Below are 57,671 nucleotides of genomic sequence, written 5' to 3'. Positions count from 1 at the left end.
CTGGAGAAGTGGCGGTAAGGCTGTTCGATACGCTGGTTTCCCGCCAGTGGTTAACGTCGGATGGCGAAACGCTGACGTCACTTGGACGGGAAAAGCTGGCGCAGATGGGGATTGTCCTCACTGCTGGCTCATCCCGGCGGAAATTAACCTGTGGCTGTCTGGACTGGAGTGAGCGACGTTATCATCCCGGCGGCGTGCTCGGCGCCACGCTGCTGAGCTGGTTTAGCGAACAGAAGTGGCTTAAAACGCAGACAGGCAGCCGCCACGTTACCTTTACCCCACTTGGTGTGCGCAAACTTCAAACGGAGTTTGGCATCCAAACGACACGGTAGATTCCCCATTTTTGCGAAAGCGTTCCCGGAAAAATGTCATATATCTGTCACACTCTGTGGTGATTGATAACAACAAGAGGTCGTAGGGATGAAAAAATCGTTAATCGCCACCGCCGTGGCGGGGGCTGTATTGCTGTCAACGGCTGCACAGGCACAGACGGCACCGGAAGGTTATCAGCTTCAGCAAGTATTGATGATGAGTCGACATAACTTACGTGCACCTTTAGCCAATAATGGCAGCGTTCTCGAGCAGTCCACCCCCAAACAGTGGCCGGAGTGGGATGTCCCGGGCGGACAACTCACCACTAAAGGCGGCGTGCTGGAAATCTATATGGGCCATTACATGCGTGAATGGCTGGCAGAACAGGGCATGGTGAAATCCGGTGAATGTCCGGCACCGGGCACGGTTTACACCTATGCTAACAGTCTGCAGCGGACAGTAGCGACGGCGCAGTTTTTTGTCACGGGGGCTTTCCCGGGTTGTGACGTTGTGGTCCACCATCAGGAAAAAATGGGTACCATGGATCCCACTTTTAACCCGGTGATCACCGATGATTCCGCCGCATTCAGTCAGCAGGCCGTTCAGGCGATGGAGAAAGAGCGCGGCCACATGCAGCTCGACGACAGTTACCAACTGCTTGAGCAAATCACAAACTACCAAGACTCGCCGTCCTGTAAAGAAAAGCAGCAGTGTTCCCTGACCGATGCGAAAGACACATTCAGTGCGAAGTATCAGCAAGAGCCTGGTGTTTCCGGGCCTCTGAAGGTGGGGAATTCGCTGGTTGATGCCTTCACCTTGCAATATTACGAGGGCTTCCCGATGGACAAGGTTGCCTGGGGGGAGATCAAATCTGATCAACAGTGGAAGGTGCTGTCGAAGCTGAAAAATGGTTATCAGGACAGCCTGTTCACCTCTGCAGAAGTGGCGCAAAACGTCGCCAAACCGTTGGTCAAATATATCGACAATGCGTTGGTGACTGAACGGGCGAAAGCGCCGAAAATTACGGTGCTGGTGGGACATGACTCGAACATTGCCTCATTGCTTACGGCACTGGATTTTAAACCGTACCAGCTCCATGACCAGAACGAACGCACGCCGATTGGCGGTAAAATTGTCTTCCAGCGCTGGCATGACAGCAACACAAACCGCGATCTGATGAAAATTGAGTATGTGTATCAGAGTGCGCAGCAGTTGAGAAATGCGGAGGTTCTGGCGCTCAAATCCCCGGCCCAACGTGTGACGTTGGAACTGAAAGGCTGTCCGATTGATGCTAATGGCTTTTGCCCTGTTGACAAGTTCGACAGCGTGTTGAATGAGGCGGCGAAGTAAAAGAAAAATCCCCCGCGAGCGCGGGGGAGTCAGAGCGCTAGACGTTTTTGCGTTCGATAGTCTGTTCACCCCAAAAGAGCGAATCTTTGTCTGTTTTCTCAAAGGCTTTGATGAGTACCTCGTCGCTACCTTCTTCCCAAATTTTTTCCGCCAGTTTCTCGTCATAATTCGCGACTTCAAAAATGGCTTCGGCTATTTCTGGCGATGTGTTGCGCAGACTTGCCCATTCGCCGACGCGATGGGCTTTCGCTTCTTGAGTTGGCATTCGAATCCTCCTGTTGAAGATTAGCCGTTGAGTTTTACTGCCAGACCTGCGACATACTCACCCTGATAGCGGGCGATAGATAACTCTTCCTGACTTGGTTGTCGGGAGCCGTCACCCCCGGCAATGGTGGTTGCGCCGTACGGCGTACCGCCACGAACTTGTGAGACATCAAACAGTTCTTGCGCCGCATATCCAATGGGAACAATCACCATCCCGTGGTGGGCTAGTGTTGTCCAGGTTGATGTAATGGTTTGTTCCTGACCGCCGCCAGTGCCTGTTGAGCTGAATACGCTGGCGAGTTTGCCGTAGAGGCCGCCAGATGCCCACAGTCCGCCGGTCTGATCCAGGAAGGTACGCATCTGACCTGACATGTTGCCAAAGCGCGTGGGGGTACCAAAAATAATGGCGTCGTAATCAGCCAGTTCCTGCGGGGTTGCGACTGGTGCGTTTTGTGTTTTACCGCCTGCTTTCAGGAAGATTTCAGGCTGCATTGTCTCTGGCACACGCTTAATAATGACTTCCGCGCCATCTACCTTATTTGCGCCTTCTGCGACTGCATGGGCCATGGTTTCAATGTGTCCGTACATGGAATAATAAAGCACCAGAACTTTTGCCATTTTACACTACTCCTCGAGTTAACCGTGTCCGTAGCGATTCGCTACCTCCCTTTAAAGATATGACGTACGGCCAGGAGTGCAAATTTCACAATCACTTCTTTGATTTATAACAATTTTTATAACAACTGTTTTTGTTGCAAAATGATACATTTTTAACCTGGCGGAATTTGGTAACCATAAGAAAGACTTATTGATTTCATACCGCGATTATTAACATCTTGCGGCCATTCCTGTTGCAGAATATTACAGTTCGCCGGTTATCCGGTTACTCTTCACTATGCTTAATCCCACGCAGTAAAAATCAGGGCACGGCCCATGCGCTGCGTGAGGTATCACTCCTCAGTACCTATGCAATATGATGGCTAATCAATGACGGAGGTCAGTAATGGCAAACCATCGGGGCGGTTCCGGCAACTTTGCGGAAGACCGTGAAAGAGCATCAGAAGCAGGTCGAAAAGGTGGCCAGCACAGCGGGGGCAACTTCAAGAATGACCCGCAACGCGCTTCAGAAGCAGGCAAAAAAGGGGGCAAGAATAGTCACGGCAATAACAAATCGTAATTGTCGGGCTGTCTGTTAGAGATATCGTGACGGCTGAGTGTTCAGAGACAGACGTTACGTCGCCACCGCCGCCGGGTCGTTCCGGCGGTTTTTTTTGTCTGCAAGGTTGAACTGTAACAAAACGCAACGCAGACTAATGACATTCAGCTAATCGGGTGTCTCATGTCATTACTTTCTCGTTATTCCTTCTCTGTTAAACCTCAGGAGGCGATCCTCATTGTGATCACCATGTTCTGGGGTGGCACGTTTCTGGCGGTGCAATATGCCGTTACCCTGAGCGGACCTTTTTTCTTTGTTGGCGTGCGTTTTGCCACTGCTGCGCTGGCGGTCGCGCTTTTGTCGTTACGCACATTGCATAAGTTAACGTGGCTGGAATTCAAAGCAGGCGTGGCAATCGGTATCGCCATTGCGCTGGGCTATAGTCTGCAAACCTGGGGACTACAATTTATTCCCAGCAGTAAATCGGCGTTTATCACCGCGATGTACGTGCCGCTGGTACCGCTGTTGCAGTGGTTGTGTCTGGGACGAATGCCTGGGGTGATGCCGTGCGTCGGTATTGTGTTGGCCTTTATCGGACTGATATTTCTTGCCGGGCCGGATGGCAATTTACTGGCGCTCGGCGAAGGGGAGTGGATCACGCTGGTGGGGGCAGTGGCGATAGCGGCAGAAATTATCCTGATCAGCGCATGGGCTGGAAAAGTGGATGTACGTCGGGTCACGGTGGTGCAACTGGCAACCGCTTCGGTGGTGGCGTTTATTGCGATGGGGCCCGCAGGTGAGTCGGTTCCTCCCATGTCGACAGGCTTGCTGGTCGTGGCATTAGGATTGGGCATTTTTAGCGCGATTATCCAGGTTACCATGAACTGGGCGCAGCGCAGCGTTTCGCCGACACGCGCAACGGTAATCTATACCGGTGAGCCTGTATGGGCGGGGATTTTTGGACGACTTGCAGGAGAACGCCTGCCGCTGCTTGCTCTGTTGGGGGCGGCATTCATTATCATTGGCGTACTGGTCAGCGAACTGAAGTTCAAAAAGAAGAAAGCCGTCCAGCAGGAGGCTCCGCCCGAGTCGCTTTAATTTAACGTTTCAGTGTGCGATTTGTTATGCTGGCGCGCTCAGAACAAGGAGAGGGTGCATGGCTCAAGGCGCAGAGAAAAAAACAGGTAAACGCTCGCAGGCCGTGAGTGCAAAACGCCAGGCTATCTTAACCGCGGCATTAAATGTCTTTTCCCAGTATGGGATTCATGGCACGCGTCTGGAGCAGATTGCGGAACTGGCGGGAGTGTCTAAAACGAATCTGCTTTATTACTACCCTTCTAAAGAGGTGCTCTATATTGCCGTATTACGCCAGATCCTCGCTGTCTGGCTGGCGCCGTTGAAGGCCTTTCGCGAGGACTTTGCACCGCTGGTGGCGATTAAAGAGTACATCCGACTCAAACTGGAAGTGTCCCGCGATTATCCTCAGGCATCGCGACTGTTTTGTATGGAAATGCTGGCAGGCGCGCCGTTGTTGATGACGGAGTTAACGGGCGATCTCAAAACGCTGATTGATGAGAAATCCGCGCTGATTGCCGGGTGGGTCAGTAGTGGAAAACTGGCACCGGTTGACCCGCATCATCTGATTTTTATGATTTGGGCTTCAACCCAGCATTACGCCGACTTTGCCCCACAGGTTGAGGCGGTGACGGGCGCAACGCTGCGTGATGAAGCCTTTTTTAACCAAACCGTTGAGAGCGTGCAGCGGATGATTATTGAAGGGATCCGTGTGCGTTAACCTGCCGGCGGTAACGGGCAGCTTAAATCACCCTCTTCGCACTGTAAGAGCGAGGCGAGAAACGCTTCGCGCTCGTTGGTTTTGTCCGTCAGGCACTGGCTGGATATCATCGCCTGGACACTGCCGCCTTCGGTACCGGAACTGATTAACGCACAGTCCGCATCGCGCAATGTTATCCATGAGGTTTGCGCTTTTTTCAGTAAATCGCGCTGGGTTGGGGCGACACGCTTCAGCGCATTCTGATAGGTTTTATTAAGTTTGGCGTCTGCCGCCTTAAACTGTTCTGCCGCGCAGGTGTTCATCTCAATCTGCGTGTTCGCGTTGGCGCATTCATCCGCCAGTGCCTGGCCGCTCAGCAGCAGCGCTGCACATGTCAGTACAATTCGTTTCATGCTTCCCTCTGCTTCATAAAAAAGGCTCCGTTGCCGGAGCCTTAATTAACCACAACCTTAACCGATTGTCATCAGGCTGGCGTTCCCCCCGGCAGCGGCGGTATTGACGCTCAGGGAGCGTTCAATGTACAGCCTCTCCAGCAGAATATTGCTTTCGCCGCGGGCAAAGCCCTGGACCGAGACAATCGCCCCTTCGCGGGCCGCCACCGCTTCGCACAATGCGCGAAGTTGATCGGAATCGCCGTGGAAAATAACGGCACCAAACGGCTGTGCGGTGAGGGTGTCTGCTTTGGCAAACTGAATACGCCCGGAAACCGCAGTTGGCAGGCGTTTTGCCAGTTCGCGATGGAAAGCATCATCTTGCCACAGGATGAGACTGCCAACGGAGGCCACGGCAGCAATCTGCACCAGCGCATCCTGCTCGTTATCGGCTATACACAGCACGCGTTCGCGCGGCAACAACGTCCAGGTATTGCGCTCGCCGGTTGGTCCTGGCAGCAGACGCTGGGTACCGGCCTGCGCCAGTTCGCCAAACTGCTGGCAGAGCGCATGTAGCGATGGACGGTCTGTTGCCCATTCACTGAGTGCTTCCAGCGGCTGAATGAGTGCAGTTTTAAGCTGCGCATCAACCGGGTAGTCTGCATCCTGACGCGCAAGCGTAATGCCTAACGCATTTTCCGGACGGTTAGCCAGCAGGCGGTACAGATACAGCGGTCCACCCGCTTTTGGCCCGGTTCCTGACAAGCCTTCGCCACCGAATGGCTGCACGCCGACCACGGCACCGACCATATTGCGGTTAACGTACAGGTTACCTACATGTGCCGATCCCGTGACCTGGGCGATGGTTTCATCGATACGGGTGTGCACGCCCAACGTCAGGCCGTAGCCGGAGGCATTAATTTGCTCAATCAGACTGCCCAGATTGTTCCGGGTGTAACGCACGACGTGCAACACCGGGCCGAACACCTCTTTTTGTAGCTCATCAAAGCTTTCCAGCTCAATCAACGTTGGTGCAATAAAGGTCCCGGTTTGCCATTCACGCGCATCGTCGCTGTTTTCACGCACGGCCTGGAATACCGGACGTCCTTTGGCACGCATGGCCTGAATATGACGTTCAATATTGGCTTTGGCTTCTTCATCAATAACTGGACCGATATCGGTGGTCAGGCGGCCAGGGTTGCCCATGCGGCATTCCGCCATGGCGCCGCGCAGCATTTTCAGCGTATGGTCGGCAATATCATCCTGCAGGCACAGGACGCGCAGTGCCGAGCAACGCTGTCCGGCGCTGTCAAACGCAGAGGCCAGCACGTCGACCACGACCTGTTCCGTCAACGCGGAGGAGTCGACAATCATGGCGTTCATCCCACCGGTTTCGGCGATAAGCGGGATTGGACGCCCTTGAGCATCAAGGCGGGTCGCGATATTGCGTTGTAACAGCGTGGCGACTTCAGTGGAGCCGGTAAACATCACGCCGCGAACGCGTTCATCGGAAGTGAGCTGCGCCCCGACGGTTTCACCCTGACCGGGCAGCAGTTGCACCACGCCCGCCGGTACACCGGCTTCGAGTAAAATCGCGATGCCCTGGGCGGCAATCAGCGGGGTTTGCTCCGCAGGTTTTGCCAGCACGCTATTACCTGCTGCCAGTGCAGCCGCAATTTGTCCACTGAAAATGGCCAGTGGGAAGTTCCACGGGCTGATACAGACCACCGGGCCGAGCGGACGATGCGTTTCGTTGTCGAAATCGTCACGAACCTGGCCGGCATAGTAGTGCAGGAAGTCGACAGCTTCGCGAACTTCCGCAATGGCGTTGCTGAAGGTTTTACCCGCTTCGCGCACCAGGATGCCTATCAACTGCTGCATCTGACCTTCCATCAGCACGGCGGCACGATGCAAAATAGCGGCGCGCTCTTGTGGCGGTGTAGCAAACCAGATAGGGGCATTATTAACGGCGTTCTGTAGCGCCTGCTCCACTTCAGCGTGAGTCGCTTCTCGCACGTAGCCCACAATGTCTTTCGGCTCAGCCGGGTTGACGACTGGCGTCATTTCACCGTCAGCAACCGGATGTTCGAGCATCGGTTTAGCGTGCCATTTTTGCAGCGCGCTATTGAGCAGGGCAGAGGACAACGAGGCCAGGCGGTGTTCATTTGCTAAATCCAGCCCTGCGGAGTTTTCGCGGCCTTTGCCATACAGGTTTCGCGGCAGGGCAATCTTCGGATGTGGCAGCCCGGCCTGACCTTCCTGCTGCGCCAGTTTTTCAACGGCTTCGACCGGGCAGGCTACCAGTTCATCCAGTGGTAGGGTAGTGTCCGCAATACGGTTGACGAACGAGGTGTTGGCGCCGTTTTCCAGCAGGCGACGAACCAGGTAAGCCAGCAGCGTTTCGTGCGTGCCGACCGGCGCATAAATACGGCATGGGCGGTTCAGTTTGCCATCGGCAACTTTGCCGGTGACCTGCTCATACAGCGGTTCGCCCATGCCGTGCAGGCACTGGAACTCATACTGACCTGGATAGTAGTTTTGACCCGCTAACTGATAAATGGCCGCCAGCGTATGGGCGTTGTGGGTGGCAAACTGCGGGTAGATCAGATTCGGTACCGCGAGCAGTTTTTTCGCACAGGCCAGATAGGAAACGTCGGTGTACACCTTGCGGGTATAGACCGGATAGCCTTCCAGACCGTCCATCTGCGCTCGTTTGATTTCACTATCCCAGTACGCACCTTTAACCAGACGGATCATCAGGCGACGGCGACTGCGGGTGGCCAGGTCGATCAGGTAGTCGATGACGTACGGGCAGCGCTTCTGGTAGGCCTGGATAACAAAGCCGATCCCGTTCCAGCCTGCCAGTTCGGGCTCAAAGCACAGTTTTTCCAGCAGATCGAGGGAGATCTCCAGTCGGTCGGCTTCTTCGGCGTCAATATTAATGCCGATGTCATACTGACGCGCCAGCAGGGTCAGCGACTTCAGACGTGGGTAAAGCTCATCCATCACGCGGTCATACTGCGCACGGCTGTATCGCGGGTGCAGTGCAGACAGTTTGATGGAGATCCCTGAGCCTTCATAAATACCGCGCCCGTTTGAGGCTTTACCAATGGCATGGATCGCCTGCTGGTAGGAGACCATATAGGCCTGGGCATCGGCGGCGGTCAGCGCGGCTTCACCCAGCATGTCATAAGAGTAGCGGAAACCTTTTTCTTCCAGTTTACGCGCGTTAGCCAGCGCTTCGGCGATAGTCTCTCCGGTGACGAACTGCTCGCCCATCAAGCGCATTGCCATGTCGACGCCTTTACGCACCAGCGGTTCACCGCTCTTGCCGATGATGCGGTTCAGCGAGCGTGAGAGGCTGGCTTCGTTATGGGTGGAGACCAGACGACCAGTAAACAACAATCCCCACGTTGCAGCGTTAACGAACAGAGACGGGCTGCGTCCGATGTGTGATTGCCAGTTGCCATTGCTGATTTTGTCGCGGATCAGCGCATCGCGGGTGGCTTTGTCGGGAATACGCAGTAGTGCTTCCGCCAGACACATCAGCGCGACGCCTTCCTGTGAGGAAAGGGAGAATTCCTGCAATAGTCCCTGGACCATGCCGGCACGTCCGCTGGCCGTCTTCTGGTTGCGCAGTTTATCTGCCAACTGATAGGCCAGTTTATGGGCCTGCTCGGCGATAGGTTGCGGCAGACGAGCCTGTTCCATCAACATTGGCACCGCGTCGGTTTCAGCGCGGCGATATGCCGCGGTAATGGCCGCACGGGAAACAGACTGCGGCAGGATCTGCTCGGCAAATTCAAGGAAAGGCTGGTGCGCTTCATTTTGTTGCGCAGTGGATTCCTCGCTCTCATTTGCCGCACCCGCCAGCAGGGCAGGCAGCTCCGGGAGCGCATCGTCATTTTCCAGTCTTTCGAGATAATTAAAGATGGCTTGCTTGATCAGCCAATGTGGCGTGCGATCGATTCGTGATGCTGCTGTTTTAATACGCTCGCGTGTGGCGTCATCCAGCTTAACCCCCATCGTGGTGGTTCCCATGCCGTTTACTCCTGTTGTACTGAAATACGGATCTGATAGTTACCGAGAAATATCCACTATGTTGCAACTTTGTGCAACCATGTTAAATGTGACCTGGTTTGCAAGCTTGGAAATGAATGAAATGTTAATAAATATGATGTTTATAACGAGGGCTGTAAAAATGCAGAATCTTTTTCTCTGCGGTAGTTAACACTTTTTAAAGGTGCAACCAGAAAAAATGTGAGAGAGTGCAACCTACAGAAAAATGCTATCTACTCTGGATCAAAATTGATGTAAATGGTGTGTTAAATCGATTGTGAATGGCCATGGCTTCCGGCAGGATACGGTCGCCCTGGTCAATACAGATATCTTTGCCACGTTCCGGCAGGGTAATAAAACGGTAAGCCACGGCATTGCCGATACATAATTTTGGAGAGTTTTGATGGCTATTAGCACACCGATGTTAGTCACATTCTGTGTCTATATTTTTGGCATGATATTGATAGGGTTTATTGCATGGCGTTCAACCAAAAACTTTGACGATTACATTCTGGGGGGACGCAGTCTGGGTCCGTTCGTAACGGCGTTATCTGCCGGGGCATCTGACATGAGCGGCTGGCTGCTGATGGGGCTGCCAGGCGCAATTTTCCTGTCGGGGATTTCAGAAAGCTGGATCGCCATCGGCCTTATTTTGGGCGCCTGGATCAACTGGAAGCTGGTGGCCGGACGTTTACGCGTACACACCGAATACAATAACAATGCGCTGACGTTACCGGATTACTTTACCGGTCGCTTTGAAGATAAAAGCCGTATCCTGCGGATTATCTCTGCACTGGTTATTCTGCTGTTTTTCACCATCTATTGTGCTTCAGGGATTGTGGCGGGGGCGCGTCTGTTTGAAAGCACCTTTGGTATGAGCTACGAAACCGCGCTGTGGGCGGGAGCGGCCGCGACGATCATTTATACCTTTATTGGTGGCTTCCTGGCTGTTAGCTGGACCGATACCGTCCAGGCCAGCCTGATGATCTTCGCCCTGATCCTGACACCGGTGATGGTGATTATTGGTGTCGGCGGATTTGAAGACTCGCTGGAAGTGATTAAGCAAAAGAGCATTGAAAACGTCGATATGTTCAAAGGGCTGAATTTTGTTGCCATCATTTCCCTGATGGGATGGGGACTGGGTTATTTCGGTCAGCCGCATATCCTGGCGCGCTTTATGGCTGCCGATTCCCACCATAGTATTGTCCACGCACGTCGCATCAGTATGACCTGGATGATTCTGTGTCTGGCTGGTGCTGTTGCCGTTGGTTTCTTCGGCATTGCTTACTTCAGTAACAACCCGTCGTTGGCGGGTGCCGTGAACCAGAACGCCGAGCGTGTGTTTATTGAACTGGCGCAGATCCTGTTCAATCCATGGATTGCCGGTATTCTGTTGTCTGCGATCCTTGCAGCGGTGATGTCGACGCTGAGCTGCCAATTGCTGGTATGTTCGAGTGCAATCACCGAAGATTTGTACAAAGCGTTCCTGCGTAAAAATGCCAGCCAGAAAGAGCTGGTATGGATTGGGCGTATCATGGTGCTGGTCGTGGCGCTGGTGTCTATCGCGCTGGCGGCAAACCCAGAGAACCGTGTGCTCGGCCTGGTGAGCTACGCCTGGGCTGGCTTTGGTGCTGCCTTTGGTCCGGTGGTTCTGCTCTCCGTAATGTGGTCGCGTATGACCCGTAACGGCGCGCTGGCAGGGATGGTCATTGGTGCAGTGACGGTTATCGTCTGGAAGCAGTTTGCCTGGCTGGGTCTGTATGAAATCATCCCGGGCTTCGTGTTCGGCAGTATCGGGATTGTGGTCTTCAGTCTGTGGGGTAAAGCGCCGTCAGCAGCAATGCAGAAACGTTTTGCCGAGGCTGACGCGCATTATCATTCAGCACCGCCGTCGCGTTTGCAGGCAGAATAATTTATCTCCTGTCCCTCAAGCCCGCCGTGCGCGGGCTTTTTTATTGCCCCGGTCGTAAACCTTTTTAACCGTTACCCTCCTAACCTTTTACATTCAGTCATCATTCTCAAAACATTCTGCTTGAGTTTTTCTTTGCTGTAATGATAATCACTATCACTGTAATTTACTTTTCTTTGCATCAGTTGACTGAGAATAACGTTAAAGGGTACTTCGCATGTTTGTTCCATTTCTAATTATGTTGCGCGAAGGGTTAGAGGCCGCGCTGATTGTCAGCCTGATTGCCAGCTACCTGAAACGGACTCAGCGTGGTCGATGGATTGGGGTGATGTGGATTGGTGTTCTGCTGGCAGCGACGTTGTGCCTGGCGTTAGGCATTTTCATCAACGAAACCACCGGTGAATTTCCGCAAAAAGAACAGGAACTGTTTGAAGGCATCGTGGCGCTCATTGCCGTGGTGATCCTCACTTGGATGGTCTTCTGGATGCGCAAAGTTTCCCGCAACGTCAAAGTCCAGCTTGAACAGGCTGTCGATAACGCGTTGCAACGCAGTAATCATCACGGCTGGGCGCTGGTGATGATGGTCTTTTTTGCCGTTGCCCGTGAAGGCCTGGAATCGGTGTTCTTCCTGCTGGCGGCATTTCAGCAGGATGTGGGTATCTGGCCACCGCTAGGCGCGACGCTGGGGCTGGCCACCGCGGTAGTACTGGGTTACCTGATTTACCTCGGCGGCATTCGCCTCAACCTCGGGGCATTCTTCAAATGGACCAGCCTGTTTATTTTGCTGGTGGCTGCCGGTCTTGCCGCCGGGGCCATCCGCGCGTTCCACGAAGCCGGGTTATGGAATCATTTTCAGGATGTGGCGTTCGACATGAGCAGCGTTCTGTCAACGCATTCGCTGTTTGGCACATTAATGGAAGGGATCTTCGGCTATCAGGAAGCGCCAAGCGTCAGTGAAGTTGCTGTCTGGTTTATCTATCTGATTCCGGCATTGATTATGTTTGCTCTGCCACCTCGTTCAGGCACTACGGCATCACGTACCGCACCCTGATAAAACGTGATGCAAGAATATCATTTAGTTACAACATACTTTTTATAGGGATGGGTCATGACGATTAATTTCCGCCGTAGTGCGCTGCAGTTGGGTATTGCCGCGCTGTTTACATCTGCTTTTACCGCTCACGCTGCTGATATCCCGCAGGTAAAAGTCACGGTTAATGACAAACAGTGTGAACCGATGACAATCACGGTGAATGCCGGGAAGACTCAGTTCATCATTCAGAACCACAGTCAAAAAGCGCTGGAGTGGGAGATCCTCAAAGGCGTGATGGTGGTCGAAGAGCGTGAAAACATTGCGCCCGGTTTTAGCCAGAAAATGACGGCTAACCTGCAGCCGGGTGAATATGATATGACCTGCGGTCTGCTGACCAACCCGAAAGGCAAGCTGATCGTGAAGGGGGCTGCAACGGCAGATGCCGCGCACAGCGACGCTCTGCTGAGCCTGAGTGGTGCAATTACTGAATACAAAGCTTATGTAACGGCAGAAACAGCGCAACTGGTGACTGGCACCAAAGCTTTTACGGATGCTATTAAAGCGGGCGATGTGGAAAAAGCCAAATCGCTGTATGCGCCAACCCGTCAGCATTATGAGCGTATTGAGCCAATTGCCGAATTGTTCTCCGATCTCGACGGCAGCATTGATGCGCGTGAAGATGATTATGAGCAAAAAGCCGCCGATCCGAAATTCACCGGCTTCCACCGCCTGGAGAAAGCGCTGTTTGGCGACAATACCACTAAAGGTATGGACAAGTACGCTGACCAGCTAAACAGCGATGTTCTTGACCTGCAAACGCGTATTAGCGAGCTGGCTTTCCCACCGTCTAAAGTGGTTGGCGGGGCAGCAGGGCTGATTGAAGAAGTTGCTGCCAGCAAAATCAGTGGGGAAGAAGATCGCTACAGCCATACCGATCTGTGGGATTTCCAGGCCAACGTCGATGGCGCGCAGAAAATTGTCGATCTCCTGCGCCCTCAGTTACAAAAATCCAATGCTGATCTGTTGGCGAAGGTGGATGCGAACTTCAAAAAAGTCGATACCATTCTGAGCAAGTACCGTACCAAAGACGGCTTTGAAACCTATGACAAACTGACCGATGCCGATCGTAATGCGCTGAAAGGGCCAATCACGACGCTGGCGGAAGACTTGTCGCAATTACGCGGTGTTCTGGGTCTGGATTAAGCACTATGCAGCACGATAATGAAAACGGCGTGAGCGAACCGTCACGCCGACGTTTACTGAAAGGGATGGGGGCGCTGGGTGGGGCACTGGCGCTGGCGGGCGCATGCCCGGTCGCTCACGCGCAAAAAACGCAAAGTGCGCCGGGAACCCTGTCTCCGGATGCGCGTAGCGAGCAACAACCGTTTTATGGCCAGCACCAGGCCGGGATCCTGACGCCGCAGCAAGCCTCAATGATGCTGGTGGCGTTTGATGTGCTCGCCAGCGATAAAGCTGATCTTGAGCGTCTGTTTCGTTTACTGACCAGCCGGTTTGCATTTCTAACCACCGGTGGGCCGGCGCCAGAAACGCCGAATCCACGTTTACCGCCTATGGATTCCGGTATTCTTGGGGCATACATAGCCCCGGATAATCTGACGATGACGCTGTCGGTTGGATCTTCACTGTTTGATGATCGCTATGGTCTGAAAGCACAGATGCCGAAAAAACTGCAAAAAATGACGCGTTTTCCGAATGACTCACTGGATGCGGCATTATGTCATGGCGATCTGCTGTTGCAGATTTGCGCCAATACGCAGGACACCGTTATCCATGCGCTACGCGATATCATTAAGCACACGCCTGATCTGCTCAGCGTGCGCTGGAAACGTGAAGGGTTTATTTCTGATCATGCCGCACGCAGCAAGGGTAAAGAGACCCCGGTCAACTTGCTTGGCTTTAAGGACGGCACCGCGAATCCGGATGCTACCGATGCGAAGTTGATGCAAGACGTCGTGTGGGTGACGGATGGGCAAGGAGAACCTGCGTGGGCTCAAGATGGTAGCTATCAGGCCGTCAGGCTCATCCAGTTCCGCGTGGAATTTTGGGACCGTACGCCGCTTAAAGAGCAGCAAACGATTTTCGGCCGCGATAAACATACCGGCGCGCCGCTGGGTATGCAGCATGAGCATGATGTGCCGGATTACGCCAACGATCCCGAAGGCGAGGTGATTGCACTCGACAGCCATATTCGTCTGGCGAACCCGCGCACGAAAGAAACAGAGACCAGCCTGATGATGCGTCGTGGCTACAGTTATTCGCTTGGCGTGACCAATTCTGGTCAACTGGATATGGGACTGTTGTTCGTTTGCTATCAGCACGACCTGGAAAAAGGGTTTTTGACGGTTCAGAAACGCCTGAACGGTGAAGCGCTTGAGGAGTATGTCAAACCGATTGGTGGGGGCTATTTCTTTGCATTACCGGGTGTCAAAACCGCTGGCCACTATCTGGGGCAAGCCCTGCTCGAAGCGTGATGATTGTGCCCCGCAGCGCTGCGGGGCATTTCCTGACACTCTGATGAATGAAAAAATTATTTTTCATGATCGGCGGCGACTGAAATAATTCTGTCATCTCTCTGCAAGAGACTGTTGCTGGTGATAAGATGAAATTAAGTTAACAATAAGTAAAAATATTGTTGCATTAACGAAAGGTTATGATGTAATTATACGTAATAGCGGTAGTTCCCGGCGGTGATAGTCATTCACTATGGAGATCGCGAATGGAAAAGTCCTGTACTGGACACATTTTTCAAAGTTATTGCAGTCCCTTATGCGGACGTTTCTCTTTCGGTAGCCATCTCGTCACCGTTAAATCTTTCTCCCTTTCACTTCTTATCCTTGTAACTGACACCCTGTACGGTGCGCGTAGCCGTGTATGGCGTCTTATCCAAAGGCAGGCAATGGCTTACAAGGAAGCCAACCCTCAGATGTTCGTGCGCATAATCGTGCCGCCAACGGCGCGTGTGATGTATACCTACAACTCAAGGTGCTATCCATGGGAAGACAAAAAGCAGTGATCAAAGCTCGTCGCGAAGCAAAACGTGTGCTGAGGCGGGATTCGCGTAGCCATAAACAACGCGAAGATGAATCGGTCACCTCGCTTGTGCAGATGGGCGGCGTAGAAGCGATTGGTATGGCGCGTGATAGCCGCGACGCCACACCGATCACGGCGCGAAATGAAGCTCAGGCGCACTACCTGAATGCTATCGAGAGTAAACAGCTGATCTTCGCCACAGGCGAAGCCGGGTGTGGTAAAACCTGGATCAGCGCAGCGAAAGCAGCAGAAGCCCTGATCCACAAAGATGTGGACAGGATCATAGTAACCCGTCCAGTTCTGCAAGCTGATGAAGACCTCGGCTTCTTACCTGGGGATGTCTCCGAGAAGTTCGCTCCCTATTTTCGTCCGGTTTATGACGTGCTGGTAAAACGTCTGGGAGCCTCCTTTATGCAATATTGCCTGCGACCTGAGATTGGTAAGGTAGAAATCGCGCCGTTCGCGTATATGCGGGGACGTACATTTGAAAATGCCGTTGTCATTCTGGATGAGGCTCAGAATGTGACTGCTGCGCAAATGAAGATGTTTTTGACTCGCCTCGGAGAGAATGTGACGGTGATTGTGAATGGGGATATTACCCAGTGCGATCTCCCCGCTCATGTTCGTTCAGGGCTAAGCGATGCGCTGGCCCGTTTCGAAGAAGATGACATGATTGGGATCGTTCGATTCAACAAAGATGATTGCGTTCGCTCGGCACTGTGTCAGCGGACGCTCAACGCTTACAACTGATAAGTACTCCGTCTTCAAGGCCCGGGAAACCGGGCTTTGTTTTTTGTACCCCTATGAGCACAACGGACTGATGGCGTGGCCAGCATTGTTGATGAGGTCAGGTGTTCACGTTGTATCCCGCATGGGAAAATAGCAGTAAAAAAGCCGCTGGTCGCGGCTTTTTTAACAAGACTGAGGTTACTGTGGAAACCACTGGTCACTGATTTTTTGGTACGTGCCGTCAGCTTTGATGGCGGCCAGCGCACTGTTCAGTTTTTCCAGCAGTGCTTTATTATCCGGGCGAACAGCTATACCAAGACCCGTACCAAAGTACTGCGGATCGGTGACTTTTGCCGTTGCAGAACCTAACTGTGGATTGGTTTTTAGCCACTCATTGACGACGGCAGTGTCGCCAAATACCCCATCAATACGGCCATTTTTCAGGTCGATGATTGCATTCTGATAGCTGTCGTAGGCCACCGTTTTTACTTCAGGATGTTTGTCCTGCAGGTATTTCTGGTGCGTGGTGCCGTTTTCCATCCCAATACGTTTGCCTTTCAGGTCATCAAAGCTTTTATAGGTGTCTTTCTTCGCAATCACCAGCGCGGAGTTGGCATAGTACGGCTGAGTGAAGGAAACCTGCTTGCTACGTTCAGGCGTGATGTCCATACCGGAAATCACCGCATCGTATTTTTTGAATTTCAGCGCGGGGATCAGGCTGTCGAAAGCATGATTAGTAAAAGTACATTCAGCCTGCATTTGTTTACACAATGCTGTTGCCAGATCGATATCAAAACCGACAATTTTATTGCTGGCGTCCAGTGACTCAAATGGCGGGTAAGTAGCTGATACACCGAAACTAATTTTATCAGCAGCTGCGGCGCCAGCGGCGAAAGTAGCAAGTAATGCGGCCAGTACTAACTTTTTCATGGTGGAACTCCCGTCTGTCAATCTTATGATTATTTACCGTGTCTGCGGCGTGGATTAACAATGCCACTTAATGAATTTATATGCAATAAAAATGATTAATTATTTTTTTTGATATAAAAAAAGACGGACAATTTAGGTTGTTGTCCGTCTTTATTATTTTGTTTTATGCATATTTGCCGGATGGCGGTGCTAGCACATTATCCGGCCTACAAAAGGTGCATGAACCGTAGGCCTGATAAGCATAGCGTCATCCGGCATATGCTTAATTCCGGTGTTCAAACGCCAGCGCTTTACGTTCGATCAAGCGCATCATCAACGTCAGCAAACCGTTGACGATCAGGTAAATCACGCCAGCCGCGCCGAAAACCATCACGTCATAAGTGCGACCGTACAGCAACTGGCTATAGCCCATGACTTCCATCAGCGTGATGGTGTATGCCAGTGAGGTACTTTTAAACACCAGTACCACTTCGTTGGAATACGAGGAGAGGGCGCGTTTAAAGGCGTACGGCAGCAGAATGGCCAGCGTATCCTTCTTGCTCATCCCCAGCGCACCACAGGACTGCCACTGGCCTTCCGGGATTGCTCGAATCGCACCGTAAAACAGTTGCGTGGTATAGGCCGCACTGTTTAACGACAGGGCGATTAACGCGCACAGCCACGGTTCGGACAGCAGATGCCAGAGCACTGGATATTCCTGCAGCGTCGGAAACTGCCCTGGCCCGTAGTAGATCAGAAAGATCTGCACCAGCAGTGGTGTGCCGGTAAACAACGTGATATAGGCGCGAACCAGCCAGACCACAATCGGCGTCTTTAGCGTCAGGATGACGGTGAAAATCAGCGCCAGCACCAGAGCAACTACGATGGAGGCGACCGTCAACGTCAGGCTGGTATGCAGCCCTTTCAGTAGTTCAGGTAAATACTCAAGCATCAGCCCGGTCTCCGCTCAAAACGTGTCGCGCGCAGGTCAATGCGTTTGAGAATGTACTGACTCACCAGCGTAATCACCAGGTAAATAGCCGCCGCGACGATGTACCAGGTAAAGGGTTCCTGGGTACGGGTGGCGATGCTCTTGGTTTGCAGCATCAGATCGTTCACGCTGATCAGGCTGACCAGCGCGGTATCTTTCAGTAATACCAGCCACTGGTTACCCAGCCCCGGCAGCGCGTGACGCCACATCTGCGGCATCACCAGGCGAAAGAAAATCGCGGTTTTAGATAAACCCAGCGCCTGGCCTGATTCCCATTGCCCGAGTGGCACGGCCTTCAGCGCGCCACGCAGTGTTTGTGAGGCATAGGCTGCGTAAAGCAATGACAGTGCAATCACACCGCACAGGAACGGGCTGACGTCGAAGTTTTCGATCTGCATCTGCACCGGGATTTGCACGAACCCGAGATTGATCGTAAAGCCATCGGCCAGCGTCAACAGCAGTTGTGAGGAGCCAAAATAGATAAACAGAACCACCAGAATTTCCGGCAGACCGCGCAGGATGGTGACCAGGGCCGAGCCCGCCCATGCTACCGGGCGCCATTTTACTGACTCCCAGACGGCAAAAAACATGGCGAGCGCGAGGCCGATGATCAGCGCACAAACGGCAAGGCCGACGGTCATCCCGGCGGCGCTTGCTAAAGGAAAAAATTCATTCATCAAATATTACTTCTGGAACCATTTGTTGTAGATGGTCTCGTAAGTCCCATCTTTCTTCACTTTTTCCAGCGCAGCGTTAAATTTCTGCTGCAGCTCGGTATTGCCCTGGCGCACAGCGATGCCCAGACCGGTACCGAAGTAATCTTTATCCGTGACTTTGTCGCCAACTGCGGCCAGTTTTGGATTGTCTTTCAGCCACTCTGTCACTACTGCGGTATCACCAAAGACGCCGTCAATACGGCCGTTTTGCAGATCGAGTTTGGCATTCTGGTAGCTGTCATACGGCACGGTAGTCACTTCCGGATGTTTATCCATGATGAATTTCTGGTGCGTAGTACCGTTCTGGACACCGACTTTTTTACCTTTCAGCTGATCAATGCCGGTGTATTTACCCTGTTGGCTAACAAACAGCGCAGAGTTGTCGTAATAAGGAGTGGTGAACAGAACCTGTTTTTCACGCTCAGGCGTGATGTCCATACCGGCCATTACCGCGTCAAAACGACGGAATTTCAGGCTCGGGATCAGGCTGTCGAAGGCCTGATTGGTGAAGGTACAGGTAGCGTCAATCTCTTTACACAGCGCATTCGCCAGATCAACGTCAAACCCTACGATCTTGTTGTTAGCATCGATCGATTCAAACGGAGGATAAGACGCTTCGGTGGCGAAACGAATGGTTTGGGCTGCGGTAGCGGAAAGGCTAAAACCTGCGATTAGCGCGGCAATCAGAACTTTTTTCATTGTATTGTCCCGAATCTTAGTGAGAAAGATAGTTTTTAAACGCTTCGGTTTGCGGGTTGGCAAAGCAGCTCGCATCCCCAAACTCGACGATATGACCGTTTTCCATGTACACCACACGACTGGCTGTTTTACGTGCAACTTCCACTTCGTGGGTGACGATCACCTGAGTAATATTGGTTTCCGCCAGCTCACGAATGATGCTGACGATTTGGGCGGTGATTTCCGGGTCAAGCGCTGCGGTAGGCTCGTCAAACAGCAGCACCTGCGGTTCCATCATCAACGCGCGGGCAATGGCCACACGCTGCTGCTGGCCGCCGGAGAGATGCAGCGGATAGCGATCGCTGTATGGCTTCAGGCGCAGACGTTCCAGCAGTTTCTCGGCACGCGCCATCGCTTGCTCTTTTGTCAGACCCAGTACGCGGCAGGGCGCTTCAATCAGGTTCTGCACCACCGTGAGATGCGGCCAAAGATTATATTGCTGAAAGACCATGCCCACGTTTTGACGCAGATCCCGAATGGCTTTATCTGACGGGGTTTTCGTGAAGTCGAAACGGTTACCCGCAATAGAGAGCGTGCCCGAGCGCGGCATCTCAAGCAGGTTGAGTACGCGCAGTAGCGAGCTTTTCCCGGCTCCACTTGGGCCAAGTAACACCAGTGTTTCACCCTGAGGGCAATCCAGCGTGATATCGAACAGCGCCTGATGTGCGCCGTAGAAGCAGTTAATGCCGTTTAATTGAATACTCATTGACACTCGATACTGGCAGTCTGATAGCTATTGAAGCCGCAGATACTACCTTTGACAGAATAGTTATGCAATATTTATGCGTTAAAAGTTAAATGCAAACCGCATTCTTATCTAAACATAGCACAAAATAGCGGAGCTACCAGCGGGTAAGAATAATTGTCGGCATTCTATGCAGAATGCCAGACAATTTATGGGGGTTATGATTTAGACGGGTGAATGGCGCGATTAGCGGTTTTCGACAGACTGGCGCAACGTCCCGGCTGGCGCGTGTACGCTGCCGCCCAGATAGCGGACATCATCAATGACCCAGCACTGGCCCTCACGGATCATCAGCACTTCATCACGCCAGCTTTGATCGCCTTGTTTAAGCTCTACGCGCAGCGGGATGTTGCGTGCATCACTATTCGGAATCGTTGATGCGCTGGCTACGCTGGCGCTATCCGGTAATGTGGCACGGCTGGAGAACGGATCGCTGTTCAGCAGTTCGCGATGCGCGTTATCACGGCTGGCATCGTTCAGCAGTTTCGCCAGATTGTCGCTAAGGTATGGACGAAGGGGGGTAAGATCGTTGTTTCGATGCTGAATACGGTAATCATAGAATTGTTGAGCCACGCTGTCTGGCTCGCCTTCTACGCATGAACCGCTACGCGCGCCGTTATCTTTATAAACCGGCGTCACGGTAGTACAGGCGCTGAGAAGGAGTGCACAGGGAACCAGCAGAGAGAGTTTCGAGTAGCGCATAATGATTTCCTTATTAGCTTTCTACTATTAGTGTTCTACGTTGATAGAATATATCCTTTCAATGATAGTGGATCGGTTCGATAATGCTTTTGAGATCGTGCTCTTAGCGCAAAAAGGAGATTAACCATGCAGTTTTCGACTACCCCTACGCTGGAAGGGCAGAGCATCGTGGAATACTGCGGTGTTGTTACCGGTGAAGCTATTTTAGGCGCGAACATCTTCCGCGATTTCTTTGCTGGCATCCGCGATATTGTCGGCGGTCGCTCCGGCGCGTATGAAAAAGAGCTGCGAAAAGCGCGCGAAATTGCTTTTCAGGAGCTCGGTGAACAGGCCAAAGCGCTGGGTGCTGATGCGGTTGTCGGTATCGATATCGATTACGAAACCGTGGGCAAAGACGGCAGTATGCTGATGGTGAGCGTCAGCGGTACCGCGGTGAAAACTCGCCGATGAAGCGTCTGTTGTGTCTGCTGGCATTTACGCTGTTGCTGGTGGGATGTGCTGGCGAAAAAGGGATTGTCGACAAAGACGGGTATCAGTTAGATACCCGCCGTCAGGCGCAGGCTGCTTACCCGCGCATTAAAGTGCTGGTTATCCATTATACGGCGGATGACTTTGATTCTTCTCTGGCAACGCTGACGGATAAAAACGTCAGTTCGCATTATTTGATCCCGGCGGTGCCGCCGTTGTATCACGGTAAGCCGCGTATCTGGCAACTGGTTCCGGAAAAAGATCTGGCCTGGCATGCGGGGATTAGCTTCTGGCGCGGTGCCACCCGTATCAACGATACCTCGATTGGCATTGAGCTGGAAAACCGCGGCTGGCAAAAATCGGCGGGGACAAAATATTTTGCGCCGTTTGAGCCCGCGCAGATTCAGGCGCTGATCCCATTGGCGAAAGATATTATCGCCCGCTACGACATAAAACCGCAGAACGTGGTAGCCCATGCGGACGTCGCCCCGCAACGAAAGGACGACCCCGGACCGCTTTTCCCATGGAAAGTGCTGGCCGAACAGGGAATTGGCGCCTGGCCGGATGCTCAGCGTGTGGCGTTTTATCTTGCCGGGCGAGCGCCTCATTCGCCGGTAGAAACCGCATCTTTACTCGATCTGCTGTCGCGCTACGGCTATGAGATAAAATCTGATATGACGCCGCGCGAACAGCAGCGGGTGATTATGGCGTTCCAGATGCACTTCCGCCCGACGTTGTGGAACGGCGTGGCGGATGCAGAAACTCAGGCGATTGCCGAAGCGTTACTGGAAAAATACGGGCAGGGTTAACGCAGAACACCAATGCCTGATGGCGCTTCGCTTATCAGACCTACGGCTAATTTGGGCTGTTTTTTTGTAGGCCGGATAAGGCGCTTGCGCCGCCATCCGGCAATGGTTAACGCGGCAGCTTACCGTGGTCGCGCAGCCAGGCCGCGGTACGTTCAATCCCTGCATCCAGCGTCACAACGGGCTGATAACCTAATTCTTCCTGAGCGCGGGTGGTATCCAGCGTAAAATCAAAATTCAGCTTCGAAACGCCGTAGTGCGTAAGTTTTGGCTCTTTCGCCGATTTATTGCCCAAACGCTCCATGCTGCGGGCAATCATGTCCAGCATCGGGTAGGGAACGGAGCGGATCCGACAATCAATATTCAACTCGTCGATGAGCTTCTGCACAATGCTGCGCAGGGTGCGATGCTCGCCGTTGGTGATGTTGTACGCGCGACCTGACGGCAGCTTATCGCAGGCGTGCTGGCTTGCCAGCCACATCGCATGCACTGCGTTCTCGTAATAGGTCATATCTACCAGCGCACTTCCGCCGTGCGGCAACAGGATGCTGCCATAGTGGTACATCATATGGGCCAGGCGCGGGATAAAGACCTTATCGTGTGGTCCGAACAGGCTTTGCGGACGCAATACCGTAAAACGGGTCTGCGGGTTGGCCTGTGCCAGCAACGCGATCACGTCTTCGCCAGCCGCTTTGCTGCGGGCAAATTCATTGGCGAAGCGGTGTGGGCGGAAGTCCTCTTTGATATCACGATGGTGGTGATAGTCAAAATACAGTGATGGAGAGGATATATGAATGAAGTTACGCACGCCCCAGGCCACGGCCCACTCGCCCAGACGGCGAGTTGCGCGAACGTTGGCCAGATCGAAGGCTTCCTGAGTTCCCCACGGTGAGGTAAAACTGGAGCAGTGCCACAGCGTGTCGATGCCGGCAAGCATCACTTTTGCCTGCGAAGAAACCAGCTCGGTCAGATCGGCATGCACAAATTCTGCGCCCATTTTTTCCAGCAGCTTGCCCATCGCTTCGTTGCGACCGGTCGCTCTGACGCTGACGCCTCTGCTGCATAAAAACTCAACCGCGTTTCGGCCTAAGCCGCTGGTGGCTCCGGTAACCAGTACCTTCATATCAATCCACTGTGTTTAAAAAACGTCGTGCGCATTCTTCCGTGAATTACGTCTGTATGCAATGGGAAACATGAAAGAATACAGTCTCTTTTTCGCATTAGTCTGTGATTTGTTCTGCAAGTCTGGCAATACGCTTCGCCATCCCTCTGAAAATGAACAAGTGCGCCGGGATCATCAACAGCCAATAGAAAAGACCGGGCATGCCGTGCGGATGCCACCAGGCGCGTACATCAATGCGTCGGTGATCGCCTTTATCTTCCAGCGTGAAGCTCAGGCGACCCAAACCAGGCGCTTTCATCCCAAACAGCAGCGTCAGCTGTTTCTCGGGTTCAACAATGATAACTTTCCAGCTATCAACGGTATCGCCAACCTGCAACAGAGAGCGTTCTGGCCGACCTTTCGCCAGCTTATGGCCAACCAGCAGATCTAACGCCGCACGTGTTTTCCACAAAATGTTGCCAAAGAAGTAGCCTTCTTTACCCCCGAGCCGGTTCACGACCTGCCACAACGCTTTCCGGCTGGCGGAGGTTTCGACGCTAAAACCGGCCTGTTTGGCAAAATAGCCATATTCAGGACGCCAGCGGGCAAACGCCTGCGCGTCGTAACCCCAGTCGCTGGAGTTAACCAGTTTTTCTTCTTCCTTCAACGTGCTGCGCACCGCGTCATCAAAGGCAATCAGCTTTTGCGGGATCAGCGCACGTAATTCGGTATCATCGGCCAACAGGTCGTGTTTCAGGCCCTGGATCAGCGCTTTGGCAGTGGTAGGCGGCACCGACGTAATGACGTTTAAAAACCAGACTGAAATCCAGCGGGTAGGAAAGGGAATGGGGATGAGCAGGCGATGTTTACCGCTGACCGCCATAAAATGTTCGAACTGCTCCTGATAGCTCAACACCTGCGGGCCGGCGGCTTCGAGTACGCGGTTATGTTGTGTGGGATGATCCAACAGCGCCACCAGGTAATACATTAAATTCTCCAGCGCGATAGGTGTGGTATGCGAACGCACCCAGCGCGGAGGGGTGAGTACCGGCAGGTTGTAGACCATGTCGCGCATCACTTCAAAGGCAGCGGAACCTGCCCCCACGATAATACCCGCGCGCAATTCCGTCATCGGCACGCCTGATTCACGCAGAGTGTCTGCGGTTATTTGCCGCGCACGCAGATGATCGGATTGTTCATGCCGGGGAGCCTGTAATGAGCTCAGGAAAATAAGCTGTTTGACCGGTGTATTACGCAGCGCATCGCGTACGTTCATCGCCACCTGGCGTTCGTGGGCGATAAAATCACCGCCTTCCCCCATGCCATGGACCAGGTAATAAACCGTATCAACGCCGGTCAGCAACGGCGTAAGGTTATCTGGCCAGTTTAAATCGACCTTATGGCAACTGACGTTGGTCAGTTGCTGCTTTTCCAGCCGTTCAATGCGGCGTGCCGCAGCCAGCACCTGATGCCCTTGCTGGCTGAGCGCCTGTACCAGATGCTGACCAATGTAGCCACTGGCGCCAAGAACCAAAATCCGTTGCGGCACGCCCATCTCCTTAACGGGTTAAAAAAGCGCGCCAGTGGGCGACGACTTCAGCAAGTTGTTCACGCGATACGTCCAGATGCATCACCAGACGTACAATCGGCGAGGCGTTAATCAGCACGCCTTGCGCTTTCATGTATTCGCCCAGCGCGGCAGCGTGCTCTTCGCCAACGCGAACAAACAGCATGTTGGTGTCGTGGCGCATGACGTCCGCCCCTGCTTCGCGCAGCTGTTCAGCCATCCATGCCGCGTTGTCATGGTCTTCCTGCAAACGTGCGACGTTATTTTTTAGCGCATACAGTCCGGCCGCCGCCAGAATACCCGCCTGGCGCATTCCGCCACCAGCCATTTTGCGCCAGCGAATGGCGCGCTTGATATACTCGTGGCTGCCGACCAGCAGCGAGCCTACCGGCGTTCCCAGACCTTTGGAAAGACAAATGGTGAACGAGTCGCAGTATTGAGTAACGTCTTTTAACTCACAGCCATAGGCGACGATGGCGTTGAAAATACGTGCACCATCAACGTGCAGGGCAAGGTTGCGCTCACGGGTGAATTCCCAGGCCTCTTTCAGGTACTCACGTGGCAACACTTTACCGTTGTGTGTGTTTTCCAGACTGAGCAGACGGGTGCGGGCAAAATGGATATCGTCTGCTTTGATTTTTGCAGCCACTTTGTCCAGCGGCAGGGAGCCATCCGGCGCGGCATCGATGGGTTGCGGTTGGATACTCCCGAGCACCGCGGCGCCGCCAGCTTCATATAAGTAGTTATGAGCACCCTGACCGGCGATATATTCCTCGCCACGCTGGCAATGGCTGAGTAACGCAACCAGATTAGCCTGAGTGCCGGTAGGCAGGAAAATAGCCGCTTCTTTACCAGAAAGTTCTGCGGCGTATTGCTGAAGGGCGTTAACGGTAGGGTCATCTCCGTAAACGTCGTCCCCGACCGGGGCGGCCATCATCTCTTCGAGCATGGCGCGACTGGGTCGGGTGACGGTATCACTGCGTAAATCAATCATGGTATCTCCTTATTACACTTCATCCTTCAAGCTGCCTCGGCGTTGGCCTCACCCTCAAACCCCAGTCACATAGTATTCCTATGCTCCTGGGGATTTTCGGGCTTGCCGCCTTGATGCATCATGAATGATTTTGTGTGTGGTTTAATAAGGATGTTTTACCTGAGCCAGTTAGTTTTCGCCAGTTCGATCACTTCATCACCGCGTCCACTGATGATCGCGCGCAGCATATACAGGCTAAATCCCTTCGCTTGTTCGAGTTTTATTTGTGGTGGAATGGCCAGCTCTTCTTTCGCCACAACGACATCGACCAGCACCGGACCATCGATTGACATGGCGCGTTGCAAGGCCTCATCGACCTCAGAGGATTTCTCTACGCGGATGCCGGTAATACCACAGGCTTCGGCAATACGTGCGAAGTTGGTGTCGTGTAGTTCGGTGCCGTCGGTCAGATAACCCCCCGCCTTCATCTCCATCGCCACAAATCCCAGCACGCTGTTGTTGAAGACAATAATCTTCACCGGCAACTTCATTTGCACAACCGACAGAAAATCACCCATCAGCATGCTGAAGCCGCCATCGCCGCACATCGCGACGACCTGACGACCTGGTTCAGTCGCCTGCGCACCGAGCGCCTGCGGCATGGCATTGGCCATTGAGCCGTGGTTAAACGACCCTAGCAGGCGGCGTTTACCGTTCATTTTCAGATAGCGTGCGGCCCATACTGTTGGTGTGCCGACGTCACAGGTGAAGATGGCGTCGTCAGCGGCAAAGTGGCTGATTTGCTGTGCGAGATACTGCGGGTGAATGGCTTTATCACTGGGTTTGGCTAAATCATCCAGCCCTTTACGCGCTTCGCGATAGTGTTCCAGCGCTTTATCCAGGAACTGCCGCTCGGTTTTTTCTTCCACCAACGGCAGCAGGGCGCGGAGGGTGGATTTAATATCGCCTACCAGCGCCATATCAACTTTACTGTGCGCGCCAATGCTTGCGGGATTGATATCAATCTGAATAATTTTGGCATCTGTGGGGTAAAACGGGCGATAGGGGAACTGGGTGCCGAGCAAAACCAGCGTGTCGGCATTCATCATGGTATGGAAGCCGGATGAAAAGCCAATTAACCCGGTCATGCCCACGTCGTACGGGTTGTCGTACTCAACATGCTCTTTCCCGCGCAGGGCGTGCACGATCGGGGCTTTGATTTTAGCCGCAAACTCAACCAGCTCTTTATGCGCACCGGCGCAGCCGCTGCCGCACATCAGGGCGATGTTGCTGGAGTAGCGCAGCAGTTGCGCCAGTTTTCTCAGCTCTTCTTCTTCCGGGGTGACTACCGGGAGCGGCGCATGATACCAGTGCGTACTGGCGCTTTCAGGGGCGGGCTTCAGCGCCACGTCGCCGGGTAATACCACCACGGAGACGCCACGGTTGAGCACCGCTTTACGCATAGCTATAGCCAGCACCTGGGGGATCTGTTCAGGGCTGGAGACCAGCTCGCAATAGTGGCTACATTCACGGAACAACTCTTGCGGGTGGGTCTCCTGAAAATAACCACTGCCTATTTCACTGGATGGAATATGCGCGGCAATCGCCAGCACCGGGACGTGGTTGCGATGGCAATCAAACAGGCCGTTAATCAGGTGCAAGTTGCCTGGTCCACACGAGCCTGCACAGACCGCCAGTTCGCCCGTCAACTGCGCTTCAGCGCCCGCGGCGAAGGCGGCAACCTCTTCATGGCGGGTTGGCATCCAGTCAATCGTTCCCATACGATTCAGACTATCGCTGAGGCCATTCAGCGAGTCGCCGGTCACACCCCAAATACGTTTAACGCCAGCTTGTTCAAGGGTTTTAGCAATAAAAGCGGCAACCGTTTGTTTCATGGTTCTCCATCTCCTTTAATGTGATACCGGTTACAAGTTTAGATGAAGATAATAGTTATGCTTCTCATTACCCCCTTATTTTCGGCAGCTTACATTTCACGAAGATAAAGCGTAGCTTGGCAGAAGACATGGTAAAACAAGGAATGAATTCAAATGGTTACAAAACTATTAAATGCAGTTAACCGGACGCTGACGCACGAAGATTTTGGCAAGTTTTTGTTACGCCTTGCTGTCGGTGGACTGATGCTGTTTCATGGACTGCATAAACTGTTCGCGGGTATTGATGGCATCAGCGGCATGCTGATAGCGAAAGGTTTCCCGGGCTTTATTGCGTACGGCGTTCTGCTGGGAGAGGTTGTAGCGCCGTGTCTGATTATTCTAGGCATCCTGACGCGCCCGGCGGCATTAGGGCTGGCGTTTACAATGATTGTGGCGTGGCTGATGGTCGGGATGGGAGAAACCTGGTCTCTGGACAAAACCGGTGCCTGGGCGATTGAGAGTCTGGTGTACTTTTTTGTTGGCGCGATGGCGGTGGCGTGCCTGGGCGCAGGAAAATATGCTCTGGGCGGCAATTCAGCCTGGCGGTGATAAATGATCGGATGACGGTATTAATACTTCGTCCGGCCTACAATGATTGTTGTAGGCCGGATAAGTATGCCATCCGGCAATGACTCTTTACGCAAGAACCAGATCACCCTGCGGATGACAGGAACAAGCCAGAACGTAACCTTCCGCAATTTCCGCATCGGTTAGCGTCATGGTGCTGCTGACCGTGTAGTTACCATCAACCACTTTGGTTTTGCAGCAACCGCACACGCCTGCGCGACAGGCGGCAACGACCGGAACCTTATTGCTTTCCAGTGCTTCCAGTAGCGTCGTGCCAACCGGCGCATAGAACTCTTGTGCGGGTTGCAGCTTGGTGAACTTCAGGCCGCTGGTTGCCGCTTCGGCTACTGGAGTGAAGAACTGCTCTTTAAAGAAGCGTGTTACGCCAAGCGCTTTCACTTCTTTTTCGACCAGGTCCATATACGGAGCCGGGCCACAGGTCATCACGGTACGTGAGGTCAGATCCGGGACGTTCTTCAGCAGTTCGGTGGTCAGTCGGCCGGAAACAAAACCCTGAGTGGCATTGTTTTCAGCAACTAATGTCACTGGATACTCACGCCATTCATTGGCAAAGATGACATCTTCTGGCGAGCGAACGTTGAAAATCACCTGCACGTCGGCTTGTGGACGGTACTTCGCCAACCAGCGACGCATCGACATGATTGGCGTTACGCCACAGCCGGCAGCCAGCATCAGGAACTTGTCTTCTGCTTTATCTTCACAGGTAAATTCACCCATGGCATTGGACAGCCAGATGTAGTCGCCACGCTTCACGTCACGGGTTAACCACTGAGAACCTGCACCGTCGTCAATGCGGCGGATGGTCAGCGTGATGTACTCGCTTACGCCCGGCGTTGAAGAGATAGTGTAAGCACGCAGCGTATCCGCTGAGTTACGAACGCTGACCAGTGCATACTGCCCGGCACGATAGGGATAATAGTCGTGGCATAGCAACGAAATTGTCCACACATCCGGCGTTTCCTGATGGATGTGATGAACCTGCATCCGCCATGGGCACTGATGGGTTGGCATTGTCATTCTTTACTCCTTACGCGCTCAGCAGCTGCTTCATGTCTTCTTCAACGGTGGTCACGGAACGCAGACCAAATTTCTCGTTGAGCACAGCCAGCAGATCGGGTGTGAAGAAGCCAGGTGCAGTTGGGCCGGTCACGATGTTTTTCACACCCAGAGACAGCAGGGTCAGCAGGATGACAATCGCTTTCTGTTCGAACCAGGAGAGCACCAGAGACAGCGGCAGATCGTTCACGCCACAACCCAGTTTCTCAGCCAGCGTGACCGCCAGGATAATGGCAGAGTAGGCATCGTTACACTGACCGGCATCGACCAGACGCGGCAGACCTTCGATATCGCCGAATTCCAGTTTGTTGAAACGGTATTTACCACAGGCCAGAGTCAGGATCAGGCAGTCGTCTGGTACGCTGGTGGCGAAATCGGTGAAGTAGTTACGTTCACCGCGCGCGCCGTCACAACCGCCAACCAGGAAGATGTGACGTAGTTTTTCGCGGCTCACCAGATCAATCAGGGTATCAGCTGCACCCAGCAGCGTCTGACGACCGAAACCGACGGTTATCAGATGAGGAATTTCGCTGTACGGGAAGCCTGCCATCTGCTGCGCCTGAGCAATAACCGGGCCGAAGTCATCACCTTCGAGGTGGCTGACACCCGGCCAACCGACGATGCTACGGGTCCAGATGCGGTCATCATATGCGCCAACGGTTGGGTCGATGATGCAGTTAGAGGTCATGACGATTGGGCCAGGGAAACGAGCAAATTCAACCTGCTGGTTCTGCCAGCCGCTGCCGTAGTTACCGATCAGATGTTTGAACTTACGCAGTTCCGGGTAGCCATGTGCAGGCAGCATTTCACCGTGGGTATAAACGTTAACACCGGTGCCTTCAGTCTGCTCAAGCAGGTTGTACAAATCTTTCAGGTCGTGACCGGAGATCAGAATACATTTACCTTCGGTAGCTTTAACGTTGACCTGAGTCGGGGTTGGGTGACCGTATTTTGTGGTTTCACCGGCATCCAGAATGCTCATCACTTTAAAGTTCATCTGGCCGATTTCCATTGAGCACTCCAGCAGAGCATTCATATCGGAAGGCCAGGTACCCAGCCACGCCATGATTTTGTGGTACTGAGCGTAGATATCGTTGTCGTACTGGCCGAGAACGTGTGCGTGCTCCATGTAAGCTGCCGCACCTTTCAGACCGTACAGACACAGCAGACGCAGGCCGAGGATATTGTCGCCGATGGTCGCTTTGTCTTTATTCGGGGTAAATTCAGCGGCCTGACGTTGCAGGTCGCCCAGATCGTCGCTGACCAGTTGCAGGTCGGCCATCGGGTTTTCAACAGTTGCCTTAGCATCAATGTTCAGGCATTGCGCTTTCAGTGCATCGCGCATGGCGATAGCTTCACGAGCATAGCCAACAATACGCGGGGAATCGAAGTTCACGTTAGTCAGCGTGGAGAAGAATGCACGCGGCGCGAAGTTATCAACTTCATGGTCGATGATGCCGTATTCACGCGCTTTAACAGCCCATGCAGACAGACCTTGTAGGGAAGCAATCAGCAGATCCTGCAGATCGGAGGTTTCCGCTGTTTTACCGCACATACCCTGCGCGTAAGAGCAGCCGTTTCCTGCCGGAGTACGGATGGTTTGTTCACATTGCACACAAAACATGGTCACACCTTTTAAAGTTATATTTGATATACATGTTTAAGGTTATGCCTGCGCGCGAAGGGATTAAAGGGATTTCTGCTACAACTTGCAGGGAGATTGATTTAGCGCAATTTTGGCGGTAGCTGACTACCGCCAGAGAGGTATTTTTCTGTGTATCAGGCGGAGAAAAAGGCCATTAACAGTGGCACTAACAGGCTCAGAATAAAGCCGTGCACAATGGCTGCGGGAACCATCTCCAGACCGCCACTGCGTTGTAACACGGGCAGCGTGAAATCCATTGACGTCGCCCCGCAAAGACCCAATGCGGTTGAACGACTGCGGACCACCAGTCCAGGGATCAGCATAATGGCAATCAACTCACGCGCCAGGTCGTTAAAGAAGGCGGCGCTGCCAATTACTGGACCGAATGATTCGGTCAACAGAATGCCTGACAGGGAATACCAGCCAAAACCCGATGCCATCGCCAGTGCTGTTTTCAACGGCAGGCCGAGGATCAGCGCATTGATGACGCCGCCCAGCAGAGAACTGGCCACCACGACCACGGCAACAATCATACCCCGACGGTTCAGTACGATCTGCTTTAATGTCATACCGCTGTTTCGCAGTTGGATCCCGACCAGGAATAATAAAAAGATCAGCGTATATTCGCTGGCTTCGGTCGCGTGCTGCAGCATCGACAATCCGGTAAGCCCCAACAGAAAACCCAGCACCACGACGCCGCAAAGCTGTAGCGACTCAAGCGCCATTGCTATTCGGGAGGGGAGCTTCTCTTGCTGGTGGCTGTGTCGCCAGGGGAGTGAGCGCTCCAGCCACAGCAGCGCTGCGATATTACACAGCAGAATGACCGTCACACTGACGGCAGAATAATAAAGAATGGATAACAGATTACTGGCGAGATTATCCAGAAACGCCAGGCTGATCCCCATAAAAAAGAGAATAAGGTAGACGATCCAACTCAACAGCCGATTGATAAGTTTTAATGCGGCTCTGTGTCGAAGCGGAATGAGGTAACCCACAATAAGAGGTACCAGAATGATTAACAGCCCTGAGAACATGAAACCCCGATCCTTGCTGAGAAGTAAGACGAAATGCGCCTGCACACACTACTGAAAGCAAAGAGGGGAGTAAAGTTGCAAATAAAAGGAAATATAGCGAGGAAAAAAAAGCCTGACAGTTCATCAGGCCTTGTTGTTAGCGATTAATCGCGTTTTTCCAGCAGGGTGCGGTAAATAAGACCGCCGACGATCCCGCCGATAATCGGCATAACCCAGAATAACCAAAGTTGTTGTAATGCCCAACCACCCTGGAAGATAGCAACCGCAGTACTACGAGCCGGGTTTACGGATGTATTGGTGACCGGGATACTGATTAGGTGAATCAACGTTAATGCAAGACCGATGGCAATTGGCGCAAAACCTGCCGGAGCATGTTTATCGGTCGCACCGTGGATCACTAATAAGAAACCTGCGGTCAGGACGATTTCAATTACGATGGCAGAAAGCATGGAATATCCGCCAGGTGAATGCTCACCGTAACCGTTTGAGGCGAAGCCACTGGCTGCTGCATCAAAACCGGTTTTGCCGCTGGCAATAAGATAAAGTACTGCTGCTGCTACAATGCCGCCCACAACCTGAGCAATAACATAACCAATAACGTCTTTCGCCGGGAAGCGACCACCTGCCCATAAACCGAATGTCACTGCAGGGTTAAAATGGCCACCGGAAATATGACCTACGGCGAATGCCATTGTCAGTACGGTCAGACCAAACGCCAGTGCCACACCGGCAAATCCAATACCCAACTCCGGGAATGCTGCTGCCAGAACGGCGCTACCGCACCCACCAAAGACGAGCCAAAACGTACCGAAGAATTCGGCTGCTAATTTCCTGAACATAACCACCTCAATTAAAAGTTCCGGGTTCGTGTTCCTTGCCCGGTAATTCATCGCTAAAAGGGACGATGATGAAAGAGCGGGTATTTTAGAAAAAAACATCATCCCTTCGCCAGTTAAATTGATGAAAAAATTTGATTTAAGGCAATATGTTGTGATTCCTTTTTGAATATTGGATGAATGAAGCATAGTTCAATTAACAAAAAGCGATGATTGAGTTCGGAAATAATATTTAAGGGTAAACATAAGAAGAATATTCTTAACGCTTTCGATTTATCTGCGGATGATATCGGGTGTTCTGAGCGCCCGCTTACCGTTATACTCCTGATAACTTGAAGGAAAAAGTGAGCATTTCCGGAGGCTATATGATTCTCGAACGCGTTGAGATTGTTGGGTTTCGTGGTATTAATCGGCTGTCGTTGATGCTGGAGCAAAACAACGTGCTGATTGGGGAAAACGCGTGGGGTAAGTCCAGCCTGTTGGATGCGTTAACCCTGCTGTTGTCGCCAGAGTCGGATTTGTACCACTTTGGCCGCGAAGATTTCTGGTTCCCGCCGGGTGATATTCAGGGCCGGGAACATCACCTGCATATTGTCCTGACATTTCGTGAATCTCAACCGGGTCGCCATCGCGTGCGTCGATATCGCCCGTTAGAAGCGTGCTGGTCGCCGTGCCACGATAACTATCACCGTATTTTTTATCGGCTGGAAGGTGAGTGTGCTGACGACGGTAGCGTCCTGACATTACGCAGTTTTCTTGATGGCGAAGGCCACCCGTTACCCATCGACAATATTAACGATCAGGCGCGTCATCTGGTGCGCTTGATGCCAGTATTACGTTTACGTGATGCGCGTTTTATGCGGCGAATCCGTGATGGAACTGTGCCGGATTCAGCGGATGTTGAAGTGACTGCGCGTCAACTGGATTTTATGGCACGTGAGTTGGCCACCCGACCGCAGAATCTGACAGATGGGCAGATTCGCCAGGGGCTGTCGGCGATGGTTCAACTACTGGAGCACTACTTTTCAGAACAAGGTTCCGGTCAGTCCCGCTATCGTTTGATGCGCCGACGCTCCAACAACGAGCAACGCAGCTGGCGTTATCTGGATATTATCAACCGTATGATTGATAAACCCGGAGGGCGCACGCACCGTGTGATTCTGCTGGGGCTGTTTTCCACGCTGTTACAGGCCAAAGGGTCGCTAAGACTGGATAAAGACGCTCGTCCATTGCTACTGGTAGAAGATCCTGAAACGCGCTTACACCCCATTATGTTGTCTGTTGCCTGGCAACTGTTGAATCTGCTTCCCCTACAGCGGGTGACGACGACCAACTCTGGTGAACTGTTATCGCTTACGCCCGTTGAACATGTTGTCCGTCTGGTACGAGAATCTTCCCGCGTCGCGGCCTGGCGACTGGGACCGGGAGGACTCAATGCGGAAGACGGGCGGCGCATTGCCTTCCATATCCGTTTTAATCGGGCGTCTTCACTGTTTGCCCGTTGCTGGCTGTTGGTGGAGGGAGAAACAGAAACATGGGTCATTAACGAGCTGGCTCGTCAGTGTGGGCATCACTTTGATGCCGAAGGGATTAAAGTCATTGAATTTGCCCAGTCAGGGCTTAAACCCCTGGTGAAGTTTGCCCGCCGGATGGGAATTGAGTGGCATGTGCTGGTCGATGGCGATGAGGCGGGGAAAAAGTATGCGGCCACGGTACGCAGCCTGCTGAACGATGACAAAGAGGAAGAACGCGAGCATTTGACCATGTTACCTGCGCTGGATATGGAACACTTTATGTACCGCCAGGGGTTCTCGGACGTTTTTCATCGGGTGGCGCAAATACCGGAAAATGTGCCGATGAATATGCGGAAAATTATAGCGAAGGCGATCCATCGCTCGTCAAAACCGGATCTGGCGATTGAAGTGGCGATGGAAGCGGGCAGACGCGGTGTTGAAGCGGTGCCAACGTTGCTGCGGAAAATGTTTTCCCGCGTGCTGTGGTTAGCACGCGGGCGAGCGGATTAGCAGCGGAACATGACTGATAACTGCGAGTGGATACTGTCTAGTAACTGATAGCGGCGGCGATATTCCGCGCGCTTCTTACTGGCAATATCTGCTTCGCTTTTACGCGCCAGCGTACGCGGAATATGATAGTAGCCGTTGCTGTCACATTCGCCGCCAACTGACTCCCAAAATGAATTGTAGTCAGAAAGAATAACCTTGTTTTTATCATGGTAACGCTGGCTGCGAAAAATATGCTGGTCATTGCTGACGGCCAGTACTTGTTCAATATTCAATTGTTCTGCAAAACGACAAATAGCTTCCATTACAATACGTTTAGGAAACAAACCATGGCATGATTTTGTCGCTTTTTGAATTTCTTCGTGCGGCATTAATCGGTTACCCCCCTGCAAACCGCCAATAAAAAGCGCGCTACGCCCTTCATAGTTGCACAGGGTGAAGGTCATTTCTGCTAATGTCTCGCCCTCACTATTACGGACAAGAATGGTACTTTCACCTTCTTTATCCAGGGCAATAAATGATGACATTATAATGGTGTATATTGCGCTGTCTTTGCCTTCAATTTGTGCCAGTTGTAACCCATCGGCACTTAAATAATCATTAAATTCTGTCGATGAAAAAGCGTTACGAATAATATTGTAATGAAAACGCACAGCATCGAGTTTTGTTTTACGGTCAAGGTTTACTGCGAGATACGCGCGATGCAGGCGAACCGGTATACGGGGTTGGATCGCGAGAATTTTTTCGAGATCCGGCCATTGCGCCAGCTCAGCCATCCATTCACGTGTTAATCGTGGCATCAGCAATGAGCGCCATACAAACTTACGGCGAAAGCTTCGTTGATGCCAAAATTTACCTGGTCGCCATTGTCCGGTTGTCAGACGACAAAAAAGACTAAAACTTGTGGCGGGTCTGGAAGAATGAAAAGTGCTTTCTGTTAGCTGGCTCATAATAACAATCCAATAGATACTCTGATACCAATTTCAGCACAGTGGACCTTAACGGTTCATCAATAACTCTGTTATTCTTGGCACTTTTCAACGTCTGTTAATTTATCGTTGATGGTTATCACTCCACTCTGGTAGGCGTATTGGGGGACACTGGGACATTTATGAAGCTCAAGGGAAAAATTAAAAAACGTTATTTTCTGCTCGCCATCATCATTATTGTGGCGATGATTTCACTTTGGCGAACGCTTAATGCGCCACTACCACAGTATCAAACGTTAATTGTACGTCCAGGCGATCTCCAGCAAAGTGTGCTGGCCACCGGGAAACTGGATGCGTTACGCAAAGTTGATGTTGGTGCACAGGTGAGTGGGCAGTTAAAAACGCTGTCAGTAGCCATCGGCGATAAAGTTAAAAAAGATCAGTTGCTCGGCGTTATCGATCCTGAGCAGGCGCAAAACCAAATCAAAGAAGTAGAAGCGACGCTCATGGAGTTGCGGGCTCAGCGTTTACAGGCTGAAGCTGAGTGGAAACTGGCGCGCGTAACGCTTTCTCGTCAGCAACAACTGGCGAAAACGCAGGCGGTTTCGCAGCAAGATCTCGACACGGCAGCGACCGAAATGGCGGTCAAGCAGGCACAGATTGGCACTATTGATGCACAAATTAAGCGTAATCAGGCTTCCCTTGATACAGCAAAAACGAACCTCGATTACACGCGAATCGTCGCGCCAATGGCGGGTGAAGTGACGCAAATCACCACCCTCCAGGGGCAAACCGTGATTGCCGCCCAGCAGGCGCCCAACATTTTGACGTTGGCAGATATGAGCACCATGCTGGTAAAAGCGCAGGTCTCCGAGGCAGATGTTATTCACCTGCAGCCGGGCCAAAAAGCCTGGTTCACTGTGCTGGGCGATCCGCAGACACGGTATGAAGGCGTGCTCAAAGATGTACTTCCGACGCCTGAGAAGGTGAATGACGCCATTTTCTACTACGCCCGCTTCGAGGTGCCTAACCCGAAAGGGATCCTGCGCCTTGATATGACCGCGCAGGTGCACATCCAGCTCACAGACGTTAAAAATGTACTGACGATCCCGCTGTCGGCGTTGGGCGATCCTATTGGCAACAACCGCTATAACGTCAGGCTGCTGCGCAATGGTGAAACTCGCGAGCGCGAAGTGGTCATCGGTGCCCGTAATGATACCGACGTAGAAATTGTGAAAGGACTGGAAGAGGGTGATGAAGTTATCACCGGTGAGGGTAAAGCGGGAGTAGCACAATGACGGCATTGCTTGAGTTGAGCAATATCCGCCGTAGTTACCCGTCAGGCGAGGGGCAGGTCGAGGTATTAAAGGACGTTTCCTTACGCATTCAGGCCGGTGAAATGGTGGCGATTGTCGGGGCGTCAGGCTCGGGTAAATCGACGCTGATGAACATTCTGGGATGCCTGGACAAGCCGACCAGTGGAACCTATCGGGTTGCGGGGCGGGATGTTTCCACCCTGGATAGCGATGCGTTAGCGCAACTGCGGCGTGAGCATTTCGGCTTTATCTTCCAGCGTTATCATTTGCTGTCACATTTAACGGCGGCACAAAACGTTGAAGTCCCGGCGGTGTATGCCGGGACTGAACGTAAGCAGCGTCTGGCTCGTGCTCAGGAATTACTTCAGCGCCTGGGATTGGGTGACCGGGTTGATTATCAGCCTTCCCAGCTTTCTGGTGGTCAGCAGCAACGTGTCAGTATTGCGCGTGCGTTGATGAACGGTGGCCAGGTCATTCTGGCCGATGAACCCACTGGCGCGTTGGACAGCCACTCCGGCGAAGAGGTGATGGCTATTCTGCATCAGCTACGCGATCGCGGGCATACGGTGATTATCGTCACGCACGACAGCCAGGTTGCCGCCCAGGCAGAACGCGTCATTGAAATTCGTGATGGCGAGATTGTGCGTAATCCACCGCCACAAAAGCCCGCTGCCGGACGTGATATCGATGAACCAACGGTGACGACGGCTTCTGGCTGGAGCCAGTTTGTCAGCGGTTTTCGTGAAGCATTGACCATGGCCTGGCTGGCCATGGCCGCCAACAAGATGCGTACACTGCTCACCATGCTGGGTATTATCATCGGCATCGCTTCGGTGGTATCGATTGTGGTAGTGGGCGATGCGGCAAAACAGCTGGTGCTGGCAGACATCCGAGCGATTGGGACGAATACTATCGATATCTATCCGGGCAAAGATTTCGGTGATGACGACCCACAATATCAGCAGGCGCTGAAGTATGACGATTTAGTCGCGATTCAGAAGCAACCCTGGGTCAGTTCCGTTACACCTGCGGTATCGAAGAACCTACGCCTGCGCTATGGCAATATTGATGTCGCCGCCAGCGCAAACGGTGTTAGCGGTGATTACTTCAACGTTTATGGCATGACGTTCAGTGAGGGCACCACCTTTAATGCAGAGCAGCTGGCGGGGAGGGCGCAGGTGGTGGTGCTCGACAGCAATACCCGACGTCAGTTGTTCCCCAGCAAAGCGAAAGTGGTGGGTGAGGTTATTCTGGTGGGAAATATGCCAGCCACCGTTATTGGCGTCGCGGAAGAAAAACAATCGATGTTTGGCAGCAGCAAGATCCTGCGCGTCTGGCTGCCATACAGCACCATGTCAGGGAGGATCATGGGGCAATCGTGGTTAAACTCTATTACCGTGCGGGTAAAAGAGGGGTTTGATAGCGCCCAGGCCGAGCAGCAGCTCACCCGTCTGTTATCGCTGCGTCATGGCAAAAAAGATTTCTTCACCTGGAACATGGATGGCATCTTGAAAACCGCCGAAAAAACCACACGTACATTACAGCTCTTTCTTACGCTGGTGGCGGTGATTTCGCTGGTGGTGGGCGGGATCGGTGTGATGAACATTATGCTGGTATCGGTGACAGAGCGTACGCGTGAAATCGGTATTCGGATGGCCGTAGGTGCGCGGGCCAGCGATGTATTACAGCAGTTCTTAATTGAGGCAGTGCTGGTGTGTCTGGTGGGAGGCGCGCTCGGCATCAGTTTGTCGATGTTAATTGCCTTTACGCTACAGCTGTTCCTGCCCGGGTGGGAAATTGGTTTCTCTCCTGTCGCGCTGCTAACGGCTTTCCTGTGTTCAACCGCCACCGGAATTTTGTTTGGCTGGCTTCCGGCCCGTAATGCAGCGCGTCTGGATCCCGTTGATGCTCTGGCACGAGAATAACGCGTTGTATTGCATAAGAAATAAAAATGCCAGCCTCAGGGGCTGGCATTTTGTCTGCGGGATGTACACAATGAGACAGAAGAGCTATGCGACAGCTTCTGCTTCAATGACGGGCACGATAAGACTGGCATGATTGCCTTTTGGCCCCTGGTGGACATCAAACTGGACAGACTGTCCGGCTTTTAGCGTTCTGTAACCATCCATCTGAATGGTGGAGTAATGGGCGAAGATATCTTCACCACCGCCTTCGGGGCAGATGAAACCAAACCCTTTGGCATTGTTGAACCACTTAACAGTACCCGTTTCCATACTTCGACATCCTTCGTAAATCTTATATAAGTAAGATGGAATGAACCGGTGGCGGAGTGGGGGCTGTTCAAAACCTCGCCAACTCTCGAAACTACAATTTAGAGAAATCAGGCGAGGCGTCAAGCGCCAGGCAGGTGGAATAGGGTAAAAATGCATCAAAATTTGAAGCAGTTAACGCTATTGTCGGATATGTGACAGATGTCGCGGATGGCACTGATAGATGATAGTTATCTAATACTTGAGGTAGATTGATTGTGCGCATAGGCTCTTGTCAGCGGCAAGTTATTCTGCCGGTAACCGTAACTGAAGATGACGACTGACAATGGGTAAGACGAACGACTGGCTGGATTTCGAACAGCTGGCGGAAGACAAATTGCGCGACGCGCTAAAACCGCCATCTATGTATAAAGTGATATTAGTCAATGATGATTACACTCCGATGGAGTTTGTTATTGACGTGTTACAAAAATTCTTTTCTTATGATGTAGAACGTGCAACGCAACTGATGCTTGCCGTTCACTATCAAGGTAAAGCCATCTGCGGCGTATTCACCGCCGAGGTTGCTGAAACCAAAGTGGCGATGGTGAACAAATATGCGAGGGAAAACGAGCATCCGTTGCTGTGTACGCTGGAAAAAGCCTGAATGCAGGCATAAATATTGGGGGAGGTGCCTATGCTCAATCAAGAACTGGAACTCAGTTTAAATATGGCTTTCGCCAGAGCGCGCGAGCACCGACATGAGTTTATGACCGTCGAGCACTTGTTACTGGCGTTGCTCAGTAACCCATCGGCCCGCGAAGCGCTGGAAGCGTGTTCTGTGGATCTTGTGGCGCTCCGTCAGGAACTCGAAGCCTTCATTGAACAAACCACACCCGTATTGCCTGCCAGCGAAGAAGAGCGCGACACGCAGCCGACGTTGAGTTTTCAGCGTGTTTTGCAACGCGCTGTCTTTCATGTTCAGTCCTCCGGGCGCAATGAAGTGACTGGCGCTAATGTGCTGGTTGCTATCTTCAGCGAGCAGGAGTCACAGGCGGCCTATCTGCTGCGTAAGCATGAAGTCAGTCGCCTGGATGTGGTGAATTTCATTTCTCATGGCACGCGTAAAGATGAACCGAGTCAGTCTTCTGACTCCGGGAATCAGCCAAATAACGAAGAGCAAGCTGGCGGGGAGGACCGTATGGAGAACTTCACGACTAACCTTAACCAGCTGGCTCGCGTGGGCGGGATTGATCCGCTTATTGGCCGGGACAAAGAGCTGGAGCGCGCCATTCAGGTACTGTGTCGTCGGCGTAAAAATAACCCACTGCTGGTGGGTGAATCCGGCGTCGGGAAAACGGCGATTGCCGAAGGTCTCGCCTGGCGTATTGTTCAGGGGGATGTGCCGGAAGTGATGGCTGATTGTACGCTGTACTCTCTGGATATCGGTTCGCTGCTGGCAGGCACCAAATACCGCGGTGATTTTGAAAAACGCTTTAAGGCGCTGCTGAAACAACTGGAACAGGATACCAACAGCATTCTGTTTATCGATGAGATCCACACCATTATCGGTGCGGGTGCGGCATCGGGCGGCCAGGTGGATGCGGCTAACCTGATCAAGCCGCTGCTCTCCAGCGGGAAAATCCGTGTGATAGGTTCAACCACTTATCAGGAGTTCAGCAATATCTTTGAGAAAGACCGTGCGTTAGCGCGTCGCTTCCAGAAAATCGATATCACTGAGCCGTCAGTGGAAGAGACCGTGCAGATCATCAACGGTCTGAAACCGAAGTACGAAGCGCACCATGACGTTCGTTACACCGCCAAAGCGGTACGTGCAGCGGTCGAACTGGCAGTGAAATACATTAACGATCGTCATCTGCCGGATAAAGCGATTGATGTGATTGATGAAGCGGGCGCACGTGCGCGTCTGATGCCGGTCAGCAAGCGCAAGAAAACCGTCAACGTGGCAGATATTGAGTCCGTGGTGGCTCGCATTGCGCGGATCCCGGAGAAGAGCGTTTCGCAGAGCGATCGTGATACGCTGAAAAATCTGGGCAACCGTCTGAAAATGCTGGTATTCGGGCAGGATAAAGCCATTGAAGCACTGACCGAAGCGATCAAAATGAGCCGTGCCGGTCTGGGTCATGAGCATAAGCCTGTCGGTTCGTTCCTGTTCGCCGGACCGACTGGCGTCGGTAAGACCGAAGTCACGGTGCAGTTGTCTAAAGCGCTGGGCATCGAATTGCTGCGTTTTGATATGTCCGAATATATGGAACGTCATACTGTCAGCCGCTTGATTGGTGCGCCTCCAGGGTATGTCGGTTTTGACCAGGGCGGTTTACTGACCGATGCGGTGATTAAGCATCCGCATGCTGTACTGCTGCTGGATGAAATTGAAAAAGCGCACCCGGATGTCTTTAACCTGCTGCTGCAGGTCATGGATAACGGTACGCTGACTGACAATAACGGACGTAAAGCGGATTTCCGCAACGTGGTGCTGGTGATGACGACCAACGCCGGGGTACGTGAAACTGAGCGTAAATCGATTGGGCTTATTCATCAGGACAACAGTACTGATGCGATGGGCGAAATCAAAAAAGTGTTTACGCCGGAATTCCGTAACCGCCTCGACAACATTATCTGGTTCGATCATCTCTCTACTGAGGTGATTCATCAGGTGGTGGATAAATTTATTGTCGAGCTGCAGGTTCAGCTGGATCAGAAAGGTGTCTCTCTGGAAGTGAGTCAGGAAGCACGTAACTGGCTGGCGGAAAAAGGCTACGACCGCGCAATGGGCGCACGTCCAATGACGCGAGTGGTTCAGGACAACCTGAAAAAACCATTGGCCAACGAATTGCTGTTTGGTTCGCTGGTGGATGGTGGTCAGGTTACCGTCGCGCTGGACAAAGAAAAAAATGAGCTGACCTATGGTTTTCAGAGTGCACAAAAGCACAAGCCAGAAGCTGCCCATTAATTTCTAATTACATAATAAACCGGGTGTAATGCCCGGTTTTTTTTCGCCTGAAAGTAGTGATTTGAATTGGGGGGACTCGGAGAGTTTAAACGGCAGGCAAAAAATAAGCCTGCGTAAGGGAGATTACGCAGGCTAAGGAGGTGGTTCCTGGTACAGCTAGCATTTATGGGTTATGTTTTTCAGCGGGTGGGATAATACCCTTAATGAACGAAACGGTATGTGATCGATTTCTAAGAATCTTCCGAACGCTGAAAAATAACCGTAATTAACTACTTAGCATGTGGGTTGCGCGTGGACTCACCGGCAAAATTACGCATCAACAATGCATAATTCAGATCGATATCCTGCGGCACGGGCATCCACACGGTATAACCATCACCAGGCGCAACGGGCATCGCTTCGCCTTTGGCGTTTTCCATCTGCTCAAGGGTGAAATTGACGTTACCCTGCGGCGTCATCAGCTCCAGACTGTCACCGACGGTGAATTTGTTTTTCACCAGCACAGCGGCCAGATCGCCTTTACGTTCGCCGGTGAATTCACCGACAAACTGCTGACGTTCGGAAACAGAAAAACCGTATTCGTAGTTCTGATAGTCGTCATGCGTATGGCGGCGCAGGAATCCTTCGGTATAACCACGGTGCGCCAGGCCTTCCAGTGTTTCCAGCAGTTGCGGATCGAACGGTTTACCGGCTGCAGCATCGTCAATGGCTTTACGATAGACCTGTGCGGTACGGGCGCAGTAATAGTAAGACTTGGTACGGCCTTCGATTTTCAGCGAATGCACGCCCATCTGGGTCAGGCGTTCAACGTGGGCAATGGCACGCAAATCTTTTGAGTTCATGATGTAAGTACCGTGTTCGTCTTCGAACGCGGTCATGTATTCACCCGGACGCTGGGCTTCTTCAATCATAAACACTTTGTCCGTAGGCGCGCCGATCCCAAGCGTCGGTTCCACGTTTTGTACCGGGATGGGTTCGTATTTGTGTACGATATTACCCACTACATCTTCTTTCCCTTCCTGCACGTTGTATTCCCAGCGGCAGGCGTTGGTACAGGTACCCTGGTTAGGGTCGCGCTTGTTGATGTAGCCGGAGAGCAGGCAACGGCCGGAGTAGGCCATGCACAGCGCGCCGTGCACGAAGATTTCAATCTCCATATCCGGAACCTGGGTGCGGATCTCTTCAATTTCTTCCAGCGACAGTTCGCGGGACAGGATCACGCGGGTCAGTCCCATTTGCTTCCAGAATTTTACCGTTGCCCAGTTTACGGCGTTAGCCTGTACCGACAGGTGAATGTCCATATCGGGGAAGTTCTCGCGCACCAGCATGATCAGGCCAGGATCGGACATGATCAGCGCATCCGGCCCCATTTCCACAACGGGTTTCAGGTCACGAATGAAGGTTTTCAGCTTGGCGTTATGTGGGGCAATGTTAACCACCACATAGAATTTTTTACCCAGTTCATGGGCTTCATTAATGCCGAGCTGCAGGTTTTCGTGGTTGAATTCGTTGTTGCGTACACGCAGAGAGTAACGCGGTTGGCCCGCATACACAGCATCTGCGCCATAGGCGAAAGCGTAACGCATATTTTTCAGCGTTCCCGCCGGGGAAAGGAGTTCCGGTTTAAACATAGTTTTCTCGTTCTGATGACAGGTCAGACTCGCTTCACTGAATGAAGCGGTTGGGGGAGTGCCCCCATATTAAGGGCGGGCATTGTATCGCTGCGTGACGGGCAGGTAAAGTTATTGTGCCGGGTGGGCGTTTCGCCTTACCCGGCCTTTTTGACTTCTGGCAGATTAAGCAATCCGGCAGGCATCGGCTTCCCAGCGATATCCTACGCCATAGACCGCGCGGATAAACGACTGCTCTGTATCAAGCGATTCCAGTTTACGGCGCAGGTTCTTGATATGGCTGTCGATGGTACGGTCGGTAACGACGCGGTAGTCATCGTAGAGATGGTTGAGCAATTGCTCGCGGGAGAATACTTTTCCCGGTTCATGCGACAGCGTTTTGAGTAAGCGAAATTCAGCGGGCGTCAGGTCGAGCATTTTTCCACGCCACGATGCCTGAAAACGGCCTTCATCGACGATCAGCGGACTGTCTGCATCCATCTGTTGCAACTCGCGCTGTGGTTTACAACGGCGCAGGATCGTTTTCACTCGTGCGACGACTTCCCGCGGGCTGTACGGTTTACAAATGTAGTCATCTGCACCGATCTCCAGCCCCAGCAGGCGGTCAATCTCTTCGATTTTAGCGGTTACCATCATGATGGGGACTTCCGAGAAACGGCGAATCTCCCGACACAGAGTCAGACCGTCGGTACCGGGCAGCATCAGATCCAACAAGATCATATCGGGCGGCGTCTGGCGTACGTAAGGCAACACCAGATCGCCGTGATTGATGAGCGTAGGGGCATAGCTTGCCGCACGCAGGTAGTCGATGAGCAGTTGCCCCAGCTTGGGCTCGTCTTCCACGATCAGAATACGCGGCGTGTTTTCATCAATGGGTAACTCAGTCATACATCTCTCTGTAAATCGCGTTCCAGCGGTAACTCTACTGTAATGCTAACCCCGCCAAAAGGCGAATGGGCGGCGCGGATCAGACCATTATGCGCCTGGACAATGTTGACGCAAATCGCCAGCCCCAGCCCGGATCCTCCGCTGGCCCGATTACGGGACCCTTCGGTACGATAAAAACGTTCAAACAGTTTCTGTAACTGTTCGTCGCTAACGCCGGGGGCGGAATCGGCGAAGGTTAATAACACCATCCGCTCGCGCTGTTCGGCGCTGATATGCAGACCGCCACCGCTGTCGGTGTAGCGCAGGCTGTTTTCCAGTAGGTTGTTAAACAGTTGCATCAGGCGATCCCTGTCGCCAAAGACCGTCATGCTGTCCGGGAGTGAAAGTTGGATCGTCAGTCCACGGCTGGCGAAACGTTCGCGAAACGCGCCGCTCGCCACTTCCAGCAGAGGGATCAGGTCCAGAGAGGTTTTCTGATAGGCCAGCGCACCTTCATCAGACATAGAAAGCTGATGGAGATCGTCTACCAGTTTGGTGAGCGTACCCACTTCGGCCTGCAGTGAGGCTACCGAATCCGGGGTAAACTGACGTACACCATCCTGGATGGCTTCGAGTTCGCCGCGCAAAACTGCCAGCGGCGTGCGCAGTTCGTGAGAGATATCAGCCATAAAGTCCCGGCGCATCTGCTGGTTTTTTTCCAGCGTACTGGCGAGCTGGTTGAAATCCTGCGCCAGTTTGCCCAGCTCATCCGTACTGGTCGGTACAACGCGAGTGGTGAAATCGCCAGCTGCCAGTTTGTGCGTGCCGTCCACCAGCCGTTTGACGGGGGCCAGCAGGCTACGTGCCAGCGTAAATGTTGCCAGTGCAGCCAGTATTGTGGAGAGCGCGACGATCAGCCAACTGGTGCGCCGCTGTTGTTTATCGAAGTTAATATCCGTATTGCGCGTCAGCCGTTCAACGGGTGAGGCGATGACGGCACCAACTTCGAGACCGTTGACGCGGATCGGGCGGCGAGTGCCGTCACGCGGTACGGGACCGCGCGGGCCGACCAGCACGCTGGCACTTTGATCAACCACCCAGAATTGCGTACGCCAACCGTGCGGCGGCATGCCGGGTCCCGGTTTATCATCGTCATTGTCGTGTTCAAATGAGCGCAGGATCTGAAAGATAAAACGATCGTTGTTACGTAAAAATCGCCAGTTGCCGTGCTGCTCATACTGCTCGCCAAGGGCATCGCTGAGCATTTGCAGTCGTTGTTCGTTACCGTGTTTGATGTAGTCAATAAAACCGCGTTCGAAGCTAATGCGCACGGCCCAGTGCATACTGATCAGCAATACAATGCAGGTGGCGAAAATAGCCAGAAACAGTTTGCCGGTGATACCGGGTCGCCAGAACTTCATCGGGTGCTCCTTTTGCGCCGTGAAATCACCGCGTTGGTCTGCGTGTCGTTCGGCACGCGGGCAAAAATGATGGCGGGCAGTGCGATAAGGAACGCAATGCACAGCCAGGTATACATAAAGACGGTATGCGTAGACGCGCTGTCGATGGCGATATGTTGCTGCCCGAACATGCCTAACAACAGACCGGCGATGGTTACCCCAATACTCATCGACAGCTGCATGATCATCGACAGCAGGCTGTTGCCGCTGCTCGCGAGGTCATCCGGCAGGTCTTTTAGCGTCAGCGTGTTCATCGAGGAGAAGCGGGTAGAATTGACCATTCCCTGTAAGAACAGTATGAACGGCAGGGCGTAATACCAACCGAGTAATGCGGTGCCCATCAGCAACAGGCTGACCAGCGACAGGCCAAGCGTGGTGGTGACCAGTACGCGACGGTAGCCATACCGGTTAACGACCTGCACCACAATGCGCTTCATGCCCATACTGCCCAGCACCATCGGGATCATCATCAGTCCGGCATGAAATGGCGAAAAACCCAATCCAATCTGCAGGAATACCGGGGTCATGAACGGTAACATCCCGCTGCCAATCCGCCCGGCAAAGCTGCCAAACAGGCCTAACGAGAAGGTGTGTGTACGAAACAGATGCAGGCTAAACAGTGCACGAGGGTTGTTGTGGGCGTGTTTGAGATACAGCAGGATCGCCAGTACGCCACAGATAATCAGCGCTGCCAGCGTGATGTGGGAAATGCCGGTTCCTTTACTACCATCGAGCGCTAACGTAAGTACCGCCATGCCGGCAGCCAGCATCATGAATCCAGAAAGATCGAAACGGCGAGTTTGCATGGTGTAGTTGGGCATCAGCATTAACGTCGCAATTGCCCCGACAATGCCAACCGGAATGTTAATCAGAAATATCCAGTGCCAGGAGGCATATTCCACCAGGATACCACCTAATGCCGGGCCCAGAAGTGGACCAATCTGACCGGGCAAAGTGACGAATGTCATTGCCGCCATGTATTGCTCGCGTGGGACGATTTTCATCACCGTCAACCTGCCGACGGGCACCATCATTGCGCCGCCTACACCTTGTAACACGCGAGCCATCACCAGTTCATTCAGCGTTCCGGACCAGGCGCAAAAAAACGATCCCAGCGTAAACAGAATAATCGCGGTGAAGAAGATATTACGCACGCCAACTTTGTCCGCCAGCCAGCCGCTGGCGGGGAGCATGACGGCAACGGTTAAAACATATGACACAATGACCATATGCATGTGTAACGGGCTTTCCCCGAGGCTTGCCGCCATCGAGGGAAGCGCGGTGTTGACGATGGTGGTATCCAACGACTGCATAAAAAAACCAAATGCCACAATCCAAAGTTGCCAGCGGGTGCTGTCGGGAAGTTCTGTCATAACTCTGCTACCGGTTTGCTGTTTTTACGCGAAAAACGCAGACGCAGACGGTCGAAAAAGAGATAGACCACCGGAGTGGTGTACAGTGTCAGTAGCTGACTGACAACCAGCCCGCCAACAATGGTTATCCCCAACGGCTGGCGCAGTTCAGAGCCATCTCCTGCGGATAACACCAGCGGCAGTGCGCCGAACAACGCCGCCAGCGTGGTCATCATTATTGGGCGAAAGCGCAGCAGACAGGCCTGGAAAATCGCTTCTTCCGGCTGCAAATTGCCATTTCTCTGCGCTTCCAGCGCAAAATCGACCATCATGATGGCGTTTTTCTTCACAATGCCAATTAATAGCATGATCCCTATCAGGGCGATTAGGCTGAACGGGGCATTGAACAGCTCCAGCGCCAGCAAAGCCCCGACGCCCGCTGAAGGTAGCGTGGAGAGAATGGTCAGCGGGTGAACATAGCTTTCATACAGCATGCCCAGCACGATGTAGACCGTGGCGATGGCGGCGATAATCAGGATCACCTGCGAGTTCATGGTGTCCTGAAATACCTGCGCGGTACCGGCAAAGCTGCCGCGAACCGTGGAGGGAACGCCGAGCTGGGTCATGGTTCGGTTGATGGCCTCTGTCGCTTCAGAGAGTGAAGAACCCGTCGGCAGGTTAAACGACACGGTTGAGGCGGCAGATAATCCCTGATGGTTTACCGACAGCGGGGCATTCGCCGGTTGCCATTTGGCAAAGTACGATAACGGGATCGCCTTACCGTCATTGTTGATGACGAACATTTTGTCCAGGGCGCTGATGTCCTGGGTGTAACGCCGATCGACCTCCATCACCACTTTGTACTGGTTCATCGGTTGATAAATAGTCGAAATTTGCCGTTGTCCAAAGGCGTTATTCAGCAGGCTGTTGGCGGCTGCGACGTCGATCCCAAGACGAGACATGGTGTCGCGATCGTAGATAAGGTTCATCTCGGCACCATTGTCCTGCTGATCGGAGTTGACGTCCGCCAACTGGGGCAGGGTGGCCAGCGCCTTACGAATTTTCGGTTCCCATTCGCGTAGTGCGGCGAGGTCATCTGACAACAGAGTGTATTGGTAGCTGGCATTAGCCTGGCGACCGCCGACGCGAATATCCTGCACCGCCATCAGAAACAGGTTTGCGCCGGGTTCTTTGGCAAGCGCGACCCGCAGGCGGTCGATCACCTGTTGCGCCGTTTCGTGACGTTCTCCACGTGGCTTCAGGGTGATAAACATCATTCCGCTGTTGACGCGTGAGCCGCCGGTAAATCCGGTGACGTTATTCACCGCAGGATCGTCGCGGATGATCTTCATAAAGTCCTGCAGTTTGCCGCGCATCGCCTGGAAAGAGATGCTCTGGTCGGCCTGGATCCCGCCCATGAGTACGCCGGTATCCTGCTCCGGGAAGAAGGTTTTGGGGATTGAAATATAGAGCCAGACGTTCAGGGCAATGGTTGCGAGTAGCACCACGCCCACCATGCGCGTGTGGCGTAGCACCCACTTCAGCGAGGTGGCGTAGCTTTGTTGTAATGCCACCAGTACGCGGCCAAATCCTCGCTTACGCGACTGTTCGCGTGGCGTGCTGGATTTGAGCATCCAGCCGCACATCATCGGCGTCAACGTCAGCGATACCAGCAGTGAAATACCGATGGCAACCGACAGCGTGACGGCAAATTCGCGCAGCAGGCGTCCAGGCAATCCGCCCATTAACAGCAGCGGCAGGAATACCGCCACCAGCGACAGGCTCATGGAAAGCACGGTGAATCCCACCTCGCGCGTGCCCTGTAGCGCCGCCTGTAACGGTTTCATTCCTGCTTCGAGATGGCGCGCAATGTTCTCCAGTACCACAATGGCATCATCGACGACAAATCCGGTGGCGATGGTTAGCGCCATCAACGACAGGTTGTTGAGGCTGAATCCGCACAGATACATGGCGGCAAAGGTACCGATCAGCGAGACCGGAACCGCTACCGCGGGGATCAGAGTCGCACGCCCGGATCGCAGGAAGACAAACACCACCAGGATAACCAGCGCCACGGAGATAATCAGCGTCTGTTCGACTTCCTCTAGTGAAGCGCGAATGGTCGGTGAACGGTCCTGGGCGATTTGCAGATCGATGGCGGCCGGGACCAGCGTTTGTAACTCCGGTAATTTGGCGCGAATGCTATCTACCGTCTGAATAATATTGGCTTCCGGTAGCTTGCGGATCATCAGCAGAATGGCCGGTTTGGCGTTGGTCATCCCCGCGTTACGAACGTCCTGTACAGAGTCGGTTATAGACGCAACATCACCCAGTCGCACCGCTGCGCCGTTGTTATAGTGGATGATAATCGGTTGATATTCGGCGGCGGTTTTCAGCTCATCGTTAGTTTGTACCTGCCAGCGATGGGTATCATTCTCGATAGCGCCCTGCGGCTTACGCACGTTGGCATTGTCGATCGCGCTACGCACGTCGTCCAGTGACACGCCCTGGTTAAAGAGCGCCTGCGGGTTGAGTCCTACCCGCACGGCAGGCAGAGAACTGCCTCCAACGTCCACGTCGCCCACACCGTCGATTTGCGCGATGGTCTGCGCCAGTTGCGTCGATGCGAAATCGTATAATTCACCTTGCGAGTACGTGTCTGATGTCAGCGTCAGGATCATGATTGGCGCATCGGAAGGGTTAGCTTTGCGATACGTTGGTCGGCTTGGCATCCCGCTGGGTAGCAGGCTTTGCGCCGCGTTAATCGCAGCCTGAACGTCCCGCGCTGCGCCATTGATGTCACGGTCAAATTTGAATTCGAGAATAATCCGCGTACTGCCAAGCGAACTGCTTGAGGTCATTTCGTTCACACCCGCGATGCGCCCAAGCGAGCGCTCCAGCGGGGTCGCGACCGAGGAGGCCATTGTTTCAGGGGAGGCGCCGGGTAATGATGCGCTGACCATAATCACCGGAAAATCCACCTGCGGCAGCGGAGCGACCGGCAACAGACGAAAGCCCAGAATACCGCACAGGGTGATAGCCACCGAAATGAGAATGGTCGCCACCGGCCGATGAATGACAAGCGCGAAAAATTTCATTTACGCTTCCTCTTCCTGACGCGGGAAGCAGCTTTTCACGTACAGCGACAGTCGATCAAACAACAGATAAATCACCGGCGTGGTAAACAGGGTTAATACCTGACTTACCAACAGACCGCCGACCATGCCAATCCCTAATGGGCGGCGTAACTCTGCACCTACGCCGGTGCTCAGCATCAGCGGCAACGCGCCGAGCAGTGCTGCCAGCGTGGTCATCAGGATCGGGCGAAAACGCAGTAAACACGCCTGGAAAATCGCGTCGCGCGGCGCCATGCCCTGTTCGCGTTCAGCGGCAAGAGCAAAGTCGATCATCATGATGGCGTTTTTCTTGACGATCCCGATGAGCAAAATAATGCCGATAATCGCGATGACGTCCAGTTCACTGCCGGCAATCATTAACGCCAGCAGCGCTCCGACGCCCGCCGTAGGCAGTGTGGAGAGAATGGTAATCGGGTGAATAAAGCTCTCATACAACACGCCGAGCACGATATACATCGCCACAACCGCGGCCACAATCAACCAGATAGTGTTGCCCAACGCAGCCTGGAAGGCGAGGGTACTGCCCTGGAACTGGGTGGTAATATTCGCGGGCAGGTTAAGCGTTTTTTCGGCATCCAGAATCGCCTGTACCGCATCGCCCAGCGAATGACCGTCCGGCACGTTGAATGAGATGGTGGTGACCGGGAACTGATCGAGGTGGTTAATCGACAGCGGGGCAAAACGCTGCTCAATGCTGGCGATCGCGCTGAGCGGTACGATTCCGCCATCGCTACTGGTTAGACGAATGGTATCCAGCGCTGCAAGTCCAGGTGTGGTGTCAGTATTATGCTCTAACACCACGCGATACTGGTTGGCTTGCGTGTAGATAGTTGAAATCAAACGCTGTCCGAAGGCGTTATACAGGGCGTTATCGACATCCGCCATACTGATCCCTAAACGGCTGGCACTGTCACGATTGACATTCACATACGCCACCAGTCCTTTGTCCTGCCAGTCGCTGCTGACATCGGACAGTTGTGGTAGCTGCTGTAGTTTTGCTAACAGTTGCGGAACCCAGGTGCTGAGGGCATCCAGGGAAGTTGCTTGCAGCGTGAACTGATATTGCGTTCGGCTGACCTGGGTATCAATTGTCAGATCCTGGGTCGGCTGAAGGTAGAGGTCAACGCCGGGGACTCTGTCAACCGCGTCCTGTAACCGTGCGATCACTTTCTGCACGCGATCGTCACGTTCATCCAGCGGTTTAAGGTTGATTTGCAAACGCGCGCTGTTTAATGCCGGATTCGTACCATCTACGCCAACAAACGCGGTCAGGCTCTCTACCGCCGGATCGTTAAGGATGACATCTGAAACCTGACGCTGGCGCTCGGCCATGCTGGTGAATGAACTGGACTGTGGTGCCTGTAGCGTACCCTGAATAATGCCGTTATCCTGAATTGGGAAGAAGCCTTTGGGGATGAAAACCCACAGCATGACGCTCAGCGCCAGCGTACCGAGGGCTACGCTCAGCGTGAGCCACGGATGGTTAAGCACTTTTGCCAGCCAGTGCCCGTACCCGGCAATTACACGATCGAACATTTTTTCTGAGGCGCGGGAGAAGCGGTTTTGCTTACGCAATGACGCCTGACTGAGCATGCGCGCGCACATCATCGGTGTAAGGGTTAGCGATACGACGGCGGAAATCAGAATCGACACCGCCAGCGTAACGGCGAATTCACGGAACAAGCGCCCGACGATATCGCCCATGAATAGCAGTGGGATCAATACCGCAATCAATGAAAACGTCAGGGAGATGATGGTAAAACCAATCTCGCCTGCACCTTTCAGGGCTGCGGCCAGTGGTTTTTCCCCTTTTTCGATATAGCGCGAAATATTCTCGATAACCACAATGGCATCATCCACCACAAAACCTGTGGCGATGGTCAGCGCCATTAAGGTCAGGTTGTTGATGGAGAAATCAAGAAATACCATCACCGCGAAGGTGCCGACTAGCGATAGCGGTACGGCGACGGCGGGAATAATCGTCGCCGGAACATTGCGCAGAAACAGGTAGATAATCATCACCACCAGCGCTATCGCCAGCATCAGCTCGAACTGGGTGTCTGCAACAGAGGCACGAATATTGGTGGTACGATCAGAAAGCACGCTGACCTTAACTGATTTCGGCAGGCTTTCCGTCAGTTGCGGCAGCATTTGCCGGATACTGTCTGCCGTGGAGATGATGTTCGCCCCAGGCTGGCGCTGCACATTCATTACAATGGCTTGTTGCTTATTGGCCCACGCGCCCAGCCAGCTGTTTTCTGCCCCTTGTTCGACGGTGGCGATATCGCCGAGGCGCACCGGCGCGCCATTTTTATAGGCCACAATCAGTTGACGATATTCGTCCGCGGACTGCATCTGGTCATTGGCTGAAAGCGTGACGGCACGCGTTGGGCCATCAAGACTTCCTTTCGCTGAATTAACGTTGGCACCGGTGATGGCCGTACGGATGGTTTCGCTGGTCAGACCGAGCGCTGCAATCGCCTGTGCGTTAAGCTTCACGCGGACCGCCGGACGCTGGCCGCCAGAAAGTGTCACCAGGCCAACACCAGAAACCTGGGAGATTTTCTGTGCGACGCGGGTTTCCACCATATCTTCCACCTGCGTCATCGGCATGGCGGTCGAGGTGACGGCCAGCGTCATGATTGGCGGATCTGCTGGATTAACTTTGCTGTAGACCGGTGGGTTAGGCAGATCACTCGGCAATAAATTGGTAGCAGCATTGATGGCGGCCTGAACTTCCTGCTCGGCAACATCCAGTGGCAGGGTCAGTTGAAACTGCAACGTGACGACCGATGCACCACCGGAACTTTGGGAGGACATTTGTTTCAGGCCGGACATCTGCCCGAACTGGCGTTCAAGCGGAGCGGTAACCGCAGACGTCATGACATCCGGGCTGGCTCCGGGATAGAGCGTTATGACCTGAATGGTGGGGTAATCCACTTCCGGCAATGCCGCAATGGGCAGGAAACGATAGCCGATGATACCAGTAAGCAGGATCGCGACCATCAGCAACGTGGTGGCGACGGGGCGCAGAATAAACAGGCGGGACGGGCCGCCTGTATTGCCGGGAGGTAACACCTGCATCAGGAGCGCGCTCCTTTTTTGCCATAGCCGCGCGGTGCGGCTTTGTCGTCGCTAATGGTGGCGGCGTGAGCTTCCACGACCTCGACTTTAGCCCCTTCCGTCAGACGATCAATCCCGTCGGTGACGACGCGATCGCCCGTGGACAGTCCGGCGGAGATAACGACGTTCTGACTGTCCTGAATACCCGGTTTAACCAGATGTTTGCTGACTTTGTTGTCGCTGTTCAGCACCCAGACAAAGTGGCCTTCGTTACCCATTTGTAGTGCGGCAGTCGGGATCACGACGGCATTTTGTTCCGTATCGACGAGCATGCGAGCGTTAACAAACTGATTCGGGAACAAGGCATCGTCCTGGTTGTTAAAGCGGGCCTTTGCTTTGATGGTGCCGGTGGTGGCGTCAATCTGGTTGTCGAGGCTCAGCAGCACGCCTTCGCTCAGTTTTTGCGAGTTGGTACGGTCCCAGGCCTCAACTTTCAGAGGCGTCCCCGATTTCTGTGCCTGTACGACGGTCGCGATATCGTTCTCTGGCAAAGTGAAAACCAGATCAATAGGATGGGTTTGTGTAATGACGACAATCCCGGTGGTATCGCTGCTGGATATCTGGTTACCCACATCCACAAGCTTCAGGCCCACCCGACCATCAACAGGTGCCGTTACCCGGCTCCAGTCGAGTTGCAATTGCGCGCTGGCGACGCTGGCTTCATCGGCTTTTATCGTCCCTTGTGTTTCGTTGACCAGCGCCTGTTGTGCATCCAGCTCCTGACGAGAGACCAGATTCGTTTTGACCAATTGCTGATAGCGGGCGAGGTCGCGATGAGCATTGGCCAGCGTGGCTTTATCTTTCGCTAGCTGACCCTGCGCCTGAGCTAACGCAACGTTAAACTGGCTCGGGTCGATCTCTGCCAGCAGATCGCCGGCTTTCACCTGTTGCCCTTCCTGAAAGTGTATGGCGATGAGCTGTCCGTCCACGCGACTGCGTACCGTCGCGGTGTTCGCGGCAGTAATGGTACCCAGCCCGGTCAGATAGCGTGGAACCGCTTGTTCGACTGCCGTGGCCGCCTGAACCGGAGCCAACGGACCGGAACGCATTCCTCGTCGTCCCGTAGCCGGAGCGGGTTGCGTCTGACGGGTTGCGCCGGGGGCTGTTCCCTGGGGTTCGCTGTGACTTTGCCAGAACCAGAAGGCGGCGATGGCGGCCACGACGATCACAATTACTATCACCCAGCGGGATTTGTTACGGCCTTTCATTGTTATGAGTTTCTCATCCTGAAACGTTTCGCGGAATGATACTAGTTTAGCCAGTGAACAAGGGAGAAAAATGGAGGAATTATGAAACACTGTCGGGATTCGTCTGAATGACGGCGCGGCTTTGCGAGGCATTACGCAACAATCAGCAGCGAAAATCACCAATGCGGAATAGTGTGCCAGAGTGTGGTCAAGGCAATAAGGAGGTAAGCCAGAGATTTCAGCGGGACGCTGGAACGGGAAAACCCCTCCCGAGGAAGGGGCCAAAAAAAGGAAAGGGTTATGATGAAGCAGGTCATCATACTGGTGATACTCTTAGTCATTAGCTTCTCGGCTTACTAAGACACCAGGGGGAGGGTAAACCTCCCTAACCCTCACTCCTGAAAGTAATCCACAGTAACGATGATGTCAATATGCACGTTTTTCAGCCTGCGAGGGACTTAGCGGAAAACCACTTCCGCCCAGCGAGCCAGCCCTGCGGTGACAGAGCCAAAGTCATCGCCACCGGCGATAGGGATCCCCGGAAGCTGTTCAGCAAGGGCTTTTTTTATAAGCGGTGAACGGGCGCTACCGCCGGTCAGATAAATGACATCCGGTTTTTCCTGCGCGTTATCCAGCGCTAACTGAACCTGTTCGAGAATACGTGCCAGCGGTTGGTTTAACGCCGCTTCCAGTCCTTGCTGGCTGATAGCGGTGGCCAGCGCATCGCTGATAAACGGCAGTGCCGCGGTAACGTTTGTCTGGTCAGAAAGCGCAATTTTGCTCTCTTCTGCGCTGCGAACCAGGCGATAACTCAGGCGTTCACGCCAGACTTTAAGCAGCAGCGCCACTTTATCTGCTTCACGTGCATCGCGGATCAGATCATTGAGTAAACGTCCGTTAGCGGTGCTGTAGAAATCACTTTGTGCCGGAACATCGTTGATCGCAACCGCGTTCCACCAGGGTAAAATCGGCAATGCGATGCCTTTTTCCGTTTCGCCGCCCATACCCAGTAGTGGCATCAGATGTTTAAAGGCCAACGCAATATCCAGATCGTTACCGCCCACGCGGCAACCGCTGTGTCCCAGCAGGCTGTTTTCGCGATCGGCGCGCTGATGCCATTGCGGTCCCATTAGCAGTAGCGAACAGTCAGTCGTACCACCGCCGATGTCCACCACCAGTACGCGTTTTTCTTCCTGCAAGGTTGCTTCAAAATCCAGACCCGCGGCTACCGGCTCGTACTGGAAGACGACATCCTGAAAACCGGCGCGTTTGGCCGCACGTTCAAGAATACCCTGCGCCTGGGCGTTGGCGTCATCGCCACCTAACCCCTGGAAGTTGATCGGGCGACCGATAACGGCCTGGGTGATCGCTTCAGGCAGCTGGTTTTGCGCCTGATTGCGAATATGCAGCATCATCGCACAAACCAAATCCTCAAATAGCGCAACCTGCTGCGGCTTCAGACCGCTGGCACCCAAAAATGATTTCGGCGATTTAACGAAGTACACCTCTTCCGGGTCGTCAATGTATTGCGCCAGTGATGCCAGACCAAACTGCACGCTATTGGCGCTAACATCGATGTCTTCATCGCGGTTATAACGCATCGCACGACTCAGTAGCGCCTGTGTTTCGGCATCCGTCGTGGGGACATCATGATGGCGATACAACCATTCGCTCACCGCTTCGCGCGTAGGTGCACAAAGCATTGAGGGCAGTAACGTGCTGTTGTTTTCCATTTTGAGCAAGTGTGGCTGCCCGTCACGCATTACGGCTACTGAACAGTTTGCCGTACCATAGTCAAAACCAATAAACACCGTAGAAATCCCCATGCCAGTGAAGAAGGGGCGTGACTTTAGCGAAATGTCGCCGCCCCGACAACTGGAATATGAAAGCAAGGCGTATCGATTGAATACCGTTTATGCTGTAGGTTTAACTAAAAAGGACACCTGAATGTTAACACTGAGCTGGCAGCCGCCCTATGACTGGTCCTGGATGCTAGGGTTTCTTGCCGCCCGTGCGGTGGAGGGTGTCGAAACCGTCGGGGAGCTGTATTACACCAGAAGCCTGGTTATCGGCGAATATCGTGGACTGGTGAGCGTAGTGCCTGACCTGAAGACACACCAGCTTCAGGTCAGGCTAAGTCCGGGGTTACAGCCCGTTGCGCCAGAATGCCTGGTCAAAATTGAGCGGTTGTTCGATCTTCGCTGCTGCCCACAGCATATTGCTAACGCGCTGGGCAGCCTGGGCGCAGCGCGTCCTGGCCTGCGGCTGCCTGGCTCTGTCGATGCCTTTGAACAAGGTGTGAGGGCGATATTAGGCCAGTTAGTTAGCGTTGCAATGGCGGCAAAACTGACCGCGAAAGTTGTACGCACCTACGGTGACAGGCTTGATGACGCGCCTGAGTATGTTTGTTTTCCCACACCACAAGCGCTGGCTGCTGCTGAGCCTTTGCATCTGAAAGCCTTAGGGATGCCGCTCAAACGCGCCGAAGCGCTCATTCATCTGGCACGAGCAACGCTTACCGGAAGGCTTGCATCGGTTGCACCAGCTGATATTGAGCAAGGCGTAAAGCACTTACAAACGTTTCCGGGTATAGGGCGCTGGACTGCCAATTATTTCGCGCTACGC

General features: G+C 53.2%; 48 protein-coding genes (2 of these 48 only partly in view). 20 read left to right on the top strand and 28 right to left on the bottom strand.

All coding sequences use genetic code 11. The features are described from left to right. Positions 1 to 332, top strand: partial view of a winged helix-turn-helix domain-containing protein gene (locus IB196_RS14255; protein WP_005122123.1) — the 3' end only. The gene continues 376 nt to the left of window position 1, outside the view; only the last 332 of its 708 coding nucleotides appear in the window; its start codon lies off the left edge, out of view; it ends in the stop codon at positions 330 to 332. An 88-nt stretch (positions 333 to 420) separates the two neighbouring features. Then, positions 421 to 1,662 carry a bifunctional glucose-1-phosphatase/inositol phosphatase gene (agp, locus tag IB196_RS14250; RefSeq protein WP_188232522.1) on the top strand — a complete coding sequence of 414 codons (1,242 nt, stop codon included), beginning with the start codon at positions 421 to 423 and terminating at the stop codon, positions 1,660 to 1,662. A gap of 37 nt (positions 1,663 to 1,699) precedes the next feature. On the opposite strand, the gene IB196_RS14245 is transcribed toward agp, so the two are convergent. Together IB196_RS14245 and wrbA are read right to left on the bottom strand one after the other, a co-directional pair. Beyond that, positions 1,700 to 1,927, bottom strand: a complete 228-nt coding sequence (locus IB196_RS14245) for a YccJ family protein (protein ID WP_001143127.1) — start codon at positions 1,925 to 1,927, stop codon at positions 1,700 to 1,702. Between the two features lie 20 nt (positions 1,928 to 1,947). Beyond that, entirely contained in the window at positions 1,948 to 2,544 is a 597-nt protein-coding gene (gene wrbA / locus IB196_RS14240; protein WP_003832057.1) for an NAD(P)H:quinone oxidoreductase, read from the bottom strand. A gap of 385 nt (positions 2,545 to 2,929) precedes the next feature. On the opposite strand from wrbA, the gene IB196_RS14235 reads away from it, so the two are divergent. The 3 genes from IB196_RS14235 (at position 2,930) to rutR (ending at position 4,877) form a co-directional block, all read left to right on the top strand. Further along, complete coding sequence (locus IB196_RS14235; RefSeq protein WP_003036022.1) at positions 2,930 to 3,103, top strand: general stress protein; 174 nt, start codon at positions 2,930 to 2,932, stop codon at positions 3,101 to 3,103. A 162-nt stretch (positions 3,104 to 3,265) separates the two neighbouring features. Continuing rightward, positions 3,266 to 4,180, top strand: coding sequence for a DMT family transporter (locus IB196_RS14230; RefSeq protein ID WP_155020884.1), 915 nt, complete (start codon positions 3,266 to 3,268; stop codon positions 4,178 to 4,180). A 58-nt stretch (positions 4,181 to 4,238) separates the two neighbouring features. Then, positions 4,239 to 4,877, top strand: coding sequence for an HTH-type transcriptional regulator RutR (gene rutR, locus IB196_RS14225; protein WP_005122118.1), 639 nt, complete (start codon positions 4,239 to 4,241; stop codon positions 4,875 to 4,877). Here rutR and IB196_RS14220 read toward each other — a convergent pair. Together IB196_RS14220 and putA are read right to left on the bottom strand one after the other, a co-directional pair. Continuing rightward, complete coding sequence (locus IB196_RS14220; protein WP_188232521.1) at positions 4,874 to 5,269, bottom strand: lysozyme inhibitor LprI family protein; 396 nt, start codon at positions 5,267 to 5,269, stop codon at positions 4,874 to 4,876. The genes rutR and IB196_RS14220 overlap by 4 nt on opposite strands. 57 nt (positions 5,270 to 5,326) lie before the next feature. Beyond that, complete coding sequence (gene putA, locus IB196_RS14215) at positions 5,327 to 9,289, bottom strand: trifunctional transcriptional regulator/proline dehydrogenase/L-glutamate gamma-semialdehyde dehydrogenase (protein ID WP_188232520.1); 3,963 nt, start codon at positions 9,287 to 9,289, stop codon at positions 5,327 to 5,329. Between the two features lie 421 nt (positions 9,290 to 9,710). Between putA and putP the strand changes: the two genes are divergently transcribed. From putP to phoH, 5 genes are all read left to right on the top strand, one after another. Beyond that, complete coding sequence (gene putP / locus IB196_RS14210) at positions 9,711 to 11,219, top strand: sodium/proline symporter PutP (RefSeq protein WP_040231851.1); 1,509 nt, start codon at positions 9,711 to 9,713, stop codon at positions 11,217 to 11,219. A 214-nt stretch (positions 11,220 to 11,433) separates the two neighbouring features. Next, positions 11,434 to 12,267, top strand: a complete 834-nt coding sequence (efeU, locus tag IB196_RS14205) for an iron uptake transporter permease EfeU (protein WP_188232519.1) — start codon at positions 11,434 to 11,436, stop codon at positions 12,265 to 12,267. A 57-nt stretch (positions 12,268 to 12,324) separates the two neighbouring features. Next, positions 12,325 to 13,452 (top strand): iron uptake system protein EfeO, encoded by a 1,128-nt coding sequence (efeO, locus tag IB196_RS14200; RefSeq protein WP_005122112.1) that lies wholly within the window; start codon positions 12,325 to 12,327, stop codon positions 13,450 to 13,452. A 5-nt stretch (positions 13,453 to 13,457) separates the two neighbouring features. Continuing rightward, complete coding sequence (gene efeB / locus IB196_RS14195) at positions 13,458 to 14,741, top strand: iron uptake transporter deferrochelatase/peroxidase subunit (RefSeq protein ID WP_040231852.1); 1,284 nt, start codon at positions 13,458 to 13,460, stop codon at positions 14,739 to 14,741. A gap of 520 nt (positions 14,742 to 15,261) precedes the next feature. Beyond that, a complete protein-coding gene (gene phoH, locus IB196_RS14190) occupies positions 15,262 to 16,050 on the top strand; it encodes a phosphate starvation-inducible protein PhoH (RefSeq protein ID WP_005122110.1) in 789 nt (262 codons plus the stop codon). Between the two features lie 177 nt (positions 16,051 to 16,227). Here the strand turns inward: phoH and artJ are convergent, their stop codons facing one another. The 6 genes from artJ to IB196_RS14160 form a co-directional block, all read right to left on the bottom strand. After that, positions 16,228 to 16,959, bottom strand: coding sequence for an arginine ABC transporter substrate-binding protein ArtJ (artJ, locus tag IB196_RS14185; RefSeq protein WP_005122109.1), 732 nt, complete (start codon positions 16,957 to 16,959; stop codon positions 16,228 to 16,230). Between the two features lie 262 nt (positions 16,960 to 17,221). Next, the gene (artM, locus tag IB196_RS14180; RefSeq protein WP_005122106.1) at positions 17,222 to 17,890 is read right to left on the bottom strand and encodes an arginine ABC transporter permease ArtM; all 669 of its coding nucleotides are present in this window, start codon (positions 17,888 to 17,890) and stop codon (positions 17,222 to 17,224) included. Continuing rightward, positions 17,890 to 18,606, bottom strand: a complete 717-nt coding sequence (gene artQ, locus IB196_RS14175; protein WP_040231854.1) for an arginine ABC transporter permease ArtQ — start codon at positions 18,604 to 18,606, stop codon at positions 17,890 to 17,892. The genes artM and artQ overlap by 1 nt, the downstream gene beginning before the upstream one ends. A gap of 6 nt (positions 18,607 to 18,612) precedes the next feature. Continuing rightward, positions 18,613 to 19,344, bottom strand: coding sequence for an arginine ABC transporter substrate-binding protein ArtI (gene artI, locus IB196_RS14170; protein WP_005122104.1), 732 nt, complete (start codon positions 19,342 to 19,344; stop codon positions 18,613 to 18,615). Positions 19,345 to 19,360: 16 nt separating this feature from the next. Next, positions 19,361 to 20,089, bottom strand: coding sequence for an arginine ABC transporter ATP-binding protein ArtP (artP, locus tag IB196_RS14165; protein WP_003027295.1), 729 nt, complete (start codon positions 20,087 to 20,089; stop codon positions 19,361 to 19,363). Positions 20,090 to 20,314: 225 nt separating this feature from the next. Continuing rightward, positions 20,315 to 20,830 carry a lipoprotein gene (locus IB196_RS14160; protein ID WP_188232518.1) on the bottom strand — a complete coding sequence of 172 codons (516 nt, stop codon included), beginning with the start codon at positions 20,828 to 20,830 and terminating at the stop codon, positions 20,315 to 20,317. A gap of 126 nt (positions 20,831 to 20,956) precedes the next feature. Between IB196_RS14160 and IB196_RS14155 the strand changes: the two genes are divergently transcribed. Next, complete coding sequence (locus tag IB196_RS14155; RefSeq protein WP_001160725.1) at positions 20,957 to 21,280, top strand: heavy metal-binding domain-containing protein; 324 nt, start codon at positions 20,957 to 20,959, stop codon at positions 21,278 to 21,280. Then, positions 21,277 to 22,107 (top strand): N-acetylmuramoyl-L-alanine amidase, encoded by an 831-nt coding sequence (locus IB196_RS14150; protein WP_188232517.1) that lies wholly within the window; start codon positions 21,277 to 21,279, stop codon positions 22,105 to 22,107. Before IB196_RS14155 ends, IB196_RS14150 begins: the two co-directional genes overlap by 4 nt. Before the next feature lie 106 nt (positions 22,108 to 22,213). On the opposite strand, the gene IB196_RS14145 is transcribed toward IB196_RS14150, so the two are convergent. From IB196_RS14145 to poxB, 4 genes are all read right to left on the bottom strand, one after another. Continuing rightward, complete coding sequence (locus IB196_RS14145) at positions 22,214 to 23,227, bottom strand: NAD(P)-dependent oxidoreductase (RefSeq protein WP_188232516.1); 1,014 nt, start codon at positions 23,225 to 23,227, stop codon at positions 22,214 to 22,216. Positions 23,228 to 23,324: 97 nt separating this feature from the next. Then, positions 23,325 to 24,755, bottom strand: coding sequence for an SDR family oxidoreductase (locus IB196_RS14140; protein ID WP_188232515.1), 1,431 nt, complete (start codon positions 24,753 to 24,755; stop codon positions 23,325 to 23,327). Positions 24,756 to 24,765: 10 nt separating this feature from the next. Continuing rightward, positions 24,766 to 25,767: a low-specificity L-threonine aldolase gene (gene ltaE, locus IB196_RS14135; protein ID WP_040231858.1), complete on the bottom strand. Its 1,002-nt coding sequence runs from the start codon at positions 25,765 to 25,767 to the stop codon at positions 24,766 to 24,768. Between the two features lie 155 nt (positions 25,768 to 25,922). After that, positions 25,923 to 27,641, bottom strand: coding sequence for a ubiquinone-dependent pyruvate dehydrogenase (gene poxB, locus IB196_RS14130; RefSeq protein WP_005122077.1), 1,719 nt, complete (start codon positions 27,639 to 27,641; stop codon positions 25,923 to 25,925). A 153-nt stretch (positions 27,642 to 27,794) separates the two neighbouring features. Here poxB and IB196_RS14125 point away from each other — a divergent pair, with 153 nt between their 5' ends. After that, positions 27,795 to 28,229: a DoxX family protein gene (locus tag IB196_RS14125; protein WP_155020890.1), complete on the top strand. Its 435-nt coding sequence runs from the start codon at positions 27,795 to 27,797 to the stop codon at positions 28,227 to 28,229. Positions 28,230 to 28,316: 87 nt separating this feature from the next. Here IB196_RS14125 and hcr read toward each other — a convergent pair whose 3' ends face one another. The 4 genes from hcr to aqpZ form a co-directional block, all read right to left on the bottom strand. Then, a complete protein-coding gene (gene hcr / locus IB196_RS14120; protein ID WP_005122079.1) occupies positions 28,317 to 29,285 on the bottom strand; it encodes an NADH oxidoreductase in 969 nt (322 codons plus the stop codon). Between the two features lie 10 nt (positions 29,286 to 29,295). Continuing rightward, positions 29,296 to 30,948, bottom strand: a complete 1,653-nt coding sequence (hcp, locus tag IB196_RS14115; protein ID WP_005122080.1) for a hydroxylamine reductase — start codon at positions 30,946 to 30,948, stop codon at positions 29,296 to 29,298. A gap of 155 nt (positions 30,949 to 31,103) precedes the next feature. Next, a complete protein-coding gene (locus IB196_RS14110) occupies positions 31,104 to 32,003 on the bottom strand; it encodes a lysine exporter LysO family protein (RefSeq protein ID WP_005122081.1) in 900 nt (299 codons plus the stop codon). Between the two features lie 143 nt (positions 32,004 to 32,146). Continuing rightward, a complete protein-coding gene (aqpZ, locus tag IB196_RS14105) occupies positions 32,147 to 32,842 on the bottom strand; it encodes an aquaporin Z (protein ID WP_005122082.1) in 696 nt (231 codons plus the stop codon). Positions 32,843 to 33,204: 362 nt separating this feature from the next. Here aqpZ and IB196_RS14100 point away from each other — a divergent pair, with 362 nt between their 5' ends. Further along, complete coding sequence (locus IB196_RS14100) at positions 33,205 to 34,863, top strand: ATP-dependent endonuclease (RefSeq protein ID WP_005122083.1); 1,659 nt, start codon at positions 33,205 to 33,207, stop codon at positions 34,861 to 34,863. Here IB196_RS14100 and IB196_RS14095 read toward each other — a convergent pair. Beyond that, positions 34,860 to 35,810 (bottom strand): VirK/YbjX family protein, encoded by a 951-nt coding sequence (locus IB196_RS14095; protein WP_040231861.1) that lies wholly within the window; start codon positions 35,808 to 35,810, stop codon positions 34,860 to 34,862. The genes IB196_RS14100 and IB196_RS14095 overlap by 4 nt on opposite strands. Before the next feature lie 161 nt (positions 35,811 to 35,971). On the opposite strand from IB196_RS14095, the gene macA reads away from it, so the two are divergent. Both macA and macB read left to right on the top strand, forming a co-directional pair. Continuing rightward, positions 35,972 to 37,087: a macrolide transporter subunit MacA gene (gene macA, locus IB196_RS14090; protein ID WP_040231863.1), complete on the top strand. Its 1,116-nt coding sequence runs from the start codon at positions 35,972 to 35,974 to the stop codon at positions 37,085 to 37,087. Then, positions 37,084 to 39,030, top strand: coding sequence for a macrolide ABC transporter ATP-binding protein/permease MacB (gene macB / locus IB196_RS14085; protein ID WP_005128370.1), 1,947 nt, complete (start codon positions 37,084 to 37,086; stop codon positions 39,028 to 39,030). Before macA ends, macB begins: the two co-directional genes overlap by 4 nt. A gap of 84 nt (positions 39,031 to 39,114) precedes the next feature. Here the strand turns inward: macB and cspD are convergent, their stop codons facing one another. Then, on the bottom strand, positions 39,115 to 39,339 hold the full coding sequence (gene cspD, locus IB196_RS14080; RefSeq protein ID WP_005128369.1) for a cold shock-like protein CspD: 225 nt from the start codon (positions 39,337 to 39,339) through the stop codon (positions 39,115 to 39,117). 322 nt (positions 39,340 to 39,661) lie between these two features. Here cspD and clpS point away from each other — a divergent pair, with 322 nt between their 5' ends. Continuing rightward, entirely contained in the window at positions 39,662 to 39,982 is a 321-nt protein-coding gene (clpS, locus tag IB196_RS14075) for an ATP-dependent Clp protease adapter ClpS (RefSeq protein WP_005128368.1), read from the top strand. A 30-nt stretch (positions 39,983 to 40,012) separates the two neighbouring features. Beyond that, on the top strand, positions 40,013 to 42,289 hold the full coding sequence (gene clpA, locus IB196_RS14070) for an ATP-dependent Clp protease ATP-binding subunit ClpA (protein ID WP_048212056.1): 2,277 nt from the start codon (positions 40,013 to 40,015) through the stop codon (positions 42,287 to 42,289). Between the two features lie 269 nt (positions 42,290 to 42,558). Here clpA and yegQ read toward each other — a convergent pair whose 3' ends face one another. The 7 genes from yegQ to IB196_RS14035 form a co-directional block, all read right to left on the bottom strand. Further along, positions 42,559 to 43,920: a tRNA 5-hydroxyuridine modification protein YegQ gene (yegQ, locus tag IB196_RS14065; RefSeq protein ID WP_040231866.1), complete on the bottom strand. Its 1,362-nt coding sequence runs from the start codon at positions 43,918 to 43,920 to the stop codon at positions 42,559 to 42,561. A 165-nt stretch (positions 43,921 to 44,085) separates the two neighbouring features. Then, positions 44,086 to 44,808 (bottom strand): two-component system response regulator BaeR, encoded by a 723-nt coding sequence (gene baeR, locus IB196_RS14060; protein ID WP_149691694.1) that lies wholly within the window; start codon positions 44,806 to 44,808, stop codon positions 44,086 to 44,088. After that, positions 44,805 to 46,208 carry a two-component system sensor histidine kinase BaeS gene (baeS, locus tag IB196_RS14055; protein ID WP_005128351.1) on the bottom strand — a complete coding sequence of 468 codons (1,404 nt, stop codon included), beginning with the start codon at positions 46,206 to 46,208 and terminating at the stop codon, positions 44,805 to 44,807. The genes baeR and baeS overlap by 4 nt, the downstream gene beginning before the upstream one ends. Next, on the bottom strand, positions 46,205 to 47,620 hold the full coding sequence (locus IB196_RS14050; RefSeq protein WP_149691693.1) for an MFS transporter: 1,416 nt from the start codon (positions 47,618 to 47,620) through the stop codon (positions 46,205 to 46,207). Before IB196_RS14050 ends, baeS begins: the two co-directional genes overlap by 4 nt. Then, positions 47,617 to 50,697 (bottom strand): multidrug efflux RND transporter permease subunit MdtC, encoded by a 3,081-nt coding sequence (gene mdtC, locus IB196_RS14045; RefSeq protein ID WP_188232514.1) that lies wholly within the window; start codon positions 50,695 to 50,697, stop codon positions 47,617 to 47,619. Before mdtC ends, IB196_RS14050 begins: the two co-directional genes overlap by 4 nt. Continuing rightward, on the bottom strand, positions 50,698 to 53,820 hold the full coding sequence (locus tag IB196_RS14040; RefSeq protein WP_188232513.1) for an MdtB/MuxB family multidrug efflux RND transporter permease subunit: 3,123 nt from the start codon (positions 53,818 to 53,820) through the stop codon (positions 50,698 to 50,700). Beyond that, positions 53,820 to 55,067 (bottom strand): MdtA/MuxA family multidrug efflux RND transporter periplasmic adaptor subunit, encoded by a 1,248-nt coding sequence (locus tag IB196_RS14035; RefSeq protein ID WP_188232512.1) that lies wholly within the window; start codon positions 55,065 to 55,067, stop codon positions 53,820 to 53,822. The genes IB196_RS14040 and IB196_RS14035 overlap by 1 nt, the downstream gene beginning before the upstream one ends. A 279-nt stretch (positions 55,068 to 55,346) precedes the next feature. On the opposite strand from IB196_RS14035, the gene IB196_RS14030 reads away from it, so the two are divergent. Beyond that, the gene (locus IB196_RS14030) at positions 55,347 to 55,406 is read left to right on the top strand and encodes a type I toxin-antitoxin system Ibs family toxin (protein ID WP_137378378.1); all 60 of its coding nucleotides are present in this window, start codon (positions 55,347 to 55,349) and stop codon (positions 55,404 to 55,406) included. Positions 55,407 to 55,504: 98 nt separating this feature from the next. Here the strand turns inward: IB196_RS14030 and yegD are convergent, their stop codons facing one another. Next, on the bottom strand, positions 55,505 to 56,857 hold the full coding sequence (gene yegD, locus IB196_RS14025; protein ID WP_040231873.1) for a molecular chaperone: 1,353 nt from the start codon (positions 56,855 to 56,857) through the stop codon (positions 55,505 to 55,507). Between the two features lie 136 nt (positions 56,858 to 56,993). On the opposite strand from yegD, the gene alkA reads away from it, so the two are divergent. After that, positions 56,994 to 57,671: the 5' portion of a DNA-3-methyladenine glycosylase 2 gene (gene alkA / locus IB196_RS14020; RefSeq protein ID WP_040231874.1), read on the top strand. It continues 192 nt past the right edge of the window; the window shows 678 of its 870 coding nt (coding positions 1-678); its start codon is at positions 56,994 to 56,996; the stop codon falls past the right edge of the window.

It is taken from the genome of Citrobacter sp. C6_1 (assembly GCF_014596835.2).
In the GTDB taxonomy this organism is placed as follows: domain Bacteria; phylum Pseudomonadota; class Gammaproteobacteria; order Enterobacterales; family Enterobacteriaceae; genus Citrobacter; species Citrobacter pasteurii.
This window is presented reverse-complemented; position numbering and strand designations above follow the sequence as displayed.

Excerpts from the sequence above, each read along its gene's own strand:
- agp (WP_188232522.1), top strand. The coding sequence starts at position 421 with ATGAAAAAATCGTTAATCGCCACCGCCGTGGCGGGGGCTGTATTGCTG.
- IB196_RS14245 (WP_001143127.1), bottom strand. The coding sequence starts at position 1,927 with ATGCCAACTCAAGAAGCGAAAGCCCATCGCGTCGGCGAATGGGCAAGT.
- wrbA (WP_003832057.1), bottom strand. The coding sequence starts at position 2,544 with ATGGCAAAAGTTCTGGTGCTTTATTATTCCATGTACGGACACATTGAA.
- IB196_RS14235 (WP_003036022.1), top strand. The coding sequence starts at position 2,930 with ATGGCAAACCATCGGGGCGGTTCCGGCAACTTTGCGGAAGACCGTGAA.
- IB196_RS14230 (WP_155020884.1), top strand. The coding sequence starts at position 3,266 with ATGTCATTACTTTCTCGTTATTCCTTCTCTGTTAAACCTCAGGAGGCG.
- rutR (WP_005122118.1), top strand. The coding sequence starts at position 4,239 with ATGGCTCAAGGCGCAGAGAAAAAAACAGGTAAACGCTCGCAGGCCGTG.
- IB196_RS14220 (WP_188232521.1), bottom strand. The coding sequence starts at position 5,269 with ATGAAACGAATTGTACTGACATGTGCAGCGCTGCTGCTGAGCGGCCAG.
- putA (WP_188232520.1), bottom strand. The coding sequence starts at position 9,289 with ATGGGAACCACCACGATGGGGGTTAAGCTGGATGACGCCACACGCGAG.
- putP (WP_040231851.1), top strand. The coding sequence starts at position 9,711 with ATGGCTATTAGCACACCGATGTTAGTCACATTCTGTGTCTATATTTTT.
- efeU (WP_188232519.1), top strand. The coding sequence starts at position 11,434 with ATGTTTGTTCCATTTCTAATTATGTTGCGCGAAGGGTTAGAGGCCGCG.
- efeO (WP_005122112.1), top strand. The coding sequence starts at position 12,325 with ATGACGATTAATTTCCGCCGTAGTGCGCTGCAGTTGGGTATTGCCGCG.
- efeB (WP_040231852.1), top strand. The coding sequence starts at position 13,458 with ATGCAGCACGATAATGAAAACGGCGTGAGCGAACCGTCACGCCGACGT.
- phoH (WP_005122110.1), top strand. The coding sequence starts at position 15,262 with ATGGGAAGACAAAAAGCAGTGATCAAAGCTCGTCGCGAAGCAAAACGT.
- artJ (WP_005122109.1), bottom strand. The coding sequence starts at position 16,959 with ATGAAAAAGTTAGTACTGGCCGCATTACTTGCTACTTTCGCCGCTGGC.
- artM (WP_005122106.1), bottom strand. The coding sequence starts at position 17,890 with ATGCTTGAGTATTTACCTGAACTACTGAAAGGGCTGCATACCAGCCTG.
- artQ (WP_040231854.1), bottom strand. The coding sequence starts at position 18,606 with ATGAATGAATTTTTTCCTTTAGCAAGCGCCGCCGGGATGACCGTCGGC.
- artI (WP_005122104.1), bottom strand. The coding sequence starts at position 19,344 with ATGAAAAAAGTTCTGATTGCCGCGCTAATCGCAGGTTTTAGCCTTTCC.
- artP (WP_003027295.1), bottom strand. The coding sequence starts at position 20,089 with ATGAGTATTCAATTAAACGGCATTAACTGCTTCTACGGCGCACATCAG.
- IB196_RS14160 (WP_188232518.1), bottom strand. The coding sequence starts at position 20,830 with ATGCGCTACTCGAAACTCTCTCTGCTGGTTCCCTGTGCACTCCTTCTC.
- IB196_RS14155 (WP_001160725.1), top strand. The coding sequence starts at position 20,957 with ATGCAGTTTTCGACTACCCCTACGCTGGAAGGGCAGAGCATCGTGGAA.
- IB196_RS14150 (WP_188232517.1), top strand. The coding sequence starts at position 21,277 with ATGAAGCGTCTGTTGTGTCTGCTGGCATTTACGCTGTTGCTGGTGGGA.
- IB196_RS14145 (WP_188232516.1), bottom strand. The coding sequence starts at position 23,227 with ATGAAGGTACTGGTTACCGGAGCCACCAGCGGCTTAGGCCGAAACGCG.
- ltaE (WP_040231858.1), bottom strand. The coding sequence starts at position 25,767 with ATGATTGATTTACGCAGTGATACCGTCACCCGACCCAGTCGCGCCATG.
- poxB (WP_005122077.1), bottom strand. The coding sequence starts at position 27,641 with ATGAAACAAACGGTTGCCGCTTTTATTGCTAAAACCCTTGAACAAGCT.
- IB196_RS14125 (WP_155020890.1), top strand. The coding sequence starts at position 27,795 with ATGGTTACAAAACTATTAAATGCAGTTAACCGGACGCTGACGCACGAA.
- hcr (WP_005122079.1), bottom strand. The coding sequence starts at position 29,285 with ATGACAATGCCAACCCATCAGTGCCCATGGCGGATGCAGGTTCATCAC.
- hcp (WP_005122080.1), bottom strand. The coding sequence starts at position 30,948 with ATGTTTTGTGTGCAATGTGAACAAACCATCCGTACTCCGGCAGGAAAC.
- IB196_RS14110 (WP_005122081.1), bottom strand. The coding sequence starts at position 32,003 with ATGTTCTCAGGGCTGTTAATCATTCTGGTACCTCTTATTGTGGGTTAC.
- aqpZ (WP_005122082.1), bottom strand. The coding sequence starts at position 32,842 with ATGTTCAGGAAATTAGCAGCCGAATTCTTCGGTACGTTTTGGCTCGTC.
- IB196_RS14100 (WP_005122083.1), top strand. The coding sequence starts at position 33,205 with ATGATTCTCGAACGCGTTGAGATTGTTGGGTTTCGTGGTATTAATCGG.
- IB196_RS14095 (WP_040231861.1), bottom strand. The coding sequence starts at position 35,810 with ATGAGCCAGCTAACAGAAAGCACTTTTCATTCTTCCAGACCCGCCACA.
- macA (WP_040231863.1), top strand. The coding sequence starts at position 35,972 with ATGAAGCTCAAGGGAAAAATTAAAAAACGTTATTTTCTGCTCGCCATC.
- macB (WP_005128370.1), top strand. The coding sequence starts at position 37,084 with ATGACGGCATTGCTTGAGTTGAGCAATATCCGCCGTAGTTACCCGTCA.
- cspD (WP_005128369.1), bottom strand. The coding sequence starts at position 39,339 with ATGGAAACGGGTACTGTTAAGTGGTTCAACAATGCCAAAGGGTTTGGT.
- clpS (WP_005128368.1), top strand. The coding sequence starts at position 39,662 with ATGGGTAAGACGAACGACTGGCTGGATTTCGAACAGCTGGCGGAAGAC.
- clpA (WP_048212056.1), top strand. The coding sequence starts at position 40,013 with ATGCTCAATCAAGAACTGGAACTCAGTTTAAATATGGCTTTCGCCAGA.
- yegQ (WP_040231866.1), bottom strand. The coding sequence starts at position 43,920 with ATGTTTAAACCGGAACTCCTTTCCCCGGCGGGAACGCTGAAAAATATG.
- baeR (WP_149691694.1), bottom strand. The coding sequence starts at position 44,808 with ATGACTGAGTTACCCATTGATGAAAACACGCCGCGTATTCTGATCGTG.
- baeS (WP_005128351.1), bottom strand. The coding sequence starts at position 46,208 with ATGAAGTTCTGGCGACCCGGTATCACCGGCAAACTGTTTCTGGCTATT.
- IB196_RS14050 (WP_149691693.1), bottom strand. The coding sequence starts at position 47,620 with ATGACAGAACTTCCCGACAGCACCCGCTGGCAACTTTGGATTGTGGCA.
- mdtC (WP_188232514.1), bottom strand. The coding sequence starts at position 50,697 with ATGAAATTTTTCGCGCTTGTCATTCATCGGCCGGTGGCGACCATTCTC.
- IB196_RS14040 (WP_188232513.1), bottom strand. The coding sequence starts at position 53,820 with ATGCAGGTGTTACCTCCCGGCAATACAGGCGGCCCGTCCCGCCTGTTT.
- IB196_RS14035 (WP_188232512.1), bottom strand. The coding sequence starts at position 55,067 with ATGAAAGGCCGTAACAAATCCCGCTGGGTGATAGTAATTGTGATCGTC.